The organism is uncultured Aquimarina sp. (assembly GCF_947496855.1).
GTDB lineage: Bacteria > Bacteroidota > Bacteroidia > Flavobacteriales > Flavobacteriaceae > Aquimarina.
The window spans coordinates 288,358-346,028 of sequence record NZ_CANMED010000007.1 but is presented as its reverse complement, the minus strand read 5'-3'; the positions used below and the strand labels follow the sequence as shown (position 1 = coordinate 346,028).

The 57,671-nt window shown below is 32.7% G+C and carries 40 protein-coding genes and 1 tRNA gene (2 of these 41 only partly in view); 24 read left to right on the top strand and 17 right to left on the bottom strand.

Annotation, left to right across the window (positions count from 1 at the left end; translation table 11 throughout):
* The 4 genes in view from Q0921_RS20985 to Q0921_RS20970 are tightly spaced (at most 14 nt apart) and all read left to right on the top strand, a layout consistent with a single transcriptional unit that may run on beyond the window.
* Positions 1-290 carry the 3' end of a VCBS repeat-containing protein gene (locus Q0921_RS20985; RefSeq protein WP_299260401.1) on the top strand. It extends 3,031 nt beyond the left edge of the window, so 290 of the gene's 3,321 nt are visible here — the last part of the coding sequence; its start codon lies beyond the left edge, outside the window; the stop codon is at positions 288-290.
* Between the two features lie 14 nt (positions 291-304).
* Positions 305-3,616 carry a VCBS repeat-containing protein gene (locus Q0921_RS20980; protein ID WP_299260399.1) on the top strand — a complete coding sequence of 1,104 codons (3,312 nt, stop codon included), beginning with the start codon at positions 305-307 and terminating at the stop codon, positions 3,614-3,616.
* Positions 3,582-4,994 carry a vanadium-dependent haloperoxidase gene (locus tag Q0921_RS20975; RefSeq protein WP_299260397.1) on the top strand — a complete coding sequence of 471 codons (1,413 nt, stop codon included), beginning with the start codon at positions 3,582-3,584 and terminating at the stop codon, positions 4,992-4,994. Before Q0921_RS20980 ends, Q0921_RS20975 begins: the two co-directional genes overlap by 35 nt.
* Before the next feature lie 4 nt (positions 4,995-4,998).
* Positions 4,999-5,901 carry a hypothetical protein gene (locus tag Q0921_RS20970; protein ID WP_299260395.1) on the top strand — a complete coding sequence of 301 codons (903 nt, stop codon included), beginning with the start codon at positions 4,999-5,001 and terminating at the stop codon, positions 5,899-5,901.
* Positions 5,902-5,928: 27 nt separating this feature from the next.
* Here Q0921_RS20970 and Q0921_RS20965 read toward each other — a convergent pair whose 3' ends face one another.
* Together Q0921_RS20965 and Q0921_RS20960 are read right to left on the bottom strand one after the other, a co-directional pair.
* Entirely contained in the window at positions 5,929-6,852 is a 924-nt protein-coding gene (locus Q0921_RS20965) for a phosphatase PAP2 family protein (protein ID WP_299260393.1), read from the bottom strand.
* Between the two features lie 134 nt (positions 6,853-6,986).
* Positions 6,987-7,059, bottom strand: a tRNA-Phe gene (locus tag Q0921_RS20960).
* A 187-nt stretch (positions 7,060-7,246) separates the two neighbouring features.
* Between Q0921_RS20960 and Q0921_RS20955 the strand changes: the two genes are divergently transcribed.
* The 6 genes from Q0921_RS20955 (at position 7,247) to Q0921_RS20930 (ending at position 15,003) form a co-directional block, all read left to right on the top strand.
* Positions 7,247-7,978, top strand: a complete 732-nt coding sequence (locus tag Q0921_RS20955) for a type III pantothenate kinase (RefSeq protein WP_299260391.1) — start codon at positions 7,247-7,249, stop codon at positions 7,976-7,978.
* Positions 7,975-9,219 (top strand): hypothetical protein, encoded by a 1,245-nt coding sequence (locus Q0921_RS20950; protein WP_299260389.1) that lies wholly within the window; start codon positions 7,975-7,977, stop codon positions 9,217-9,219. The genes Q0921_RS20955 and Q0921_RS20950 overlap by 4 nt, the downstream gene beginning before the upstream one ends.
* 16 nt (positions 9,220-9,235) lie before the next feature.
* The gene (locus Q0921_RS20945; RefSeq protein ID WP_299260387.1) at positions 9,236-10,606 is read left to right on the top strand and encodes a M48 family metallopeptidase; all 1,371 of its coding nucleotides are present in this window, start codon (positions 9,236-9,238) and stop codon (positions 10,604-10,606) included.
* The gene (lptC, locus tag Q0921_RS20940) at positions 10,606-11,163 is read left to right on the top strand and encodes an LPS export ABC transporter periplasmic protein LptC (protein ID WP_299260385.1); all 558 of its coding nucleotides are present in this window, start codon (positions 10,606-10,608) and stop codon (positions 11,161-11,163) included. The genes Q0921_RS20945 and lptC overlap by 1 nt, the downstream gene beginning before the upstream one ends.
* 203 nt (positions 11,164-11,366) lie before the next feature.
* Positions 11,367-12,635 (top strand): hemolysin family protein, encoded by a 1,269-nt coding sequence (locus Q0921_RS20935; RefSeq protein WP_299260383.1) that lies wholly within the window; start codon positions 11,367-11,369, stop codon positions 12,633-12,635.
* Between the two features lie 292 nt (positions 12,636-12,927).
* Positions 12,928-15,003: a peptidylprolyl isomerase gene (locus tag Q0921_RS20930; protein ID WP_299260381.1), complete on the top strand. Its 2,076-nt coding sequence runs from the start codon at positions 12,928-12,930 to the stop codon at positions 15,001-15,003.
* Positions 15,004-15,093: 90 nt separating this feature from the next.
* Here Q0921_RS20930 and galE read toward each other — a convergent pair whose 3' ends face one another.
* From galE to Q0921_RS20885, 9 genes are all read right to left on the bottom strand, one after another.
* A complete protein-coding gene (gene galE / locus Q0921_RS20925) occupies positions 15,094-16,116 on the bottom strand; it encodes a UDP-glucose 4-epimerase GalE (protein WP_299260379.1) in 1,023 nt (340 codons plus the stop codon).
* Between the two features lie 95 nt (positions 16,117-16,211).
* A complete protein-coding gene (locus tag Q0921_RS20920; RefSeq protein ID WP_299260377.1) occupies positions 16,212-17,858 on the bottom strand; it encodes a solute:sodium symporter family transporter in 1,647 nt (548 codons plus the stop codon).
* A 53-nt stretch (positions 17,859-17,911) separates the two neighbouring features.
* Positions 17,912-21,091: a glycerol kinase GlpK gene (gene glpK / locus Q0921_RS20915; protein WP_299260375.1), complete on the bottom strand. Its 3,180-nt coding sequence runs from the start codon at positions 21,089-21,091 to the stop codon at positions 17,912-17,914.
* Positions 21,092-21,314: 223 nt separating this feature from the next.
* A complete protein-coding gene (locus Q0921_RS20910; protein WP_299260373.1) occupies positions 21,315-23,081 on the bottom strand; it encodes a glycoside hydrolase family 36 protein in 1,767 nt (588 codons plus the stop codon).
* A gap of 32 nt (positions 23,082-23,113) precedes the next feature.
* Entirely contained in the window at positions 23,114-26,473 is a 3,360-nt protein-coding gene (locus Q0921_RS20905) for a VCBS repeat-containing protein (protein ID WP_299260371.1), read from the bottom strand.
* Between the two features lie 107 nt (positions 26,474-26,580).
* Positions 26,581-28,170 carry a RagB/SusD family nutrient uptake outer membrane protein gene (locus Q0921_RS20900; protein WP_299260369.1) on the bottom strand — a complete coding sequence of 530 codons (1,590 nt, stop codon included), beginning with the start codon at positions 28,168-28,170 and terminating at the stop codon, positions 26,581-26,583.
* A 21-nt stretch (positions 28,171-28,191) separates the two neighbouring features.
* On the bottom strand, positions 28,192-31,263 hold the full coding sequence (locus tag Q0921_RS20895) for a TonB-dependent receptor (RefSeq protein ID WP_299260367.1): 3,072 nt from the start codon (positions 31,261-31,263) through the stop codon (positions 28,192-28,194).
* Positions 31,264-31,569: 306 nt separating this feature from the next.
* Positions 31,570-32,586 (bottom strand): GntR family transcriptional regulator, encoded by a 1,017-nt coding sequence (locus tag Q0921_RS20890; RefSeq protein WP_299260365.1) that lies wholly within the window; start codon positions 32,584-32,586, stop codon positions 31,570-31,572.
* A gap of 43 nt (positions 32,587-32,629) precedes the next feature.
* On the bottom strand, positions 32,630-33,316 hold the full coding sequence (locus Q0921_RS20885) for an NUDIX domain-containing protein (RefSeq protein ID WP_299260363.1): 687 nt from the start codon (positions 33,314-33,316) through the stop codon (positions 32,630-32,632).
* A 209-nt stretch (positions 33,317-33,525) separates the two neighbouring features.
* On the opposite strand from Q0921_RS20885, the gene Q0921_RS25095 reads away from it, so the two are divergent.
* A complete protein-coding gene (locus Q0921_RS25095; RefSeq protein WP_366520004.1) occupies positions 33,526-33,609 on the top strand; it encodes a galactokinase family protein in 84 nt (27 codons plus the stop codon).
* 130 nt (positions 33,610-33,739) lie between these two features.
* Here Q0921_RS25095 and Q0921_RS20880 read toward each other — a convergent pair whose 3' ends face one another.
* The gene (locus tag Q0921_RS20880; protein ID WP_299260361.1) at positions 33,740-34,195 is read right to left on the bottom strand and encodes a GAF domain-containing protein; all 456 of its coding nucleotides are present in this window, start codon (positions 34,193-34,195) and stop codon (positions 33,740-33,742) included.
* Between the two features lie 138 nt (positions 34,196-34,333).
* Between Q0921_RS20880 and Q0921_RS20875 the strand changes: the two genes are divergently transcribed.
* The 8 genes from Q0921_RS20875 to Q0921_RS20840 all read left to right on the top strand — a co-directional run bounded on the left by Q0921_RS20875 (position 34,334) and on the right by Q0921_RS20840 (position 44,649).
* Positions 34,334-34,750, top strand: a complete 417-nt coding sequence (locus Q0921_RS20875) for a hypothetical protein (RefSeq protein WP_299260359.1) — start codon at positions 34,334-34,336, stop codon at positions 34,748-34,750.
* Between the two features lie 122 nt (positions 34,751-34,872).
* On the top strand, positions 34,873-38,559 hold the full coding sequence (locus Q0921_RS20870) for an efflux RND transporter permease subunit (RefSeq protein WP_299260357.1): 3,687 nt from the start codon (positions 34,873-34,875) through the stop codon (positions 38,557-38,559).
* 59 nt (positions 38,560-38,618) lie between these two features.
* Entirely contained in the window at positions 38,619-39,887 is a 1,269-nt protein-coding gene (locus Q0921_RS20865) for a TolC family protein (RefSeq protein WP_299260355.1), read from the top strand.
* A gap of 39 nt (positions 39,888-39,926) precedes the next feature.
* Positions 39,927-40,490, top strand: coding sequence for a DUF3347 domain-containing protein (locus tag Q0921_RS20860; RefSeq protein ID WP_299260353.1), 564 nt, complete (start codon positions 39,927-39,929; stop codon positions 40,488-40,490).
* Positions 40,487-41,221: a heavy-metal-associated domain-containing protein gene (locus tag Q0921_RS20855; RefSeq protein ID WP_299260351.1), complete on the top strand. Its 735-nt coding sequence runs from the start codon at positions 40,487-40,489 to the stop codon at positions 41,219-41,221. The genes Q0921_RS20860 and Q0921_RS20855 overlap by 4 nt, the downstream gene beginning before the upstream one ends.
* Before the next feature lie 15 nt (positions 41,222-41,236).
* Positions 41,237-41,935, top strand: a complete 699-nt coding sequence (locus Q0921_RS20850) for a PepSY domain-containing protein (protein ID WP_299260349.1) — start codon at positions 41,237-41,239, stop codon at positions 41,933-41,935.
* 5 nt (positions 41,936-41,940) lie between these two features.
* The gene (locus Q0921_RS20845) at positions 41,941-43,662 is read left to right on the top strand and encodes an efflux RND transporter periplasmic adaptor subunit (protein ID WP_299260347.1); all 1,722 of its coding nucleotides are present in this window, start codon (positions 41,941-41,943) and stop codon (positions 43,660-43,662) included.
* 228 nt (positions 43,663-43,890) lie between these two features.
* The gene (locus Q0921_RS20840) at positions 43,891-44,649 is read left to right on the top strand and encodes a M15 family metallopeptidase (RefSeq protein ID WP_299260345.1); all 759 of its coding nucleotides are present in this window, start codon (positions 43,891-43,893) and stop codon (positions 44,647-44,649) included.
* 28 nt (positions 44,650-44,677) lie between these two features.
* Here the strand turns inward: Q0921_RS20840 and Q0921_RS20835 are convergent, their stop codons facing one another.
* Both Q0921_RS20835 and aceB read right to left on the bottom strand, forming a co-directional pair.
* Complete coding sequence (locus Q0921_RS20835) at positions 44,678-45,976, bottom strand: hypothetical protein (RefSeq protein ID WP_299260343.1); 1,299 nt, start codon at positions 45,974-45,976, stop codon at positions 44,678-44,680.
* Between the two features lie 183 nt (positions 45,977-46,159).
* A complete protein-coding gene (gene aceB / locus Q0921_RS20830) occupies positions 46,160-47,758 on the bottom strand; it encodes a malate synthase A (RefSeq protein ID WP_299260341.1) in 1,599 nt (532 codons plus the stop codon).
* Between the two features lie 89 nt (positions 47,759-47,847).
* Between aceB and Q0921_RS20825 the strand changes: the two genes are divergently transcribed.
* Positions 47,848-49,359 carry a helix-turn-helix domain-containing protein gene (locus tag Q0921_RS20825; RefSeq protein WP_299260597.1) on the top strand — a complete coding sequence of 504 codons (1,512 nt, stop codon included), beginning with the start codon at positions 47,848-47,850 and terminating at the stop codon, positions 49,357-49,359.
* 19 nt (positions 49,360-49,378) lie between these two features.
* Here the strand turns inward: Q0921_RS20825 and Q0921_RS20820 are convergent, their stop codons facing one another.
* From Q0921_RS20820 to Q0921_RS20810, 3 genes are all read right to left on the bottom strand, one after another.
* The gene (locus tag Q0921_RS20820) at positions 49,379-50,140 is read right to left on the bottom strand and encodes a hypothetical protein (RefSeq protein WP_299260339.1); all 762 of its coding nucleotides are present in this window, start codon (positions 50,138-50,140) and stop codon (positions 49,379-49,381) included.
* Positions 50,141-50,409: 269 nt separating this feature from the next.
* Positions 50,410-53,181, bottom strand: a complete 2,772-nt coding sequence (locus tag Q0921_RS20815; protein ID WP_299260337.1) for a CHAT domain-containing protein — start codon at positions 53,179-53,181, stop codon at positions 50,410-50,412.
* A 118-nt stretch (positions 53,182-53,299) separates the two neighbouring features.
* The gene (locus Q0921_RS20810; protein WP_299260335.1) at positions 53,300-54,571 is read right to left on the bottom strand and encodes a S8 family serine peptidase; all 1,272 of its coding nucleotides are present in this window, start codon (positions 54,569-54,571) and stop codon (positions 53,300-53,302) included.
* A gap of 175 nt (positions 54,572-54,746) precedes the next feature.
* On the opposite strand from Q0921_RS20810, the gene Q0921_RS20805 reads away from it, so the two are divergent.
* From Q0921_RS20805 to Q0921_RS20790, 4 genes are all read left to right on the top strand, one after another.
* Positions 54,747-55,316, top strand: a complete 570-nt coding sequence (locus Q0921_RS20805) for a sigma-70 family RNA polymerase sigma factor (protein ID WP_299260333.1) — start codon at positions 54,747-54,749, stop codon at positions 55,314-55,316.
* Positions 55,317-55,323: 7 nt separating this feature from the next.
* Positions 55,324-56,142, top strand: coding sequence for a tetratricopeptide repeat protein (locus Q0921_RS20800; RefSeq protein WP_299260331.1), 819 nt, complete (start codon positions 55,324-55,326; stop codon positions 56,140-56,142).
* 488 nt (positions 56,143-56,630) lie between these two features.
* Complete coding sequence (locus Q0921_RS20795) at positions 56,631-57,425, top strand: hypothetical protein (RefSeq protein WP_299260329.1); 795 nt, start codon at positions 56,631-56,633, stop codon at positions 57,423-57,425.
* Between the two features lie 123 nt (positions 57,426-57,548).
* Positions 57,549-57,671: the start of a hypothetical protein gene (locus Q0921_RS20790; RefSeq protein WP_299260328.1), read on the top strand. 801 nt of this gene lie beyond the right edge of the window; the window shows 123 of its 924 coding nt (coding positions 1-123); the start codon lies at positions 57,549-57,551; the stop codon falls past the right edge of the window.

Below are 57,671 nucleotides of genomic sequence, written 5' to 3'. Positions count from 1 at the left end.
TATCCTGTATCTGTGATGTTGAAACCGAAGATGTAAATAAGGATGGCCACCTAGACCTTATTGTTGCAGGTAATAATTATAATTTTAAACCTCAATTTTCTAGATTAGATGCTAGTCGAGGAAATATTTTGTTAGGAGATGGAAAAGGAAATTTTAAAGATCAAAAATATTCTGGGTTTTTAGTAGAGGATGAAGTAAGAAACATGCGCTGGATGGAGAATAAATCAGGAGAAAAGTATTTATTAGTATTAATTAATAACGAAATGCCTAAGATTTTTAAGTTGAAATGATTATTCTCAATCAAATGTTACAAACAGACCTGACAGGTTTTAAAAACCTGTCAGGTGTCTGGGCTTTAATAAAAAGATCATTCATCGTTGTTTTACTCGTGTTGAATTCCTGTTCCAAACAAGAAATTCATCAAGGTGAATTATTTGATAAGATTACTTCGGAGATTACAAATATTTCATTCCAAAATACATTAGTTCCTACTGAAGAATTGAATATTCTTGATTATTTGTATTACTACAATGGTGCTGGTGTAGCCGTTGGAGATATCAATAAGGATGATCTAGTTGATGTATTCTTTACATCTAATCAAGGAGAGAATAAACTCTATCTAAACAAAGGAAACTTTCAATTCGAAAATATAACAGATAAAGCAGGAGTAGCAGGAAATTCGGATTGGAATACTGGGACAGTAATGGCAGATGTTAATGGAGACGGATATCTGGATATCTATGTCTGTGCCGTAGTTGGTCTTCAGGGATTAGAAGGGAGAAATGAATTATTCATAAACAATGGAGATAATACATTTACAGAGAAAGCTTCTGAGTATAAATTAGATTTTAAAAATTATACTACATCAGCTGCGTTTTTTGATTATGATAATGATGGTGATTTAGATATGTATTTATTAAATCATGCAATTCATACACAGAATTCTTTTGGAAGAGCTACACTCCGAAATAAAAGAAGTTACGAAAGCGGTGATAAATTACTTCGCAATGATGGAAGTGTATTTACTGATGTCAGTGTAGAAGCAGGAATTTTTGGTGGTGGAAATGGATATGGTCTTGGAATAGCAACAGCGGATTTTAATAATGATGGATATACAGATATTTATGTGAGTAATGATTTTCACGAGGATGATTATTATTATGTCAATAATGGAGATGGTACCTTCAGTGAATCTCTAAAAGAAATTTTTGGACATACGAGCCGTTTCTCCATGGGTAATGATGTTGCAGATATTAATCACGATGGATATGCAGATATAATTACGTTGGATATGACTCCAGGTGATGAAACAGTCTTGAAGACTTCTGCTGGAGATGAAACGGTAGATATGTTGCAAATGCGTATCAATCGATTAGGATACCACTATCAGTATGCCCGCAATATGCTTCAGATCAATCAAGGGGAGTATTTTACTGAAACCGCATTACTAAGCGGTGTATCAGCTACAGATTGGAGTTGGTCTGCATTGTTTGCAGATTATGATCAAGATGGAGAACAAGATGTATTTATATCCAATGGAATTCCTAAGCGCCCTAATGACCTAGACTATATTAAATATATTTCTAATGAAAAAATACAGGAAAAACTAAGCACTAGAAAGTTAGTAAATAATGAAGCTTTAAATATGATGCCCTCCGGCAAAGTGCAGAATTCTGTTTTTAAAGGAGATAAAGAAGTTAGCTTTTTAGATAAGTCTTTTAGCTGGCTTCCATTAGAAAACACGGCTTCTACAGGAAGTGCTTATGCTGATTTTGATAACGATGGAGACTTAGATATAGTAACAAATAATATAAATGCTCCAGCTTCTTTTTATCAAAATAAAACGAATGAAAAAAAGAGGTTTTTAAAACTGAAATTTGATTTTAAAGACAAAAACAAATTTGGAATAGGAACCAAAGTAATCTCATATCATCAAGGAATTGCACAGTACAAGCAGTTATTTACTTCAAAAGGTTTCCAGTCTTCTTCAGAACCTATGATTCATTTTGGATACGATACCATCACAACAATAGATTCGTTAAAAATTATATGGCCAGATAATACTATCCAAGTCGCAGAAAATATTATTACAAATCAAACCTTAACAGTTAAATTATTACACAAAAGAAATGCTGTGAATTATGAAAAGTTATTTCCTAAAAATAAGGGATGGTTTAAAAAAGTAGATTCTATTCTTGGTTTACAGTATGTGCATAAAGAGAATAATTACACAGATTTTAATCGACAAAAATTAATTCCATATAAAATTTCAGATCGAGGACCAGCTACTGCGATAGGAGATTTAAATGGTGATGGGAAAGACGATGTTTTTTTTGGAAGTTCAAAATTTGAAGCATCTAAAATATACATCCAAACCGCCACTGGTTTTAAAGAACAATTATCCGAGATTCTTAATGCCGATAAAAAGAAAGAAGACGTAGCTGCTATTATAGAAGATTTAAATAATGATGGTAAAAAAGACTTACTGGTTGCATCTTCTGGAGGAGAGTTTTTTGGGACATCCAAGGAGTTAGCAGATAGGTTATATATAAACTCAGATGCTGGTTTATCTAAAAGCGATTTCCTAGAATTATACGAACACGAATCTGTAATCAAACCTTTTGATGTAGACGGAGATGGAGATCTAGACCTTTTTGTCGGGGGTTATGCTGTTTCTAATGATTTTGGTAAAATCCCGAATTCTTATATATTGATTAATGATTCGGGAAGGTTTAAAGTAAAAGAAAATACAGACTTACTAAAAGTTGGAATGGTTACCGACGCCATTTGGAGCGATTTTGATAATGATGAGGTAAAAGATTTAATTGTTATCGGAGAGTGGATGTCTCCTCAGTTTTTCAAAAATATAGGAGGGGATTTGATAGATGTAACAGATAAGTTTTTACCAGAAAAGTTAAAAGGCCTTTGGCAATCAATTATTGACTTTGATATCGATAATGATGGAGATGTTGACTATCTAATAGGTAATTTTGGATTAAATTCTAAGCTAACAGCTTCTTCAGATTTCCCTTTAAAAATGTATTATTCTGATTTTGACAATAATAACAAAACCGAAACAATTTTGGCATTGCCTAAAAAAGAGAAATATTATACGGCATTGGGCTTAGATGAATTGTCAAGTCAGTTAAACTATCTAAAGAAAAAGTTTACGACATACAACAGCTTTGCTGGTAAAACTGTAGAAGAAGTTTTTGGACAAGATGCATTAAAAGATGCAGAGTTATTAGAAGTAGATCAATTAGCTTCTGGGTATTTGAAAAACGAAAAAGGAACATTCGTTTTCGTTCCTTTTGAAAATTTACTTCAAGTAGCACCAATCATGGACATGTTAAAATATGATTTTAACAAAGACGGAAAAGAAGAAGTGTTTATGGCGGGGAACTATTTTGGAATGATTCCTTATCACGGTAGATTTGATGGTTTTGCTGGAGCTATTATGAAGGAAGATACTTCTGTGATTGAAGCAAGAGAATTGGGTATTAACTTGAGTCAAAAATCGGTTAGAGGATTAAATATTATTAATTTTGTAAATAAGGATTATTTATTAATCACATTAAACAATGGAAAAGCAGAAATTCATGAAATACTTCAATAAAGTAAGTGAAAGCGCCTTCTTAAGAAGAAGCAAGAATATATTTTTATTCACTTTTTTGCTATTGTTTTTAAATGCTTGCCAAAAAGAAGTCAAAGAGATTGAAATCACTCCTGATGATTACCACCAAGCTGTAGATAAAATTACAGAGGTAATGGTACACGATATTTTTTCACCACCTGTAGCAAGTCGAATATATAATTATGCTAATATCGCTGCATACGAAGTGATGCGACAAGAAGGTAAGGATTATAGAACCTTATCAAATCAATTACATGGTCTAAAATCTATTCCTGCTGTTGATACAACCAAAAATATTAATTATAAGCTTTCTGCGTTAGTTGCGTATTTGGAAGTCGGTAAATCATTACTTTTTTCAGAAGAACGTGTAGAAGTATATCGTGATAGTTTGTATAATACCTGGAAATTACAAAATGAAGTAACTTTTAACGACTCTCAAGCATATGGATTAGAGATGGCAGAACATGTGAAAAAATGGTATGCTTCAGATAATTATGCGCAAACTAGAACAATGCCCAAGTTTTCAGTAAATACGGAAGATCCTTCTAGGTGGCAGCCTACTCCGCCGGATTATATGGATGGGATTGAGCCTCATTGGAAAGAAATAAGACCGTCCATTATAGATTCTTCATCACAATTTAAACCAGCAAGATATCCAGATTTTTCATTAGAAAAAGATACGCCATTCTATAAAGAATTGATAGAGACTTATGAAGTTGGTCAGAAAATTAAGGAAGAAGGAGAAGATTCAGAAAAACTGGAAATTGCACAATTTTGGGATTGTAACCCTTATGTTTCAACACATAAAGGTCATTTAATGTTTGCGACAAAGAAAATTACGCCAGGTGCTCATTGGATAGGTATTTGTAAAATTGCTTGCAAAAAAACTAACGCAGATTTCGCGAAAACCGTTTTTGCTTATACCAAAACTTCTGTTGCGATTGCCGATGCTTTTATAAGTTGCTGGGATGAGAAATACAGAAGTAATTTGATTCGTCCTGAAACATTGATCAATCAACATATTGATGAGAATTGGACTCCAGTTTTACAAACACCTCCTTTTCCTGAATATACTAGTGGACATTCTGTAGTTTCAGGAGCTGCTTCAACAGTGTTGACTGATATCTTCGGCGATGATTTTGCTTTTGATGATGATACGGAACTACAATACGGCTTACCTATTCGTTCTTTTGAATCCTTTAATAAGGCAGCTGATGAAGCTGCGGTAAGCAGACTTTATGGCGGAATTCATTATAGAGCGGCAATAGATTTAGGGTTAGATCAAGGTCGAGAATTAGGTAAGTTCGTAGTTCAGAATCTAAAAATGAATGCTTCAAAGTCTAAAGTGGTGACTAATTAGTAGTATGAAAAAAGCAGGAATTATAATGCTCACTATATTCTTAGGAGCGGTTATTTGGTATTTATTTATTAAGCAGTATGATTATCAAGTTTCTTTTAAAGCGAAAGGTTCGCCGGGAGGCATTTACCATCAAATATTGAGTTGGGAATCATGGGGAGGTGATCCACAAATAAAGAATATTAATACAGTTGATACAATTCTATTTAAGCAAGTTACGCAGCGAGTTATCTTAAAAGATACAATTCTTAATTTGGAATGGAATTTAGAAAGTGTTAATGATTCAATAACCCAAATTAAAGTAGGAATAAAATCAAAAGAACATTCAATTGTTAATAGATTAGGAATACTCACTGGAGAAACTAATTTTAGCAAATCACTAAAAAAAGAATTAAAAGATTTTGGGAAAGGAGTAAATAACTTTGCTAAAAATTTTAGAGTAGAAATTGAAGGAGTGTCTGCAATACCATCATTAGAATACCTTTATATCTCGTCAGAATCCAGTCGATCAGAAAAAGCAGGTACTATGCTAAGGGTCAATGCTGATTTGTATCCTAAAATATTAGAAAATAAGGTAGAACAGAATGGCTATCCCTTTGTAAAAATAAAAGAATGGGATTCTGTTACAGATGTTATCAAATTTAGTTTTGGATTTCCTATAATATATATGGATTCTCTACCAGTAAATTCTATAATAAAATATGATAAATTAATTCCTGAAAAGGCTCTTAAAGCTACATTTTATGGTAATTATAGGAACAGTGATCAGGCATGGTTTGCATTGGTAAATTATGCAAAAAGGAGAGATATTTTAATTAAAAAAACACCTTTAGAGATATTCTATAATAACCCAATGCAAGATGGAAACTCCTCTAAGTGGAAAGCAGAAATTTTCTTGCCTATTCGGTAATTAGTGCTGAAAAGTGTCAAAATCTCATTAAAACCTTCCAACAACACCCAACTGACCGGCTCCAAGCTTAAGATCCCATTTGATTTTAAACTTCTTACTATCATAAACATATCTTTCTTTTTTGTTTAGATAGTTGTCGATACCATCAACTATAACTACACTTAGTACAATACCTAGTGTAACATCGGTTAACCAATGTGCGCCACTCCATAATCTAGAAATTGGAGATACTAATCCTAGCGCATAAATACCTCCTTTGACATAAGGATTATTAAATTGCTTACTAATGGCATATGCAGTAGTGAATGATAATATAGCGTGACCTGATGGGAATGAATGATAATCTGCTTCACTTGCATAAAATTTGAAGCTGTCTTTACCCTTTCCCGTGTAAGGTCTAGCGCGACCAGCTAAAGTTTTACTGATAGTTTGTATTATTCCGCCAGCTGTTGCTGATGCTATAAGTAAGACTCCAGTCTTTCTTACTTTTTCATTCTTTGTAATTAACCCGAAAGCATATACTCCTGTTGTCAATCCGTAATTGATAAGAGGTTTGCCGAAACGAAATCCTGTTTCTTTTATAAAGCTAGGAATGTCATCCTCTTGATCTGTGAAAAAATCACTTGCAGGTTCGTCTATTAGATAAATGAGAGCAGTTCCCGCAACGATCCCTCCAAGTGTTGCCCAATCTTTACTTTTCCATCTGAAAGGCTGTGTATATGCATTTTTAACTCCACCAAAAGCAGAAACGCCGTCGTATTTTAGCATTTGCCATCTGGTCATTTCATGTTCCGATTTTTCTGTTTTTTCTGTTTTTTCTTCTGGGGTTGATTCTGATTGTTCCCCTTCTAATTGTTTTTCTGTTTTTTCTTCTGGTTTTTCTTGTGCATAGGTTGCAACAGAAAATAGAAGTAGTAATAAAAAAACAGGATGTATATTAAAATGTCTCATAGGCAGCATTTGGAAAGTAAAAATAACAACTTATTCGTAAATAAAAATTATAATGTATAGAATTGGCTTACATGTAAAGTGAAGTTGTAATTAGATAAAATAAAAAACCCGAACATTTGTTCGGGTTTTTAAGGTGGTGCCTCCAGGAATCGAACCAGGGACACAAGGATTTTCAGTCCTTTGCTCTACCAACTGAGCTAAGGCACCTTGCTGTAAGCGGATGCAAATATATAACGCTTTTTTTAATCCTCAAAAGAAAAATTTAAAAAAATCGTTTTGTACTTTTGCAAATTCATAATTAAAGTATGTAAAGAGCTGTGACATTTAATGTTGTAATTAATAAATTATTATTACAAATTATACTTGCTTCTATAGAAACCCTAAATAAGGACAGATGAATCTGGTTATTGATGTTGGTAATACCTCTATAAAAATTGGAGTTTTTGAAGAAGCTTCAATTGTTCATCACGAAACATTGAAATCAGAAAACTTCTTAGAAGTTATTCAAAAAATTAAAAATGATTACCCATTAATAAAACGAGGTATACTGTCTTCAGTTTTTAATATTAAAGAAAAAGATGTAGTATTTGCACAAGATTTATTTGATATGTTGATTTTGGATCATACCTTAAAGATGCCTTTTAGAAATTTATACGCTACTCCAACAACACTAGGCGCGGATAGATTAGCATTAGTAGCTGCTTCTGTACTTAAGTTTCCTGAAAAAGATGCATTAATCATTGATGCAGGAACGTGTATCACTTATGATTTTAAAAATAAACAAGAAGAATATTTAGGCGGAGCTATAGCACCTGGTCTTAGATTAAGGTATACAAGTTTAAATAGTTTTACTTCAAAACTACCATTGTTGGACCCCGAACCTCCAAAAAACCATATTGGGAATACTACAAATGAAGCCATTCATTCCGGAGTTGTGAAGGGTGTTTTGTATGAAATTGAAGGAGCAATTGCCGAATATTGCAACACTTACCCCAATTTAACAGTTATTTTAACCGGAGGAGATGCACATTTTTTGTCTAAAAGATTAAAAAATAGCATATTTGCCACCTCTAATTTTTTATTGGAGGGACTAAATCACATTTTAGCTTTTAATAATAGTCAATGATAAAGAAGATTTTAGTAGTAATTCTGGTAATAGTTACCAGCGTATCGTATGCTCAGGAAGGTACCTCTTCACCCTATTCTTTTTTTGGAATAGGATTGCAGAAGTTTAAAGGAACAGTAGAAAATAGGTCGATGGGGGGATTGGGTATACTTGCAGATAGTGTTCACTTAAATCTTCAGAATCCGGCATCTTATGGTGAATTGGCATTAACAACCTATACATTAGGTGCTAATTATAATGGATTGAATCTTGACAATGCGGCAGGAGATGATTCTTATAAAGATAATGCATCTTTGGATTACCTAGCAATTGGTATTCCAGCAGGTAAATTCGGTTTTGGTTTTGGAGTTATTCCAGTCAGTTCTGTTGGATATCAGACAAACTCTTTTAATAGTGATGGGTCTGAAAATCAGTTCTTTGGAACTGGTGGGTTGAATAGGGTATTCGTTGCTGCAGGGTTCAAAGTTAACGAGAATTTAAGTATAGGTTTGGATATTAATTATAACTTTGGTAATATAGAGAACAAGTCTATTAAACGAACTGACTTTGAATTTGAAAGTAGAAGAATTGATAATTCTGATCTATCAGGTATTAGTCTGTCTTTTGGTATTGCTTATAATACAATGATTTCAGAAAAATTGAAGTTGACGACATCGCTTGTGTCTACTCCTTCATTTAATTTAAATTCTGAAAATTCTATAGAATTAGCTACAGTAACTATATTGCCGAATGGAGCAGAAATAGTTAATAACAGGACAGAAGAAAATACTGAAGATCAAAAATTAGACCTTCCGGCTGAGTTAAAAGTAGGTGCTGGAATTGGAGAGCCGAAAAAATGGTTCATTGGAGCAGAGTATATCTACCTTAACGCAAATAGTTTTGAAAATAGATCATTTGCTGCCGATAATGCAGTGTTTGAGAATGCGTCAAAAGTAAAATTAGGAGGGTATTACATCCCTAAATATAATTCGCTTACTAGCTACCTTAATAGGATTGTGTATAGAGCAGGAGTAAGATATGAAGAGACAGGTTTAAACATTAATGGGCAGGCTATTGATGAGTTTGGCATATCTTTTGGAGTAGGGTTACCAGTCGGCAGATTATTTTCTAATGCTAATATAGGTTTTGAGTTCGGTACAAGAGGAACAACGGACGCTGGTTTAGTAAAAGAAGAATTTTTTAATATATCGTTAGGACTATCTTTAAATGATAGATGGTTTAGAAAAGTGAAATTTAATTAACTACAATTATACAGCTATGAATACTAAAGTTTTATATACAATAGCGGCAGGATTAGTTTTAAGTGCTACAAGTGTTAGTGCTCAGGCTACTGATTGTGCGACTACGGCTTCAATAGCCTATGAGCATGCTAAAGTAAAAAATTACGAGGCGGCAGAAGCGCCTTTATGGAAAGTCAGAAAAGAATGTCCTACACACAGTCTTGCAACTTTTCAGTTTGGGAAAAAATTATTAGAGAGTAAATATAAGAAGGCAGCTGGTGCGGAAAAAATGACTTTTGCTAATGAGATGATTGCTTTATGGAAGGAACGTCTTCAGTATTTTCCTGCTAAAACTAAGGTGGGAGACATGTATTCTGATATAGGTCAGATTATGTATGATAATAAGATTGGTAATAAAGAAAGTCAATTTGCTGAATTTAATAAAGCGTGGACTGAGGATAATAAGAGTTTTTCAAGTCCAAAAAAAGTATATACTTATTTTTCTTTAATGGTTGGTTTGCAGTCAGAAGGTAAGAAGGATATTCAGGATGTTTTTGATTTATATGATGAAGTTATAGAAAAAATTGAAGATCAGGAAAGTAAAAAAGCAAAAACAATTGCTGAATTAACTGAAAAGGAAGAGTCAGGAACAGCGCTTTCCAGTAAAGAGAAAAAGAGATTGAAAACATATGGTAAAATCTTAAACAACTATAGTAAGGTAAAAGGTGGTGTTAATCAAAAGCTAGGAGAATTGGCAGATTGTAAAAACTTAATACCTCTTTATAATGGTCAGTTCGAAGGTAAAAAGAATGATATTAATTGGTTAAAAGGAGCAGCAAGTAGAATGTCTACAAAAGAATGTACTGATGATCCGTTATTCTTTAAATTAGTAGAAGCGTTACATAAAGCAGATCCTTCTGCAAAATCAGCTTACTATTTAGGTATATTGGCGCTTAAAGACAAAAAAACATCTAAAGCATTAGAATATTTTAACCAGTCAGCACAGTTAGAAACAAAAGCTAGTGATAAAGCTAAAGTGTACTTTAGAATTGGAGAAGTGGTTAAAAAACAAGGTAACTATAGTAAAGCTAGATCTTACTATAAGAAAGCTATAGCGAATAAGCCTTCTTATGGTGCTGCATATCTTAGGATTGCTGCAATGGTAGCTAAAAGTGCTAATGGCTGTGGAGCGGATGTATTTAGTAAAAGAGCAGTGTACTGGTTAGCAGAGCGATATGCGCTAAAAGCGGGTAGAGTCGATCCAAGTCTTAAGAAGACTGCTGCCGCAACAGCTGCTAATTATAGAGCAAAAGCACCTTCTAAAACAGATATCTTTAATAACCCTGGAATTACTTCAGTGAAAATAGGATGTTGGATCGGTGAAACGGTAAAAGTACCGAAGCTATAATGCAAAAAAATAATTCATATATACTATTAAACTTTGTCACAGCGCTTGCTGTGACATTGTTTTTTTCATGTCAATCAAATACATCAAAAACTAATAACTATCTTGTAACAGAAGATGCTCCAATGGCTGAAGGTTATGAGCTGAATCTGAAATATACAGATTCGGGTAGACTTACAGCGATTCTTAAAACACCCAAGGTAAAAGATTATACTAATAAAAATTTTGGGTATCAGGAATTTCCAGAAGGTATTATTCTAGATATCATTGATAAAGATGGTAAGATTAGTATAGTTAAATCAGACTATGCTATTTATTATAAAGAAACAGGGCTTATTGATATGAGAGGAAATGTGGATATTAAAACAGCCGATAGCACTCATCTTATGGCACGTCAACTTTACTGGGATCAGAGTATAAACTGGGTATTTACGGATCAGCCTTACAAGAGTATTCTTCCAGATGGGACTGTTAACGAAGCAGATGGTTTTGATGCTAATCAAGATTTTACTATATTGAATTCTCGGGTCAATGAAGGAATAATGTTCATCGAGGAATAATTTTATATGATGAAAATTTTTAGATTTTTTGAACTTGCTTATCTCGCGATTATGTGTTTCTTCTTATACCAGTCGTATGAGGATTGGGGTAAGGAAGATAGTAGAAGTATCTTATACTTATGTTTTGCAGGGGTAGCAATTTTTATGTATTTCTTTAAAAGGAATTTCCGCAAAAGATTTGATGCTAATAACAAGGATAATTAATGGAACTACAAATTATTGTAATTGTACTTTCTATTATTCTCTCCGCTTTTTTTTCTGGGATGGAGATAGCCTACATATCCTCCAATAAAATCCATATCGAAATAGAAAAAAAACAAGACGGATTTCTTTCTGGTATCCTATCTCGACTAACCAAAAAACCTTCAAAATTTATTGCTACTATGTTAGTAGGTAATAATATTGCTTTGGTTGTTTATGGTTTTTATATGGGTGAACTGTTAATGGGGTTTATTGAGGGTTATTATCCAGATATGGCCGGAAGCGTTAATTTATTGCTGCAAACAATAATTTCTACTTTAGTGATATTGCTTACAGCGGAGTTTCTTCCTAAGGTGTTTTTTCAAATTTATGCAAACACACTGCTGAAGTTTTTTTCATTTCCTGCCTATGTTTTTTATATTATTTTTTGGCCTATTTCGTTTTTTGTTATTCGAATATCTGATTTTGTGCTAAAGAAATTCCTTAAAACAGATGGAGATGAGGTTCAGTTAGCATTTACGAAAACAGAATTAGGGGATTATATCAACGAGCAAATGGAAACGGTTGAAGAACATGATGAGATCGATAGTGAGATTCAGATTTTTCAGAATGCCCTTGATTTTTCGGATGTAAAATCTCGTGAGGTTATGATTCCACGCACTGAGATTATTGCAATTGAAAAATCTCAATCTCTAGAAGAAGTAAGTCAACTTTTCATTGATACAGGGTTGTCCAAAGTATTAGTGTATAATGGAACTATTGATGATTTAATAGGATATGTGCATTCTTTTGAATTATTTAAAAAACCTAAGTCTTTAAAGTCTATATTGCTTCCTGTGGTTTTTGTGCCTGAAACTATGTATGTAAAAGACGTACTTAATCTTTTGACAAAAAAACACAAAAGTATTGCGGTAGTTATTGATGAATATGGCGGAACTAGTGGGATTATTACGGTAGAGGATATCGTAGAAGAACTATTCGGTGAGATTGAGGATGAACATGATTCTATTGACCTTATAGAGGAAAAATTAGAAGAAAATCATTACCGTTTTTCTGCAAGAATGGAAGTAGATTATATTAATGAAACTTATAAGTTAAACCTTCCGGAAAGTGAATATTACGAAACACTTGGTGGAATGATTGTTAATCACACTGAAGAGATTCCGGAACAAGGCGATATTGTAAAAATAAATACAGTAATAATCAATATTATTGAGACCTCTAATACCAAAATAGAGATTGTGGAGCTACAGTTGTTATTAGAAGATTGATATTTATGTTCATCGATTGTTTTTGGAGCATATTTCAAAGTTAGTGTTTACTGTAAAACAGTTGTTTCTGGAAAAATATCATCTATCCTAAAAATTAATTCAGAATATTGTATTGTGTTTTAAATCAATAAGATACTTGTTTTTTTTTGATCGAAACATCAATGATTTTATACTTCTCAATATCTTCAAAAATAAAAAGCAAAAAAAGTTGTAAAGACTTTCTGTCTTTAATTGGTAATATTCTAATAAAATGGTATTTTCGCCCACTATATTTCAATAAATTAAACTTATAATGGCAGTTTTAAATAAAATCAGACAACGATCCGTTTTCTTAATTGTGATTATCGCATTAGCGCTTTTCTCATTTGTATTAGCGGATTTGATTCGAAATGGAGGAGCGATTTCTCAAAAAGCAGCAAACACAATTGCTACGATAAATGGGAAAGAAATTGATAGAACTGATTTTGCTAAAAAAGTTGAAGCAGCATCTAGAAATTTTGGATCGAATGGATCTAATATTCAGACTGTAAACTACGTTTGGAATCAGGAAGTTAGACAAATAGTTTTTGATGGTCAGTTTGAAGAACTTGGAATTAGAGCCGGTGCTGATGAAGTTAATGACTTATTAAAAGAAGGATTGGCTAATAATCCAACTTTTCAGAATGAAGCAGGTGTGTTTGATAATGCAAAAATGCAGGAATATGTAGCTAGTATTCAATCAAATCCTGTTGCTTATCAACAATGGAGAGATTATAAAATATCTTTAGGTAAAGGAGCCTTAGAGCAAACATACCTTAATATGATTAAAGCAGGAGTAGGTGTTACACTTAAAGAAGGTGAGTTAGCATATAAAATGGAAAACGATGTAGTTGACATTAAATATGTTCAACTTCCATTTTCTTCTATTGTGGATACTGATGTAAATGTATCAGATGCTGAAATCCAGGCATATGTGGATAAACATCCTGAGTTATATAAGGCTGAGGCTTCAAGAAATATGAGATATGTCTTCTTTAAAGAAGAACCAAGTCAAGAAGATGAAGATGCGTTAACGGCAGATGTTGCTAAGGTTATACCAGAATTCAAAGCAGCGAAAAATATTGAAGAATTTGTAAATGTAGATCAAAGTTCTGCATTAAAATACGATGATCGTTTCGTGTTTAAAAAAGATTTACCAGCAACTGTAGCGGATACATTGTATAATGTACCTGTTGGTGAAGTTTTTGGGCCTTATAAAGATGGGAAGTTCATAAAAATATCTAAGGTTATTGCTCAGAGACAATTGCATGATTCGTTAAAAGCTAGTCATATTCTTGTTTCTTGGAAAGGGTTAGGTACAGCTGGTGATACAGAAAGAACAAAAGAAGAAGCTAAAACACTTGCAGATAGTTTGTTAACAGTGGTTAAGTCTGATAAAACACAGTTTGTGTCACTTGCTAAAGACTTTTCTGCCGACAGCTCTAATAAAGACAAAGGGGGAGATTTAGGTTATTTCGCTCCAGGAAGAATGGTGCCTGCATTTAACGACTATATTGTTGATAATAATGTTGGTGATATCGGAATTGTAGAGACTGCTTTTGGGTATCACGTAATTACTATAGAGGATAAGAAAAACGAACAAAAGGCTGTAAAAGTAGCTACTGTTGCTCAGGAAATTGAAGCTAGTGAAAAAACAATAAATACTATTTTTACTGAAACTACGAAATTTCAGATTGCTGCAAAAGATGCTGATTTTGCAGAGAAAGCTAAAGAGAGTGAGTATGCTGTTCGCCCGGTCAATAAGATTAGCGAATTAGCAGAAAACATACCTGGATTAGGAGCTCAGAGGTCTATTGTACAATGGTCGTTTAATGAGGAAACTAAGGTAGGAGATGTAAAGCGTTTTGACGTAACTGATGGATATGCTGTGATACAATTAACTGCTAAAGCTTCTAAAGGTGTACAAAAAGTAGAAGATGCTAGTGCTTCTGTAAAACCAATTCTAGTAAAAGAGAAAAAAGCAGAAATGCTTAAAAAGAAAATTTCTGGAAGTACGTTAGCTGATATTGCTAAAAATCAATCTCAGACGGTGAAAACAGCGTCTGCTTTAAATATGAAAACGCCTACTATAGGTGGTGCGGGAACAGAGCCTAAAGTGGTTGGTGCAGCATTTGCTTTAGAAGTTGGCGGAATTTCTGCGCCAATTGTAGGTAATAATGGAGTGTATGTAGTAGAAGTTACTAAGAAGACTCCAGCTAGTGGATTAGATACATATATGAGTTATGCTGCTCAGGAATCCAAGACACAAGCTACTGCAGTTAATACTAACGTGTTCAATGCACTTAAGGAAGCTGCTGAAATAGAAGATAAAAGAGCTAATTTCTACTAAGAAATAGTAAGCTAAATATTTACGATAATAAAAAACCTGAAGAATATATGTTCTTCAGGTTTTTTTTATTGCTAATGGTTATATGATTTTCTAGTTCTTTCCTCTCACTTTTTGTTCCCATTTCCAAGCAGAAGATAATGCTTCATCCAAACTGCTCTTAGCTTTCCAGCCGAGTTCCTTGTTAGCCTTGTCAGTATTAGCAAAAGCAGAGATAATATCCCCTTCTCTTCTATCTACAATTTTATAGTTCAATTTTTGTTGAGATACTTTTTCAAAAGACTGTATAACTTCTAATACGGAACTACCAGTTCCTGTTCCAACATTAAATACTTCATAATTGGATGTGTTAGTCATGTTTAGAAGACGTTGAAGAGCAATCACATGAGCCTTGGCGAGATCTACAACATGTATGTAATCTCTAATACATGTTCCATCTTCTGTTGGGTAATCATCCCCAAAAACAGAAAGTTCTTCTCTAATTCCAATACCTGTTTGGGTAATAAATGGAATCAGATTCTGAGGAACTCCAATGGGTAATTCACCAATTTCTGTAGAAGGGTGCGCGCCAATAGGATTAAAATAACGCAATGCAATTGCGTTTAGATTTGGTTTTACCTTACAGACATCTTTTATAATTTCTTCACCAATTTGCTTCGTATTTCCATAAGGGGATTCTGCAATTTTCACAGGCGCATTTTCAGTAATAGGTAATTCATCCGCCTGACCATATACAGTGCAAGAAGAACTGAAAATAAAACTGGTTTTATCTTTTTTCTGTAGTTCTTTGAGAACATATACAAGTACACTTATATTATTCTCATAATATAAGAGAGGATTTTCTACACTTTCTCCAACAGCTTTAGACGCTGCAAAATGAATAACACCTTCGATATCCTTATGACGTGTGAAAAAATCCTCAACCTTATCTTTTTCTCTAAGATCAAAGTTTTCAAAAATTGGTAGCTTTCCTGTAATTGCCTCTATTCCTTTTAGAACATCAGTAGAAGAGTTAGAGCAGTTATCAATAATAATGACATCATATCCTTCTGTTTGTAATTCCACTACTGTATGTGATCCGATAAACCCCAATCCACCGGTAACTAATATTTTCATTTTTTTATTTTCAAGAGTTTTGTTGTAATAAAGTGTAAAGTTAATATAATATAAACCATAACTAAAAATAGATCAGGATTTAGTTTTAGTATTTGTTAGAAAATCAAGTAAGTGCTAATGACTAACACTGTGATAATCGCACCAACTATAAAAGCATATTTCCAAGATGTTGTGTCTATCACATCTGTAGTTATAGGGACATACATGTCTGTTTTTGGTTTAAGAACTCCAATGATGAGCATAATGGTTACATTAATTACAAATAAAATTCCCATAATGTGTAAAAAATGGGGATATGCTTCAGCTTTGATAATGGCTAATTGGTCTGGATCTGTAATGCCGTTAGAAGTTGCTTGGGATAATGCTTCGTTTGTGAAATAAGGACCTAAGATAAGTAAACTTGCTAGATACATAAGAACTCCAGCAATTAGTACTACTTTAGCTCCAAGAGCAGGTACCTTTTTTGTAAGTATTCCAATGATAACCACTGCTAAAATAGGAACACTTAAGCTTCCTAAAGCTTGCTGAATATAAGAAAACAATCCTTCTGGAGCATTGGCAATAAATGGTGCGATTGTCATAGAAATTAAAGCGACTATAAGGCCAAATAATTTACCTGCTTTCACCGTTTGAAGGTCACTTGCATCAGGTTTAAAGAATTTTTTATAGAGATCAAACCCAAAAAGTGTAGCACTACTATTCAACAAACTATTAAACGAACTCAATACAGCACCAAAAAGGACAGCTGCAAAAAAGCCAAGCAATGCAGGAGGAAGTACTTTACGAACAAGTTCTGGATATGCTTGATCTGCAGAATCAAGGTTTCCATTAAATACATTCCAGGCTATAATACCAGGAAGTACAACGATTATGGGAATGAGAAATTTCACAAAGGCTGCAAGCATCATTCCTTTTTGCCCTTCTTTTAAACTTTTTGCACCAAAAACGCGCTGTAAAATAGATTGATTAGTTCCCCAATAGTACATTTGTGCTATCATCATTCCCGTAAAAATAGTTCCTAGAGGAATAGACGAAGTAACTCCTCCGGTAACATTAAACTTATCTTGATTTTCTGTCCATAATGTATTGATGCCATCCATCATACTTCCATCACCAATTAACTTTAATCCAAAGTATGGAATTAATAGTCCACCTATTAATAATCCTATAGCATTTATAAGGTCTGATACTGCAACCGCCTTTAATCCTCCAAAAATTGCATATATGACTCCTATGAGTCCAATGCTCCATACGCAAAGCCAAATAGTAGAAGATTTAGACCAACCCAATAATGTTGGCAAGTCAAACATAGTACTAAAGGCGAGTGATCCGGAATATAGAATTGTAGGTAATAGCACGATACTAAAAGCTACCAGAAATAAAACAGATAATATGGCTTTTGTATTTTCATCAAAGCGTTTTTCTATAAACTCAGGAATTGTAGTAATACCGCCTTTCATGTATTTAGGAAGTAACCATATGGCGGTAAGTACCATAGCAATGGCAGCCAATGTTTCCCAAGCCATAACCAGTACTCCTTCCGTAAAGGCTTGCCCATTAAGTCCTACAATCTGTTCTGCGGATAAATTCGTGAGTAATAATGAACCTGCAATAGTTATAGCGCCAAGACTTCTACCTCCTAGGTAGTAGCCATCAGCCGATTTTTCATCAGTGTTCCTGGTTTTCCACCAAGCATATATTGCTACAAGTAATGTAAATCCAATAAAAGAGAATATTCCCATTTGTGTTATGTATTAAATGAATTTAGAAAATCTTGCGATTTACTATTTTAATTTTAAGTAACTTCATGCTCATAATATGTCGATGCATCTTGTAGTAATAAATCGAGATATTTATTTTCGTTTTCCAGACGTTGTTCATCCCATCTTAAATACTTTATAAGATCTTCTTGCACCATAGATCGATATTGACGGACACTATCGATCCCAAAATATAATCTTCCGGTTCGTCTTACAAAAAAATCAGCCAATCCATTAATCATCTCATGATGCACGCCATACCATACTTCGGATCGTATTAATTTTTCTTCGATAGAATCATTTAAAAAATAACTTACTTTATCGATAATAGTATTGGCTTGTTTGCCATATGTGGTGGCTAGATACCATCCATAATATTCATCCTGTACGTTTAGTTCTTTTAGCTGTTGATTAATTTTCAGAAGATACTTCTCTACTTCCTCTGTATCTTTAAGGGGGTCACTGGTAAGAGGTATGTTTTGAGTAAACGATTTTGAAAACTGTTCCCTTTTCTTAGAACTCATTGTTTTCAGAACAGTATCAATTACACGTTGCGCCATTTTTCGATATCCAGTAAGTTTTCCTCCGGCAATCGAAATTAATCCTGTTTTAGAAACAAAGATTTCATCCTTTCTAGATAATTCTGAAGGGTCTTTACCATCTTCGTGAATGAGTGGCCTTAGTCCGGCCCAATTGGATTCTATGTCTTCTTCAGTAAGTTTTACGGTTGGAAACATATTATTTACTGCATCTAATAAGTATTGAGCATCTTCTTGTGTAGCTACCACACGATTTAGGTTGGCTTTGTAGTTGGTATCCGTAGTTCCAACGTACGTTGCTCTGCCTCTAGGGATAGCAAAAATCATTCTTCCATCTGGTACATCGAAGTATACAGATTGGGTAAGTGGAAACTGTTCTCTAGAAAAAACAATATGCACTCCTTTAGTAAGGTGCAAGTGTTTGTTATTCATAGAATGATCCTTTTCTCGTAATAAATCTACCCAAGGACCTGCTGCTGAAACGTAATTTCTTGCTTTGATAATAAATCTTTTTTGTGAATTATGATCTAGACATTCTAAGCTTTTAATCTTTCCTTCATCATCGTAATTAAAAGTCGTCATTTCACAATAATTGATGATATTGGCTCCATAAGAAGCTGCTTTTTTCAAAAGTTCTACAGTAAGTCTCGCATCATCAGTTCGATACTCTGCATAATAACCTCCTCCCGTAAGTTTGTTTTTATTTAATAACGGTTCCTTTGCAATTGTATCTTCTATGCTAAGCATTTTTCGTTTGTCATCTCCTTCTACATTTGCCAAAAAATCATATACTTTTAATCCTATGGCGGTCATCATTTTTCCATAAGTTCCTCCTTCTATCAATGGTAACAACATCTTTTCTGGCACTACCAAATGTGGGGCAAGTTTATGAACAGTAGCGCGCTCACTTCCAGATTCTTTTACAAGTGCGATTTCCATTTGTTTAAGATATCGCAATCCACCATGAATGAGTTTTGTAGATTTGTTACTGGTTCCAGAAGCAAAATCGTTTTTCTCTACTAAACATACTTTTAATCCTCTAGAAGCAGCATCCAAAGCAATTCCTGCCCCGGTGACTCCTCCGCCAATAATAATGATGTCATATTTAGTTGTCTGAGCTTTTTGCAATTGTATGTGCCGATCAAGAATAGAAAATCGAATTGGACCTTCCTCTTTAGTAGAGAGCATTTTGGCATTAGAAGATTTAGTGCGTTCTACTGCTTCTTTCCATCCACTGTATTTTCTGTTTCGCTCATGCTCTGTAATCTGGGGTTTAAACTTGGTATCTACAATTCTAATTTTTGAAATATCCTTTTTTGTCCAAACCCCAGCTTTTATTCCTGCCAGGAATGCAGCACCAAGTGCCGTTACTTCTAACATTGCAGGTCGATCTACTTCTACATTTAGAATGTCGGCCTGAAATTGCATTAAATAGTTATTAGCAGATGCTCCGCCATCTACTTTAAGTTCTTTCATGAGTTTGCCACTATCTTCTATCATTGCGTCTAATACATCACGAGTTTGATAAGCTAAGGCATCTACGGTGGCTTTTATAATCTCATTTTTCCCTGAATCCAGTGTTAATCCATAAATAGCACCTTTAGCACTCATGTCCCAATAAGGAGCTCCTAAACCCGCAAATGCAGGGACTACGTATAAGCCTTCTGAAGACGGAGTAGATTTGCAGATTTCTTCGGTTTCCGAAGCTTTTGTGATTACTTGTAATTTATCACGGAGCCATTGTACAGAAGCACCTCCTACAAAAACGCTACCTTCTAAGGCATATTTTATATTATCTTCCGGAAGACTACAGCACAAGGTGGTCAGTAAACCATTATTAGATTGATAGGCTTTTTTCCCCGTATTTAATAATAAAAAACAACCAGTTCCATAGGTGTTTTTAGCGATTCCGGATTTATAACCTCCTTGACCAAATAACGAAGCTTGCTGATCTCCAGCAACACCATATATCGGAACTTCTTTTCCTTGATAAGAAATACTTCCAAAATCGGATGAAGAATATTGAACTTTAGGGAGCATGTCCTTTGGAATATTCAATGCTGTTAACATCGTGTCATCCCATTTCAATTGTATAATATTGTACAACATGGTTCTGGAAGCGTTGGAATGATCGGTAACATGGCTAGTACCATTTGTGAATTTCCAGATTAACCAGGTATCGACGGTGCCAAATAACAGATCTCCGTTTTCTGCTTTTTCTCTTGCACCCTCTACATTATCCAGAATCCATTTTAGTTTTGTTCCAGAAAAATAAGAATCTATTACTAATCCCGTGTTTTTGGTAACATAATCTTCAAGACCAATAGCCTTTAGGTTTTTACAAATCCTGGATGTTCTTTTATCTAACCATACAATAGCGTTATAAATAGGCTCTCCCGTTGTTTTATCCCAAACTACAGTAGTTTCCCTTTGATTGGTGATGCCTATACCTGCAATTTTATCTATACTTATTTTGGATATGTCTAATACTTCTTCAAAGACTTCTTGTTGATGTCTGAAAATTTCAATAGGATCATGTTCTACCCATCCTGATTTAGGGTAATATTGGGTCAATTCTTTTTGAGCAATTCCACAAATAGTACCTTTATTGTCAAAAATGATGGCTCTGGTACTTGTGGTTCCTTGGTCAAAAGCAATAATATATTTTTTATTCATCAGAGGATGTTTGACTTTATTTCTATATATTTTATTTAATTATTGATTTTCTATAGGTATCTTAAAAAATAGCATAAATTTTAAAATATTAATCAATTGATTATAAATATCTAAATTATTTAAGCAATGAAAAAGATAATTGCTAATTAAAAAAAATGTAATCGGTTGTATTATTTTTTATATTGAGTATGATCATTTTTACACACTTTTTAAATAATAAGCTTCAAGTTTCGGCGTTTTTTTCTAATATAATTAATCCGCAAACAGGTGCTTTTATTTGAACGACTCCTATGAGAACCATTAAATTGCATTCATTTATTTTTTTTCCAGTACAATCATAGATCACACAATGATAGGCTCCATAATTTTTATCACTACTCAGTACGATTTTGGTGTTTAACTGACCATTAATGATATCAACTCTGTTCGTTTCTTCCTGAAAATCAATAATATAATTGTCAAATAACCCAATAATTGTATGGTCCTCTAAAGAAGATTTAAGTACTGGATAATTTGCTAAAGGTTTTTGTGGGATAAATTTTCCTTTTAAGAAAACATCGGAATGATTTCTCCAATAATGTGTATAAAAATGGATCATTGATAATTCTTCTGATGTTGCTTTTTGAAGTAAAATAGAAAGTTGTGGGACTCCAAATAAGGTATTCACTAATTGCAATGCTTTTATTTCTAAAGGTTCTTCTGTATGATAAGTAAACATATCACTGTGCACAGCAGTTTCGCCACAAAGGATCTTGATATCAGTAATCCGCACTCTATTCATTACAGAATCACCAGGGCAGTCAAATGCTCTAAACATATTACCATATTTGCGCATGGCAGGACCTGTATATTTTTGACGAAATTCGATAACAACCTCTGGATTAATGGCATGTAATGAACTCATTATGTCTGTCATTAATCGATCTACTGCTAGATTTACAGAGGAGTAGTCCCTTCCTTCTTCTTTAGTTAGTTTGGTACTAGGGTATACTTTAAATTCGTCGATGAAATCCAGTTTGAAACCGTCAATTCTCCAAGTTTTTAATGCATTTACATATAAGCTTATCAGATATTCTCTTACTTCAGGATACCTGGGATCAAATACAGGAGCCCAACGATGTTCTTCTGTAAGGAATTTACCTTTAAATTTTTTATACGCTTTTGATTTCTTCCCACAGAAAGGAACAGAATACCATAAAGCTAATTTCATTCCTGTAGTATGGATTTTGTTGACAAAATTTTTCATTTCAGGAATCCTCTCGGGATACCAATCACCTGTATAATCATAACCTCTGTTTTCATCATTGGTTTGCCATCCATCATCGATTATTATTAACTCGTATCCTAATGTGGAAGCAATTCTACATTCTTCAATAAGATTTTCTATATCTAGTTTTTGATGAAATTGATACCAGGTAGAATATACAGGAACTTTTGCTAAATCAGGAACAATTGCCGGAGTGAGACTTTCAAAACTCTCCCACCATTTCCCTACATTTTTTAAAGACTCCGAAAAAGGTTGGTTACTTTGATCAATTCTTAGTTGTGCGTTATAATCTGTAATTGCGTGATGTCTTTCTGTGAAAAATGAAATATGACAATAAATACAATTATCTTCTTCTCTATATAATGCATTCAATTTTTTAGTATTAATAGCATCAGAACAGGCAAATGTAATGATGTTACTGTCATCATGACCAAATAAAGAAATTACAGGGGAATCTACAGAAATTCTTGATTCCATATGATCCAATTCCCAATCATCCATGATTCTTTTTGCAAAATCTGTTGTAGGTTTCCAGACACCTTTTACATTAACAACAGGGATTTTCCATTTAAAAGTCACTTTTTGTGGTTGAAATTTAGTTTCAGATGAAAAATTAATATTATATATAGTTACTCCATGTTGTTCTTCAAGTAAGGTTATATGAACTTGAAAATCTTTGGACTCCTGTATTATCTCTATATTATGAGTAATGACTTCTTTCATGTGTTTTTTTTATTCTTTGATGTTTTGTAAAATCAGTCTTTTGCTAAAACATTTCTTTTTTTAATTATACGATGTACAACTATGCTGTCATTGTTTTGCGTGGCAAAAACTAAATTTTCTTTATTTCTCTTTTGGACAGAAATGATATGATTGGATTGTTTTGTTATCAAAAAACCACTTTTATTATTTTCTATTGGAATAAAACCTTTTTTTGATCCTTTTAAGTAGATTCCTACCATAGCATCATGTCTGCCGTAATTGGCTTCTGCAGAATAATTATTGCCTACGATTAGAACATCTTTAAAACCATCTTGATCAATGTCTTGGATAAGAAAATCATTGATAGGAGATCGTTGACAAACTTGAGGTAAATAATGCACTTTAAAAATGTTGTCTCCTATATTCTCTGCGTAAATTGATTGAAATATATGAGCACTAAGAGTTTCTTTGTCTAAATCATTGATATTTAATAATTCTTGAAAGTTGACTTTAGCAAATTCATTGTATGTAGGGTATCGTTTTTTTAAACTTACCAATTGTTTCATAATGTCATCTCGAGTATGTATAGGTTTAAGAGATAGGCCATCAGTAGTTTCGAAATACTGAGCTAAAACAGGATCGATACTTCCATTATGATCAAAATCCTCTGTGTAAACATATACAGCTTGATCAAACCTTGGTTGTATAAATCCATTAGTTCCTTGATTACCTGCTAGTATGTCCTGATCACCGTCATTATCGAAATCCGCGAGCGTTATACTGTTCCACCAACCAGACATTTTTATTTTTTTTCCTTCTGTATCTAGCCATTGTATAGGGATTTCTTTTGCTTTGTCTTTGTTGATATTATAGATGGAGATAGGCATCCACTGTCCAACTACGATTAGTTCTTTTGTTTTATCATTATTAATGTCTGCCCAGCTCGCATCAGTTACGATACCGGGTTTAGAGAAAGAAATTTTATTATTTATTGATAGATTACCTTTTTGATTAGTAAGTATATAGCTAGGTGTATGAAGCGGGTACTTACCTGGCAGAACACCCCCACCGATAAAAATATTTTGGAATCCATTATTATCTACATCATTTGCAACAACACAAGTTGTATTTGTTTTAATTTTGGAAAGAACTTTGTCATGCGACATAGAAAAATGCCCTTTGCCATTGTTAATAAATATTCTGTCTTTTAATAATTCTTCATTATTTCCTGCATCACTTCCTCCGCTTCCAATATATAAATCGTTATCTCCATCGTGATCAATGTCAATAAACAATGAAGCGGTATCTTCATATTTGGTATCTAATTTTTGAATAGGTTTATAAATTCCATTTTTGTCTTCCGCAAAAAGAGTACCTGGAACATTTTTACTACCTCCAATAAAGATCTCATCGCCTTTTTGATTATCAATATTTCCTTTTATGATACAAGGACCTAGAGCATTAAATTGATGACTTAGTAATGATTGTTGTAAATAATCATTTAAATAATTTTCTGTATGTATGTATGAAAAGGTGGTTTTATCTTTTTGAAATATTAGATCCGTTTCTTTTCTAGACTTATTGTGATAAGAATTTTGATGAGAAATAGTTAAAACTTGATTTGATGGAATATCTTTTTTGTAACTAACGTTTCCATCTGGCCATATTACTTGTAATGAGTCAATTTTTTCTGAGTGAATACCAAAATGAATAATCGGTTCTACAGATGATAAATACCCTCTAACTGTAGATTGATATTGTGTTTGTTTGTTTGCATTTTCCCACAAAGTAATTTTTGCTCCAATTCCGTTTTTGTTTTTGTAAGTTCCTTCTAGCTGTACTCTCAAAAATTTTTTACCTTTTTCTGAAGTGTGATTTTCTAAAATCGATGCCGGGCTGTTAATATTATTTATAACTAAATCCAAATCTCCATCCAAGTCTAAGTCTGCATAAGCAGAACCATTAGAGTATGATTTTTGATTCCTGATCCATTGAGAAGAAACATCAGTAAATTGAGTTTTACCGTTATTTTGATACATCACATTGGCAAGATGAATTCCCGGAAGTTTTTTGACTAAGGTCTTAAATTTATCTTTTCGAGCTTCTGGGGTCCCAAAGATGTTGTTTTGTTCCGAGTAATTGATGAAATCCAAATCGGTAATATCTTTTACATAACCGTTAGTGATGTAAAGATCTTTATTTCCATCGTTGTCATAATCTGCTATAAGTGGAGCCCAACTCCAATCTGTGCTAGCAATACCCGAAGCAAATCCAATTTCTGAGGCAGGTATTATTTTGTCATTGATAAAACCATTATGTACCTGCAACGTATTATGAATATATTGAGGTGTATATCCGTTTCTTTGTGCCAATAAGTATCGATCATAATTATTAGAAACTAACATTTTCTTTTGCCGTTCATAATCATTAGGGAGCATATCTACAACCATAATATCAGGTAATAAATCATTGTTAATATCTGCTACGTCTACCCCCATCGCATTGTAGGTTTGTTTTGATAAAATTTGTTGATTTATTTCATCAAACCCAAGATGCATTCCAATAGTATCAGTCCCTTTGTTTAGGTACAAAAGATCATTAGTTATAAAATCATTACTAATATAGATATCTGGTAAATTATCATCATTAAAATCATTGATAGCAACACCAAGACCAAATCCTTTATGAGTGATTCCTAAACTATCGGATACGTTGGTAAAGTATATTTGATTTTTATCTTCTTTAGTTTTGTTTTCTAATAAATAATCTGATAAATGTTTAGGTTGGTATTTCTTAGGGATAGGAGTGTTTCTATCTCTTTTTGTATTTCCATTATGAACAATATAAGCATCTAGGTCGCCATCAGTATCATAGTCAAAAAAAACAGTTTGTTGGCTGTAGTTTCCATCATCTAAACCATAGATCGAGGCTTGCTCTTTAAAATAGGGGGTGCCTTTTTTGTTTAATCCTTGGTTTATGAACAATAAATTGTTGCAATCATTATTACAGTTAGCTCCACCTACATTAAGATAAATATCATCTAATCCATCTGCGTTTATGTCCACAATACTTACTCCGGTAATCCATGAACTTGTTTTAAAATGTGACTCTACTGATATATCTTTAAACTTCAGGTCTCCAAGGTTTAAGTAAAGCTTACTGGATGCTTGATTTGCAGTAAAAACAATATCTGGTAAATTATCATTATTAAAATCACCGATGCCAACACCTCCACCATTATAACAATATTGAAAATCAATAACATTGATAGAATCGTTTTCAATAATTGTATTTTGAAAAACTACAGTGCTATGTGAAGACGGAACAAGAGTAAATAGAAAATCTTCGGACGGCTGTTTTTTGCATCCCAAAAGAAACAGAACAAGTACAATATGAATTATATATTTTTTCAAAAAGATGGTGTTAATTTTCAAAACCAAGCAAACCCAAGGGAAGGTTTGCTTGGCTGACTAAAACAATAAAAACATTACTACAATCAAACAATTACTAATATTATAATTTAGTATCCATCATTCTGGTTTAAGTTAGGGTTGGCTTGTAATTCTGGTAAAGGAATCCATAAAAATTCATCTTGTCCGGTAGTAAATACAGCTGCTGGTCCTGCCAGAGATTTAGGATGACGACCTCCTGCTACGGTAGAACTAGGGCCTAATATATCATCCGCTAATTCCCAACGTACTAAATCGAAAAAGCGATGCCCTTCGCCAGTCAATTCCATGACCCGTTCATCTATAATAGCTTGTTCTGTTTCTTCTTTGGATAATGTGTTGGGCAATAGTGAAATCTGCGCACGTTCTCTAACCTGATTGATAAAGGGAATGGCATTTGCCGTGGCACCATCTTCATTAAGAGCTTCGGCTAACATTAATAATACATCAGCATATCTAATGATTCTCCAGTTCGTTCCCAACGTATGTCCAAAACCAGGAATTTCTGCGCTTGATAAACCTTCATCTAAACCTGCGTATTTTCTAGAGAATATAGCTGGAACTCCTAGGTTCTCGGCAACTTCAATACTTGGAGCAAAATCTTCTACAAATGGAGCGCCTCCATATCCAGTTGCTCCAGGATAATCAAAGGCAATGGTTGTATTTCTTCTTACAGTATCTCCATTATCTTCAAAAACTTGAAGAATATGTGGGTTTATAACATGTCCTTGATCTAAACTTATATGCGGAGGAGAATAATCAATATACCAATTGGATTGAGATCCTGTAAGTGGTGAATCTGCTCCCCAAACAAAATTATCTTGTCCTACATATTGAAGTTCATATACAGATTCTGAATTATTTTCTAAAGAAGAGTTAGATGAAAAATTATCTCTATAACTACCTGAAGGAAGTAAAGAATATCCTAGTGTAGTTACTTCTGTAAAATCTGTAATTGCATTTGGCCAATCTTCCATATATAGGTAGGTTTTCCCACGTAAAGCGAGTGCAGCTCCTCTAGTAGGACGTCCTAAATCATTAGGCCCCCAAGATTGTGGGAGTCTATTTACTGCTTCTGTAAGATCTGCAATAATTGCCTCATTAAACATTGTCGGTGTTGCGTTAAAAGGAAAAAATTCTTCTGGGTTTTGCGTATCGGGTGTTTGCATAACAAGTGGAGCAGTTCCAAACAGGTTAAGTAAATACCAATTACAGAATGCACGTTGAAAATGTGCTTGCCCTAAAATTTCGTTTTGAACCTCTCCGGATAGTACTCCGTTTTCTGTATCTTCTTCAATAATTCTATTAGCTCTAGCTATAGATTGATATAGTTGAGGATAAAGGTCTACTGCCCATCTGGAAATACCGGGCTGTCCTTCTAACGTAGACATAGTTGTATTTTGTTGGAATGGGATTACATTGTAGGCGTCTGATCGTAGCATAGCACCTGTGTGAATAACCCGCCCCCAAAATAGTACCGCAGTTATTGAATGGTACATGCCATTTACGGCTAGTCTAAAGTCATTCTCAGACTGAAAAAATGCAGGTTCTGCTACATTATTTGGATTTGAGATGTTAAGGTCTTCTTCGTTACAGCTATAATAAATTACTACAAAAAGTAATAACATTATGAAGGGGAATAATTTTTTAATGGTTTTCATATCGTATTCTTTTTTTTGTTTTTAAAATGACATTTGTATCCCGATTGTAAAAGTACGAGGTCTCGGTTGCGCCCTCACATCAAGGCCTCTGTCAAAAACAGAATCGGCGCTAGTTAATGGCGTAAAACCAAAGAAACCACGATTAGTTCCTAATCCACTATTGTTGGATCCTATTTCGGGATCATATCCAGAATAATTTGTAATAGTAAATACATTCTGAACATTTGCAAATACCCTAGCATTAGAGACCCATTTTTTTCCTATAAAATCATTAAAATTATATCCGATTTCTAGTGTTTTAAGACGGAAAAAGGAACCGTCTTCTACAAAGAAATCAGACGGAAGTTGGTTTCCTGCATTATCTTGTGTAGTTACACGAGGAAGATTTGTATTTGGATTCGCAGGAGTATAAGCATCTCTTACAATCCCAAGTTTATTATCGTCCAAGAAGAAATATCCAAAGAATTTGGTAACATTATAAATTTCGTTTCCTTGGACTCCATTAAAGAAGGCTCCAATATCCCAATTTTTATAATTTGCAGAAAGGTTAATACCATATGTGAAATCTGGTGTTGGATCGCCCAAATAAGTCTGATCTTCATCGTTTATTCTACCATCATTATTAATGTCTATCCTTCTAAAATCTCCTGGTTGTAGTAATGCTCTTCGATCTGGATCATTAGCTAGAAAAGGATCGTTGTCTATTTCCGCTTGATCATTATAAATTCCATCTGTCGTAAATCCAAAGAAAAACCCCAAAGGTTGTCCAACTTCAAACCGATTTGCTCTTAGTCCTTCTTCATTATATGAAGGACCTACAATAGGGTTTGGAGAATCAGTTAACTCATTTTGGATCGCAGAAATATTAAAACCTATATTGAAGGTTAAGTCATCGCCTTTGTCATAACTATATGCTGCTTCAAATTCAAAACCTTTATTATTAATAGAGGATGCGTTTTGAAATACAGGATTTACAGATCCATTAGAATCTGGAATAGCAACAGCTTGAATTACATCTTCATTATCTCTGTTAAAATAATCTAGACTTAGTTTTAAACTATTGTCTAATAGTGAAGTGTCTAAACCAAAATTGATGGTTTTTGATGTTTCAAAACTTAATGTGGGATCTACTAAACTTGTAATTGCAAATCCTGGAATTTGTCCGGAAGAACCACCAACGGTAATAGGAGAATTAGGTTCTACAACTGATTGATTCGAAAAAGGATCTACATTTTGGGATCCTAATTCTCCATATCCAGCTCTAAACTTAAGGGAATTAAATATCCCGTCTTTGTTAAAGAAATTTTCATCACTAATGACCCATCCAACAGAGAAAGAAGGAAATGTGCCTGTATTAAAACCACTTGCAAAAAGAGAGGTTTTATCTCGACGTACGATAGCTGTAAATAAATATTTTTGGCTATAATTATAGTTTATACGCCCAAAAAACGAGAAAAGCTTATTATCAAAACGTCCTCCACCTGAGTTTATAATATTATCAGTAAACTGTGCTATATTGGTAATATTATTACTTGGCAGTCCTTCTGCATAAATTGCAATTGTATTTGTTGTAATGTCCTGGCGAGCACTCCCTATAAGAACATCAAAATTATGTGCTCCAATACCTTTTTTATAGTTAAGAGTGGGTTCTACATTTGTGGCATAACGTTCTCCTCTTACCTCAGTAAGATCATTGAGAGGATTTGCATTAGTTTCACTATCTATATTACTTTGAAAAAAAGTGGGTTGAAATGTATTTCTATAAAAATTGGTGTATTCAGCACCTACGTTGAGCTTAGCAGTAAGTCCTTCTATAATTTCATATGAAAAATTCATATTGCCTAGAAAATTACGTTCCGTATTCTGATCATTTACTAATTGTGCGTTTGCAAATTTATTAGTTCCTCCAATTCCAAAAATAGGATCACTAATAGCCTCAAATCCACCTTCATTTTCTGGAGCAAAAGGACGAATAATAGGTACAGTACCTCCTTGGTTTCCAAATGCATTATTACGAGTAAATCTATTTTCAGAAAACCCGAAAGATTCTTGAATTTTAAGTCTACCTATTTTGAACTCACTGTTTAAACGTACATTTTTACGGTTAAATTCTTCACTTATTAATAAGCCTTCTTCATCATAATAATTTGCACTAAAAAAGTATTTTGAGTTTTCTCCACCACCAGATATATTAAATCCAAAATCTTGAATTGTACCTGAGTTTACACTTAAATCTTGAAAATCTGTATTGATTCCTGGATCAGGGATGTTTCCATCAAGACCATCATTAACTCTACGTTGATTAAGAAATGCGATATACTCAGGACCATTAAGTAAATCAAGTTTTTTTGGTTGTGTGTTAACCCCACTTCGTATATCAATATTTACTGTAGGAGAGGAATTTTGTTTACCTCTATTGGTAGTAACTATAATAACTCCATTTGCGGCACGAGAACCATATATTGCTGCAGATGTCGCATCTTTTAACACTTGAAGATTCACAATGTCTTTAGCATTTAAGAAATTTATATTATCAGAAATAGCACCATCAACTACGTATAAAGGAAAAGAATTAGTTAAAGAGCTTACCCCACGTACAAAAACATTCGCAGGACTACCAGGTGCACCACCTGCAGTTTCTACCTGAACTCCTGCGAGCTTACCTTGTAATGCAGAGGTTGGGTTTGCCGTAACAACTTGTGCTATATCTTCTGATTTAATTTGAGATATAGCTCCCGTAACATCTCTTTTGGATTGTGAACCATACCCAACAATTACTATTTCATCAAGAGCGGCAGCATCTTCTTGAAGTGTAATATCTAGAATGGTTTTACCGTTTAGAGGCACTTCTGCCGTAATAAAACCAACATAACTAAATATTAAGATGGCATTATCGGCTACATTATTTAAGGTGTATTTGCCATCAAAATCTGTGGTAGTACCATTATCATTCCCTTTTACTAGGATGTTAACTCCGGGTAAAGGACCATTTGGCTCGTTTACCGTTCCTGAAACCGTTTGTTGTGCGCTAACAAAGGTGGTTGTTAGGCCAATGAGTAACATCATGATACGATTAAATATTTTTCGCTTCATATGATTTGTGTGTTTGTTAATAGTTTTTTCTGAGTTGAAGTTAGATAAGAGTATTTTATTATGCTATGATACTCTATGCTACAATGCAAATGTAGAATATTTATTTTTATATCAAAGCTTAAAACTATAAATTTTTATGTAATAGTTAGTTAGGAGGTTGTAAAAATAGAAATATGGTAGATAAACAATACAAAAATTGTGAAATTATTAAAACAAGAATTTTGTAGTGTATAGCACAAAATTATAATGTGTAGAAGAATCGGTTTTTATATAAATATGTTAGAACTTTGAAGTAGCAAGATATTGCTAAAGAGAATTGCGTTGTCTTAAGTATGTAGGAACGATTTCTTGAATAGGCTTTCCTTCCTTAACGAAATGAGCCGCTTTTTTTGCCATCTGCGTAAAATCGGTAGAAATTGTTGTTATTCCGCCAAAAGCAATTTCTTTTACGATGTTATCATCATGTGCTAGGATACCAATATCAGAACCAATTCGGTATTCCATTTTCCGGGCATCTTTTAGAACTTTCCAAAGTTGTGTGTCACTAATAGAAAAGTATGCCGTGCTTTTTGTCAATGTATTAGGTTCATAACTATCTACTACCTCACCATTAATATCGTAGTCAGATATGTAGCGGTTAAAAGCGTTTAAAATTTCGGGAGGGAAATCAGAATTTTTCTTAAAAAATAATACGAATCTGTTGTATTTTTTTATGTAGGTAGTAAGCTCCACCAGTTTTTGATATGTTACTTCTTCAAATTCTTGAGAAATATAGGAATAGTCTTTGGACATTTTTAGATAGCGGTCGACAATTAATAGTCGGTCAGAAGGTATTTGTTTCATCATAGATGAAACTTCTTTTTCTTGGATTGGTGCTATAACATACATACCATATTTACGAGATATATTATCTATTATTGTCTTAAGTAAAGTAAGGTTATTGTGATGAAAGAAAATATCAATATGGTATTTTTCACCAAGTTCTTTTCTAAAAGTATTGTAAAAATCTTCCTGAAAACTATGGAACGCAAATAAAATTAATGCCACTTTTAATTTAACATTAGTTTCTTCGCTAATAATATAATACCCTTTAAGGTTTTTAGATTCTACTAGTCCGCGTTCTTTTAATTCGGTATACGCTTTTACAAATGTTTTTCTTGCATATCCCACTGATGCTACCATTTCATTAATAGAAGGTAATTTGTCTCCTACTTTTAGGACTCCAGAGTCAATTGCATTTATAATCCCGTTAACGATTTGTTCGTGCTTCGATAATGTATTTATATCCTGAAGGTCGTATATTTTTTGAAGTAACGATGACATATTTAATTGTGAATTCTACGGTCTATAAATTTAAGCTTAAATACTAGATTTCAAAATTATATCCAGATTCTTGTAGTTTTTGATATTTGGTATGATCAAATTTATATAGATAAGCACCTTTTTTAGAACTGCTTTTGTCTTTTTCTTCTAGTTTGATGATTACATCAAAAGAAAGTATTTTTTTTCGAAAATTTCTAGGGTCTAATGATTTTCTATAAATAGCCTCGTATAATGACTGTAGCTGTGGGATAGTGAATTTTTCTGGTAAAAGTTCAAAACCGATAGGCTTATATCTTGCAATTTCTTCAATTCTTTTTAGAGCATTGGATACCATAAGATTGTGATCCAGAATTAATTTGGGAATTATATCTATGTCAAACCATGTTGCTTGGTTTTCCTTAACTGTGTTTTTTATGTACTTATTAATTCGTATTAAAGCATACTGAGCAATTGATATACAACGGAATCCGGGGTCTCTATCTACAGAACTATATGTTTTTAACTCTTTCATATATACATTTTGAAGGCCAGTAGATTCTTTTAGAATCCTTTTTGAGGCGTCAGAAACACTTTCTCCGATTTTCACAAAACTTCCGATAAGAGATAATGAATCTTTAAAAGGGTTTAATTTTCGATTAAAAACTAACAACTTTAATTTTCCTTCTTCAAATCCAAAAATGATACAATCAACGGCAACATAAAATTTATCTTTTTCTTGGTATGAGTTCATGCTGTCAGTTAACAGGTTTTATTATCCCGAAAATGGATTTGGATGCAAATTAATAAAAAATACACTATCAACAGTAAATGTAAAAAACACATTTATTATGTTTGTCTGAACTTTAAAATTAAAATCGGTATTTGTTTAAATACTATCTATCAAACTATGTTCAAAAAATGACAAAAAATGAGAGTTTTGTAAAAGGTTTTACGTTATAATTGGTTGTTTATTCTCTAGGAATAGTTAATTTTCTTGGTGAACATACTGATTATAATAATGGATTTTTTTGCCCACTGCTATAGATGAAAATTTATGGTAGGTTATGAAATGTTTGTAAGCCCTCAGCGTGATGTTACTGTAGGGCGAGCAATAAAAACAATTAAAGAACAATCAATAGATCTTTACTCTTTATAGTTATAGAAATTCTACTAATTATATAATTTTAGCTACTTCCTGATTCACAAATTCCAGAAATCGTTCATCTTTTTCTGTAAACGGATCTGGAGTTTCAGAATCAATATCTATTTGTCCGATATTCTCTCCATTTTTAAATAATGGAATAACAATTTCTGATTTAACCGTAAAACTACAAGCAATATAATTGTCCTGAGCCTGAACATCAGGAACTATGAAGTTCTCATTAGATACTGCTACCTGACCACAAATCCCTTTTCCGAATGGAATAATAGTATGATCAGTTTCCTCACCAACGTATGTTCTTAATTTTAGCTCTTCTTTATCACCATTTTTGAAATAAAAACCAACCCAATCATAGTATTCAATCGTATCATTCAGCAATTGACAAACTTGATGTAATCTATCAGTGACAGGGTTGTCTTCATTTTTAAGGATGTTAACAACCTTAGGTTTTAAATTTTCAAATAGCATTCCTTACAATTTTTCGGCAAAAGTATTTAAAATATTTAAAAATGAGGGTTTTTTAGAATGGTATTGTTTTGTTAAAAATTTCTAAGGAAAACGCAAAAAAATCACGATTCTATAAATATTACGTATTTTTGTTTGTAAATGAAAAAAGTTTTTCAGAAAATAACGTCAATATTATTAGCTTGCTTAGTATTACTTTCTACGTTTTCGTTTACTGTGGAAAAACATTACTGTGGGCGTTTTTTGGTTGATGTTGCTGTGTTTTCTAAAGCCAAAGATTGTGGAATGAACATGATGAGTCATTCTGATGATCAAAGCGTACGAATGCAGAAAAAATCTTGTTGTAAAGATGAGATTATTGTTCTGGAAGGACAGGATGAACTTAAAGTTTCTTTTGATCAAATAGATTTTTCTCAACAAGGGTTCATTATATCATATATACATTCTTATGTAAATCTCTTTTCTCTGCCAGAAGAAAAGCACTTGATTTCTAAAGAATATTCTCCACCCGAACGGGTTACAGATATTCTCATTCTACACGAGACTTTCTTGATTTGATTTAGTTTATTATTATTGATTAACAAAAGTAATTTATACGGTTATTTGTGTTAAAGAGATGTTGTTTCTAACATAAAGAATACAACTGATTTCAATTAATAGTTGACTAAATCTTATTATATATGCTCAATAAAAGCATTAAATTTTTAATCGAAAACAAGTTCATAGCAGTTTTATTGCTGCTGATTTTAATAGGTTGGGGACTCATCCATTCGCCTTTTCAATCAGATCTGTTTTTTTTGCCTAATGATCCGGTAGCAGTTGATGCAATTCCTGATATTGGAGAAAATCAACAGATAGTCTTTACGAAATGGTCTGGAAGATCTCCACAAGATATTGAAGATCAAATTACATATCCACTTACTACCTCCTTATTAGGAGTTCCTGGAGTAAAAACCATTCGTAGTTCTTCTATGTTTGGGTTTTCTAGTATTTATATCATTTTTGAAGAAGATGTAGAGTTCTATTGGAGTCGCAGCCGTATTTTAGAGAAACTAAATTCATTACCCAACGGATTACTACCTAATGGGGTAACTCCATCTTTAGGCCCTGATGCAACCGGCTTAGGTCAAATATTCTGGTATACGTTAGAAGGGCGAGATGATCAAGGAAAGGTAACTGGTGGTTGGGACCTGCATGAGTTGAGAAGTATTCAGGATTATTATGTTAAATATGCTTTATCCTCAGCTAATGGAGTTTCTGAAGTAGCCTCGATTGGAGGATACGTAAAGGAATACCAGGTAGATGTAAATCCAGAATTAATGAAGCAATATAATATTGGATTACATCATGTTGTAAAAGCAGTAAAAGAAAGTAATCGTGATATCGGAGCTCAAACTCTTGAGGTTAATCAGGCAGAATATCTGGTTCGTGGTTTAGGATATGTTACATCTATTGCTGATATAGAAAATGCTACTGTGGGTGTTGAAGAGTATACACCAATTAGAATAAAAGATATTGCAAAAGTCTCTCTTGGACCAGCCGCTAGACGTGGTATTCTAGATAAAGAAGGAGCGGAGGTTGTAGGGGGAGTAGTAGTAGCTCGATATGGAGCAAACCCTATGGAAGTAATCACCAATGTAAAGGATAAAATCAATGAACTAAGTTCAGGATTGCCTACCAAAATTCTTAAAGATGGTCGTACTTCTCAGTTAACAATAGTTCCTTTCTACGATAGAACTGAATTGATTCAAGAAACCTTAGGGACATTAAAAGAAGCATTAACTCTAGAGATATTGATTACTATTTTGGTGATTGTTATTATGGTTTTTAATCTTCGAGCTTCTATTTTAATTTCAGGACTATTGCCAGTAGCAGTTTTGATGGTTTTTATAGCCATGAGAATGTTTGGAGTAGATGCCAATATAGTAGCACTATCAGGAATCGCGATTGCTATTGGTACTATGGTAGACGTAGGTGTTATACTTTCAGAAAATATCATACGACATATTGATGAAAATGAGGAAGAGTTGCCTGTTAATACGGTAGTTTATAATGCTACAATAGAGGTTTCTGGAGCTATTCTAACAGCTGTTTTAACGACGATCATAAGTTTTATTCCGGTTTTCACGATGATAGGAGCAGAAGGAAAGCTTTTTCGACCATTGGCATTTACAAAAACCATGGCACTTACAGCATCTATAATCATAGCTTTGTTTTTGATACCTCCTTTTGCTGCATATTTATTTAGAAAACGATCTATTAAAAAAGCCATAAGTTATTCAATCAATATCGCGTTGATTGTAGCTGGAGTTATAGTGGTTTCTTTTGGTGTTTTATTAGGTCTTATTCTTATCGCATTTGGCATTACTAGAATTTTACAGCTCACTGAAAAACTCTCTTTAAAGAAAGTAAATTTAATTCATATTATAATTTCTGCGATAACTATTGTTTTTCTACTGGCAGAGTATTGGAGACCTTTGGGAGTTGATAAAAGTATTTTCTGGAACCTGATCTTTGTAGGATGTATATGTTTTGGATTATTAGGTGTATTTTCTTTATTCCGAAGATATTATGTTGTCATTCTAAAATGGGCACTTGATCATAAATTATTGTTTATGTCATTACCTACAGGAATAGTAATTTGTGGGGTGTTTATTCTCCAAAATACAGGAAAGGAATTTATGCCGTCACTTAATGAAGGCTCTTTTCTATTGATGCCCACTTCACTTCCGCATGCTGGAGTAGAGGAAAATAAAAGAGTATTGCAGCAATTAGACATGGCTGTTGCTACAATTCCAGAAGTAGAAACTGTTGTTGGTAAAGCAGGAAGAACAGAATCCGCGCTGGATCCTGCTCCATTATCCATGTATGAAAACATCATTCTTTATAAACCCGAATATATTTTAAATGAAGAAGGCGAACGTCAACGTTTTAAAACGAACGATAATGGATTATTCGAGTTGAAGGATGGACGTTTTGTTTCTAATGCAAAAGCTAGGAAGAATCAATTAATTCCTGACGAAGATGGAGAATACTATAGAAGTTGGCGGCAACATATCAAATCTCCCGATGATATCTGGAAAGAAATAGTAAGAGTAACCAAGCTTCCAGGAGTAACCTCTGCTCCAAAATTACAGCCTATAGAAACGAGGTTGATTATGCTTCAAACTGGAATGAGAGCACCAATGGGGATCAAAGTAAAAGGGCAAGATTTAACCTCTATTGAAACTTTTGGTATACAATTAGAAGCTATTTTAAAGCAAGTAGAAGGGGTTAAATCTGAAGCTGTTTTTGCCGATAGAATTGTAGGGAAACCTTATTTGTTGATTGATATAAATCGTGATCGTATTGCACGTTATGGAGTTTCTATAGAAAAAGTTCAACAGACATTAGAAGTAGCTCTAGGAGGAATGACACTGACAGAAACTGTTGAAGGAAGAGAGCGTTACGGAATAAGGGTACGATACCCTCGAGAACTGCGTTCTAACCCAGAAGATATTAAGAATATTTATATTCCTGTAGCACAAGGAAATCCAATTCCTCTAAGTGAATTGGTAACAATTAGATACGAACAAGGGCCACAAGTAATAAAAAGTGAAGATACATTTCTTGTAGGGTATGTATTGTTTGATAAATTAGATAGCTATGCAGAAGTTAATGTAGTAGAAAATGCCCGGAAATTGATCAAAGAGAAAATAGATGCTGGAGAAATAAGAGTTCCAAAAGGAATTAGTTATCAATTTACTGGCTCCTACGAGAATCAAATGCGAGCCGAGAAAACACTTTCATTTGTGGTTCCTTTGGCGTTACTTATTATTTTTATGATATTGTATTTTCAGTTTAAATCAGTGACAACATCTCTTATGGTTTTTACAGGAATTGCAGTAGCTTTTGCTGGAGGATTTTTGATGATTTGGTTGTACGGACAAAATTGGTTTTTGAATATTAATTTTTTTGGAGAGAATTTGAGAGATTTATTCCAAATACATACCATTAACTTAAGTGTAGCAGTTTGGGTGGGATTCATAGCTTTATTTGGTATTGCCACAGATGATGGAGTCGTCATGGCAACCTATTTGACGCAAACTTTTAAAAGCAATAAACCAAAAACATTAAATGGAATCAGAGCCTCTGTAGTAGAAGCAGGTGTAAAAAGAATACGTCCTTGTCTAATGACTACTGCTACTACGATTCTGGCATTATTACCTGTATTAACATCAACAGGAAGAGGAAGTGATATTATGATACCAATGGCAATACCTAGTTTTGGAGGAATGCTAATAGCATTGATTACCTTGTTTGTTGTGCCTGTATTATTTAGTTGGAGAGAAGAGATTTTATTTAGAAAAGTGAAAAGTTATAAATGAATACAAGAGTAAAGATAAAAGAACAAAGAATAAGGAGGATTGACAAAATGTGCAGTAATATGAAAATAATAATGGTTTGGTTTAGCAGTTTTATAAATCTAGATCTTAGAATAAGAAAGAAGGAGTCTTTGCTTTTCTTTTTTCTACTCTCTTTTCTTTTTTCAAACGGACAAACGTTACAAGAATATATTAAAGAGGCAAAAGAAAATAATCCAGAACTCAAAGCTTTTCAGAATAGATTAGATGCTAGTATCGAAAAAGTAAATGAAGCAAGAAGCTTACCCAATACTACCATTGGAACTGGATATTTTGTCAGTGAACCAGAAACTCGAACTGGAGCACAAAAAGCTAAATTTACTGCCCAACAGCGTATCCCATGGTTTGGTACCATAAAAGCAAGAAAAGAAACCGCCTCTAAAGAAAGTGATGTGCATAAAAATAAATTAGAAATTGCAAAAAGAAAGATCACGCTACAAGTGGAGCAAACTTATTACAAACTATACGAGCTTAAAGCCAGTCAGAATGTATTGGATGAACAGGATAAATTATTAGATACGTATATTGAGATTGCACTTAAAGAAGTAGAAAATAATAGAGCTTCTACCGTAGATGTTTTAAAATTGAATATCGCAAAAAATAATCTTGAAAATCAAAAGGAAATTCTAAAAGGAGAAGTTCTTACTACAGAAACAGCTTTGAATCAATTATTACATAGAGATGGTTTTGATCCTTTAATTATACCTGATAATTTATTTATTCCCGAAGAAGAGCCAACCATGATGTTAGATGATATCACCTATCATCCAGAATTAATAACGTATGACTATCTAAATGACCTACTGGAAAAAAAAGCGAATGTAAACGCCAAAGAATCGCTGCCATCTATAGGTTTAGGATTAGATTATGTAATTGTTCAGGAACGTCCTGATGTAAGTTTTTCTGATAATGGTAAAGATATCATTATGCCTATGGTTTCCTTTTCGGTGCCACTTTTTTCTAAAAAATATAAATCTCGCTCTAAACAATATGAACTTCAGAAAGAAGAGATGTATCAGAAAAGAGAAGCTTCTCAAAACAATCTAGAAAACCTGATGGAGGAAGCCATAAATAATAGGATTACCGCTCGGATTAATTATAATACACAACAAAAAAATATAGAACAAGCAAAGCAAGCAGAGAAGATACTGTTATCTGAGTATCAAACAGGCCTATTAGATTTTGAAGAGATATTGGATATTCAGCAAATGTTATTAGCTTTTGAAAATAAAAAAATCCAAGCTATAGCAAATTATTTTTTGCAAACTACTGTTCTTAATTACCTGCGTTGACAAGTTTTAAAAAAGTATAACCCTACAAAAATTAAAAAAATGAATAGAATAGTTTTAAAAATTACAGTCGTTGTCATAACACTATCAATATTATCTTGTGGGAAAGATAAAAAGGAGCCAGTAAAACCGGTTTCAGTAAAAGAAAAAATTGTCAGTAAAAGTGAGATAGATCTCAATATCACAGATTCTAAAAGCGAAGTGGTTTTTACGGATGAAAACATTGATAAAATATATAATCAATATTTAATGATAAAAAGAGGACTGGTAAATTCTAATGATGAGGTAGTGCGTCAGGAATCAAAAAAACTGGATGAATTTCTTAAAGATGCCGAAGGAACTAAACAATTAAAGGCTACTGCAAAGTTAATTTCACTTACTAAAGAGGTTAAAAAACAAAGAGATTTTTTCGTGACTCTTACTGTAGAAACCGAAAAACTGATTAGTACTGCGGATATTACTTCTGGAGAAGTGTATAAGCAGTTCTGTCCGATGGCTTTTGAAGGTAATGGAGGATATTGGTTGTCTGACTCTAAAGAAGTTCGTAATCCTTATTATGGAGATAAAATGTTAGAATGTGGTAGTGTGAATCAAACGATAAAATGAAAAAAAAATATCAAATAAAGGGAATGACCTGCGAAGGATGTAGATCTGGAGTAGAAAATATACTTAACGCAATTCCTGATGTTACAAGCGCTAAAGTAAATCTTGAAAACAACGAAGCTGTTATTGCATTTAAAAAACAGTTGAATATTGAGGTTTTTAAAAAAGCAGTGCCCGATAAATATACAATTACGGAAAAGGAATTTGATAACAACAATCTATCTGTAATTAGTGATCACTTAACTAAAGATAAAAGTGAATTACAGCAATTATATCCACTTTTCTTGATTTTTGGGTATATAACTATTGCTTCGGTTTTGCTTAATTATAACCCCTGGCGGACTGATGACTTTATGTTAGATTTTATGGGATTATTTTATGTGGTGTTTAGTTTTTTTAAACTTCTTGACTTAAAAGGCTTTCCCGAATCCTTCAGAATGTATGACCCTGTAGCAAAAGTATTACCAACATATGGTTTGGTGTATCCTTTTATCGAAGTAGGATTAGGGCTTATGTTTTTAATGCGTTTTAAAATTAATATAGCCTTAGGTGTAACTATCCTGGTTTTAGGGGTAACAACCATAGGTGTTACCAAAGCTTTGATTGATAAAAAAAGTATTCAATGTGCATGTTTAGGAACAGCCTTAAAATTACCGATGACTAAAGCTACTTTTATAGAGAATACCATCATGTTGGTAATGGCGATATGGATGTTTATAAAGATATATTCTTAAGAAAGATATATAATAATGGGTAATAGAAAAACGGCAATAGTTATAAGAAAAGCGCATCGATACTTAGGTGTGTTTTTGGGCATACAATTTTTGATGTGGACTATTAGTGGGTTGTATTTTAGCTGGACTGATATTGATGAAATACATGGTGATCAGTTCAAAAAAGAGCTAACACCAATTAATCATAGCAATTTATTAAAATTAGATGCTTTTTCACATGGACATAGTATTTCTTCTCTAGAATTAAGAACTATTGCAGATAAACCTTATTATTGGGTTAATGATAGTGTGCTGATACACGCTAAATCTGGAACAGTAAAGTCTAGAATTTCTGAAAAAGAAGCACTAACAGTAGCTTCAGAATATATATTAAAAGATTTACAGGTTTTGTCTGTTGATTATATAACTGAAGTTGGAAAACATCATGAATATAGAGGGCGAGCTTTACCGGCTTACGTAATTAATTATGACCACCCAGAAAATGTGAAGGCATATATTTCAGCTAAGGATGGATCTTTTCAGCGCGTTCGTCATCAATCCTGGAGGTGGTTTGATTTTTTATGGATGACACATACTATGGATTATGAAGGAAGAGATGATTTTAATACAATAGTGCTAAGGGTCTTTTCTTTACTGGGGTTGATAACGGTACTTAGTGGTTTTGCACTTTGGTATATTTCCTCACCAACACTTAGAAAAATTTTCAAAAAATAAAAGAGATGAAGAAGAACGTTGTTTACATGGGTATTGCAGTATTAGCTGGATTGCTTATGGGGTATTTTATTTTTGGAGGAAACGCTAATAAAGAAGCTGAAGTAGTACGTGATCATGCAAATGAAATTTCTGATCAAACGTGGACATGCTCTATGCATCCACAAATTATGCAATCTGAATCCGGAGATTGCCCTATATGTGGTATGGATTTAATCCCGGCAGAAACTTCGGCAGATGGCTTAGCGGCTGATCAATTTAAGATGACCGAAAATGCCATGGCTTTAGCTAATATTCAAACCTCGGTTGTAGGAGGAATTAGTCTGGATTCTGAAGGGTTGAAACTTTCGGGTAAAATCAAAGAAAACGAAGAGGCTAATACTGCTCAAGTGACTCATTTTTCTGGTCGTATAGAAAAACTTTTTGTTAATTCAGTAGGAGAACAGGTACAAAAAGGACAGGCTATAGCTGTTATATATTCACCAGAGTTAGTTGCCGCTCAACAAGAACTATTAACAGCGGCCAAACTTAAAAAAGACCAACCGGAATTGTATAAAGCAGTTAGAAATAAATTAAAATTTAGAAAACTTTCTGAAAAGCAAATCAGCCAGATAGAATCTTCTGGAGAAATTAGAGAAACTTTTACATTACATTCTCACGTATCAGGAGTAGTTTCAGAAAAAATGGTTGAGGAAGGAAATCATATTGATAGAGGGCAGATACTTTATAGAATGACAAACCTAAGTACCGTTTGGGCTTCTTTTGATGTTTATGAAAACCAAATTGGATTGGTAAAGAAAGGACAAAGTGTTAAAGTCAAAACAAATGCATATCCAAACAGGAATTTTGATGCTAAAATTTCATTTATAGACCCAATTTTAAATACAGCTACAAGAACAATTACCGCACGAGCAGTATTAAAAAATAACAATTCAATTTTTAAACCGGGAATGTTTGTTGAGGGAATTATTTCAGTGATTGATACAAAATCGAGCATTACCATTCTAGTCCCCAAAAGCAGTGTGCTATGGACAGGAGAACGCTCTGTTGTGTATGTTAAAATGCAATTTGATCAAGCTGTTTTCGAGATGAGAGAAGTAACGCTTGGTGATTCTAAAGGAGATTCTTATTTGATTCTTGAAGGGCTTAGAAAAGGAGAAGAAATCGTAACTAATGGAACTTTTACAGTGGATGCTGCTGCTCAATTACAAGGAAAAAAATCTATGATGAAACGTAATGATATAGCAGATAAGATTAATAATGGAGAAAGAATTAGGGAAATTTATTGGCCTAGTAGTTTTCAAAAAGAGTTTATTTCAAACTTATCAGCATACTTTCTTTTAAAAAATGCTCTAGTAGCAAGTAACGCTAATAATACTTCTACGTTTTCGGAACAGATGCTAAGAGGGTTAAAAATTATAAATACTTCTGAATTACAAAAAACAGAATTGGATTATGTTCAGATGATTATTAAAAAGTTAGAAGTAATGGTCAATAAAGAAGATTTAAAAGACCAACGCGAGCATTTTGTAACGCTTAATGAAAGTTTAGAAGCATTAATTAAAAGTTTTGATAATATTTCAGATACAATCTATATCCAAAAATGTCCTATGGCGGATAGTAATAAAGGTGCTATTTGGTTAAGCAAAGAAGAAGAAATTAGAAACCCTTATTTTGGAGATCAAATGCTTACTTGTGGAAGCGTGATTGACACTTTAAAGAAAAGTTGATGCTAATTTTTTAGTTTGTTTTAACATTGTAAATGTTAAAATATTAACTTATTGTTTCGATTGTATTCCAAAACAACGTATCTTTAATATAGGGAAATATTGGATTACGTTTTTTAATAGATTACAATAGCTAGAGCTGTAAGGTTTTTTTATCGATAAAAAAACCGTACGGATACTTTTTATTATGCTTAAATTATTCTAATAAATGTAATCAGAAACGAAAGGGATATGGTGAAAAAACTACTTTTTATTACATTTTTAGCCTTACTTTTTTCTTGTAGGGAAACATCAGTAACTACAATGACTAGTGCAGGTACGTTGGCTTTGTTAGAGAAATCTAAATCCATTCAATTACGTGCAGAAAAGGTGGAAAAGCATATGCAAAAATGGCAAGACTCCTTGGATCGTTATGATAATCAAGAAGTCATTCAAAACCAGGTAAAGGATGATGAATTTGTAGACATAGAAAAGTTATCAAACTATTTCGTGTTAGATATGAAATATGCTACAAATGATAATTTTCTGAAAAAGGCAGTGTATTCTTGTGAGCGATGCTATATGAGAGGCGTGGTGGCAAAAGCTTTGATAAAAGCCAATAAGGATTTCATGAAGAAAGGTTATAGAATCAAACTATTTGATTGCTATCGCCCTTATAGTGTGCAGAAAAAAATGTGGAAAATCTTTCCTAATCCTGGTTATGTGGCTGATCCAAAAGGAGGATCAATTCATAATAAAGGAGCGGCAGTAGATATTACACTCACAGATTTACAGGGTAATCAATTGGATATGGGTACTGCTTTTGATCATTTCGGCAAAGAAGCACATCATGCTTATAAAGAATTATCAGATAAAGTCATAGCTAATCGTAAGTTATTAAGAGAAGTTATGGAAAAACACGGTTTCTCTATTATAAGAACAGAATGGTGGCATTACAATTTTAAAAATAAGAAGTTTAAGATTTCTGATTTTAGATGGAAATGTGATTAAAAATAGACAATATAAAGTCTTGTACAGTCTATCGATTAAACGGCTTTTCATTGATCCAATGAAATCCTCTATTAATTAATGGAAATTCTGATCGTTCCTTCTTTTTAGTAACTATTTTAAGATTGTCACATTTGTAAGTTCCTTCAAAAATATAGATACTATCATTTATGCGATATGAAAAACTTCTTATATCTGCACTGTCACTATATGAAATTAGATGTAATGTTTGCGACGTTGAATCTGTTTTTTCTTTAAGCCGGATGAACGTTTCATTCATAGTTTGGATATTACTATATCGTTTGTCTACAATTAGACGTTTCCAGCGGATAGTATCTGTGGTTAATGGAGGTATAGTATCATTATTTTTAATAAATTCTATTACTTCGTATATGCCGAATAAAACAGATTTTGGTGCTTTTTTACCCCATTGTTTTTCGCCTTCAATAGATCCTTCGATATTGGTGTAAAATAGATATCCTATAACTATGATTTTGACTGAAATAGCAGCAATTTTTAGTTTCTTTTTGGTGAAGTATTGAGGAAGCTCTTTAGGTTTAACTTCTTTGTTTAAAACAAAGAAATTTAAGATGTTTTTAATATCAGGTGTTAATAGGAATACTCCCATTATTGTTAATAGCCCACTATATAATTTTACAGGAATGTCATAACTCATATTCATCATAAATACGTTGAACATTACCCCTACAACCATAAATGCACCTAAAAGTGTAGTTTTTCTAAAAATCAATAATATTCCAGCAAAGATTTCCGCATAACCCGAAAATTTAGTGTAGGTATCGCTATATTCCATGAAGTTCCACATCAATCCCATGGGAGATTGATTTCCAAAAGTTTTGATAAGATCTATATTTCTTAATTCCGTAAATTGAAGAGTAAAAGCTTTAGAAAATCCATAAGAAAACATAGTTGCGATTAAATAATACCTTACAAGAGTTCTTGTGTAAAGTAATAACTTATTATAGTTAGATCTTTTTAAATCAATGATACTCCATATGATAGTAACAATAACTGAGATGTATAGATATACAAATTGAAAAACATAATCAGCAGTAGTATCGCCGCTACCTGAAGGTTTCATGGATATTTCATAACCGATATTTAAAATGTTTTTTCCAGACCAAATGCATAACTGTTCAAATCCATCATAATAAAAAGAAAAAATATTCCCCATTCCAGGAATCAAACCGATATAATAGAAGGGAAATGGGAAAATATTTAGAAAAAGATAAACAAAAGAGAATCGAAAAATAATTTTAGTTGATAACTTCCATTTATCTTGATTATTGATATTTTGTCTGACTGGCATTTGATTGATGATTTGTGATATTACTTTTATAAGACTACAAGTGTAGTTAAAAGTTACAAAAAAAAACAGCATCCGCTAAAAGCGAATGCTGCAAGAGCACAATTATAAAATCGGAAAAAATTAGAATTGTTTAACTATAGTGTGGTAGCTTTCATAGCTTTTTAACTATATGATTTTAATCTATTATAAGTATTTATACGCTGGTGTTGTTAAAAATTCTTCAAATTCCTCAGCAGTGACTAGGTTGTAAAAAACCTGAATAGCATTTTGATAATTTTTACTTTCGAAAATATTTTTTTCTACTTGGTTTTCAATAGTTTTTAATTCATCTTCGAAAAGCATATGAAACATGTTTTCATTAAGTGTTAAGCCGTTCTCCATTTTAACTTCATTCTTAAGCCATTGCCAGATCTGAGTTCTACTAATTTCTGCAGTTGCAGCATCTTCCATAAGATCATATAAGGCAACCGCACCATTTCCTCCTAACCAAGTGGCGATATAATGAATTCCTACATTGATGTTTTTTCTGATTCCTTCTTCTGTAACGGTTCCTTTAGGAACTTCCAGAAGATCTTCTTCAGTAACCACAACATCTTCTCTTTTTACATCTAATTGATTAGACTTTTGCATGTGCATATCAAAAACACGCATTGCTAATGGTACCAATCCAGGGTGAGCCACCCAAGTGCCATCGTGGCCGTTTTTTACCTCACGTTCTTTATCTGCTTTTACTTTAGTAAAGGCAAGTTTATTGCGCTCTTCATCACCTTTAATAGGAATCTGAGCAGCCATACCGCCTATTGCTAGAATATTTCGCTTATGGCATCTTTGGATTACACGTTTACTATATGCATCCATAAAAGGACTGGTTATTGTTACTTGGTCACGATCAGGAACTACAAATCCTTTATGATTTCTTAGTTTTTTGATGTAACTGAATATGTAATCCCACCTTCCACAATTAAGACCAACAATATGCTCTTTTAATGCATAGATGATTTCGTCTAATTGGAAGCTTGCAGTAATGGTTTCTACTAGAACAGTCACCTTAATGGTAGCATGTTCGATACCTAAATACTCTTCAGAGAAATCGATTACATCATTCCACCATATAGCTTCTGTAAAATGCTCTAGTTTTGGTATGTAATAATAAGGAGCAGTTCCATTTTCTTTTAATTGTTCATTGTTGTGGAATGCATACAACGCAAAATCAAATAAGGAAGCACTGATCTCTTTGTCTTCAATTAAAAGGTGTTTTTCATTTAGGTGTAATCCTCTAGGACGTACAATTAATGTAGCTACTTCTTCCTTAAGTTGATACGTTTTATCTTTCTTAGGGTTGTAAAACGAAATAGTTTTATTCACAGCATCCGAGAGGTTTTTTTGTCCTTGTAGGCAATTCTCCCATAAAGGAGCATTACTGTCTTCAAAATCCGCCATGAATGTTTTTGCACCCGAATTTAATGCATTAATGACCATTTTTCTATCGACAGGACCAGTGATCTCCACTCTACGATCCTGAAGATCTGCAGGGATGGCAGCTGCTGACCATTCGCTATTGCGAATCTCTTTAGTGTTTTCTGGAAACGACGGATAGGTTTCCAGATCGAACAGTTGCTGCTGTTGTTCTCTATTTCTTAAAAGTGTTAATCGTCTTGAGTCAAAACGATTATGCAATGCTTCGAGAAAAGCTAAAGCACCATCCGTAAGAATCTCTGGATGATAATTTTTCACCTCTTTCGTAAAGCTAATTTTTTGATTTAGGTTTGTTTGAGTTTCCATAACTATATCGTTTGAGTGAACAATATTAAAAAAAAGTTTTTTATAAAACAAGCGAACGTTCGCTAAATGTGAATTTTTTGTTTTTGAAAATGTTCGCAGAAATTGCTACTTTTGGCTTTATGGCAATAGCAGAAGAATATATCAGATTAATTTTTGGTTTGAAAATCAAGCAAATACGAACAGATAAGGACTTGTCCCTTTTTGGTTTATCCAAGTTAAGTGGGTTATCTAAGTCGTATTTAAATGAGATAGAGAAAGGTAAAAAATACCCTAAAACAGATAAAATTATTAAGCTTGCAGAAACCTTGGAGGTCCCATATGATAATTTAGTTTCTTTAAAATTAGACAAAAACCTAGCTCCAATCGGTGAGATTTTACAATCAGGAATCCTTGATGAAATTCCACTTGAGCTCTTTGGGATACAACAAAGTGATCTTATCGATATAATTGCTAATGCACCTTCTAAAGTAAATGCATTTATTAGTACAATTATAGAGATTGCTCAGCATTATAACATGAGTAGAGAAGGATTTTACCTGGCTTCGTTACGATCCTATCAGGAAGCGCATAACAACTTTTTCAAAGATCTTGAAGATACAGCCATACGTTTTGCGAACTCCTATCAACTAGATTTGTCTGGTAATATAACTGCTGCAGAATTAGAAGAAATTTTGATTGAGGAATATGGGTATACTATTAATACTGCTGGAATACCTCACCACGAGGAGCTCGATAATTTAAGATCTGTATTTGTTCCATCAACAAAAACTCTGTTGTTATCGGACAGAGTAGATGAGCCTCAGAAAACTTTTATTTATGCAAAAGAATTGGGGTATTTATATCTGGAAATTAAAGAAAGACCTTATACTTTTTCTTGGATACGCTATGATAATTTTGAAGAGGTATTACATAATTTTTATGCTTCTTATTTTGCAGGCGCTTTAATTATACCAAGAAATCACTTAAAAGAGCATCTTAAGGATCTTTTTAGTACGAAACGATTTTCTGAGAAAGCTTTTCATAAAATAATGAAGCTGTACAATGCTTCTCCAGAGTCTTTTTATCAACGTCTTACTAATATTTTACCGAAGGATTTTGGAATGCAGAATGTATTCTTTTTAAGATTTACCCATAAAAAAGGGATGGAGCGGTTTAATTTAGTAAAGGAATTACATATTACACATCAGCAGCAGCCTCACGCTAATGAAATAAACGAACATTACTGCAGAAGATGGATGGCTATTAAAACATTGCAGCGAAGTGCTAATGAAGATATACCATATTCTTTTGATATTCAGATTTCTGATTACGCGGATACAGATCAACAGTACTTGGTGTTTACATCAGCTACTAAGGATCCATTTAGACAAGATTATTATCGTAGTATAGGTATTGGGTTTTTGATTTCATCTGCGTTGGAAAAAAAGATCAGTTTTGTTAATGATGCTAAAATACCAAAGGTAAAAGTTGGAGTTACTTGCGAATCTTGTTCTATTACAGATTGCGAAGTAAGAAAAGCACCGCCAAAACGATTACTAGCAAAAGAAAAGTATAAACGAACTTCTCAGTTAGTGGCAGATATTGTAAAGGAGTATTCTTAGTAAGAAATAATTAAAAAAATTAACCGAATATTTGACCTAATTTGTCCAAATACTGCGATGTAGTTTCTTTTAAATACACACCCAAACTGATAGCTGTTTTGTCTAGTAGATTCATTTTAAAAAAAGAATAATCAAATTGATGTAATTGTCCACTTGTTAAGGAAGTACGTTTTTGTGTTAAAATTTCACATTCAGAGCTAGAGATATTATTGATGCCTCCAGCATCAATATATGCACGTAGTCGATCTTCTGTATTGGTCAAAGCTTCTTCTAAAATGGATAAGCTTGTTGCTGCATCTGCGAGAATTTTTCGTTGTGTATTGATATGATCAATTGCTATTTCTTTGTCAGATTGTACTTGTTTATCGGTCTTTTGGATGGAGTAATAATCAGTATCAATATCACGATTAAACTGTTTGATAGTTTGTAAATGAATATGCCCTAAGTCTCGCATAGGTGCTATAATAGCTGTGAATTTAGATTGAAGTACTGCGTAATACGATCGTTCGTTGGTTAATGAGCCTTGATCATGTTTGTCGTTAGAAATTAAGAAAAAATCTAATACTCCTTTTTCGACTTCATAATCTACAGCTCTGGAGCGAGTTAATAATTGAGAAAATGGTTCTGCCTTTACATTAAATTGTTTAATTAGTGCTAATATCTCATCCAGAGATTCTTTTCCTTCTTCTTGAAAAAGATCATTATCTAGGTTTACAGGTTCAGGTTTGCGATCAATAGGATTATTTCCTTTACTATCATCTTCAAACAAATCGTCATACATACTAGGCATACTATAATTAGGAGGTGAATTGGTTTTGTGTTTTATCTGATAATATCAAAGATACTATTTTTTAAAAAGGGGACAATAGTGAAAAATTAGTTATAAACTTTGTTCATCTCTTAGGATTAATACTAGCTCTAAATAAAGGAACTATCATCCTTACTTGTTTAATAATCAGACTTTATATCTTCATTAAAATGATCAAATATTTTCCAATATTTTGATTTGATTTTAAAATAAGACTAATGATCTCGATGTATTTTACTGAGTTATGTATTTAATTTTTTGTATATAAAAAAAGAAAAAAATAATAAGCCTATAAGAATGGCAATTGGAAAGTAGTAAATAGATAAGTTTGGAAAATTTATAGGCTGTAGATCGCCTGTTATGATGAGAGTAGCCCAATAATATGGGGATTTTTCTGATCCTTGATGTGTTTTAATGAAATCAAGTTTTGCCTTGCGTAGAGCAGTTGATTTATCGTTACCCGCTTTTAAATAATTATAAAAATTTAAGACAATTTCATTACTTGATTTTTCATTAGTATTCCATAAAGAAGATAATACGCTTTTGGATCCGGAATAGAAGAAACCTTTTGTTAGACTGGATACTCCTTCGCCTGGTAGAATTTGACCAATACCTGTTTTGCAAGCATCAAGAATTACTAGATCAGCTTGATTAGGTATAAAATACAATTCATTAAGGGTTAGTTTAGAATCACTAAATGCAATCCAGGGTGTTTGAGAATTCATAGAATTAGCATGCGATGACACATGAAGGATTTGATAATTTTCACTATTATTAATAAAGTTATTTTTTGTTGCATTATCATATAAGAATGTGTCAGCACCTATTTCTTCTTGTATTTTTTTTAATTTTGAAAAGCTCAGAGAAAGACTTGGTAAACCTAGGTATTCAAAATGAACTGGTGCAATTCCCATAATATGTTTTGAGGCTTGATTATCTTTTTTCTCGATTTGTTTGTCTAATGACATTGAATACAAATAACTGATATCGAAATCATTAATTAAATACGAAAATTCGGTAGATTTCGTATTAGGCGATTGTAGTATTTCAAAAGGGAAGGATTGTAGTATTCCATCTGGTATAATGACTATTTTTTCTGAATTTATAAGGGTATTTGATTCTGTAAAAGCGAATAATTGATTAGAAATAGAAGTAGATAATTTGTGAAATTTATTTTGATCCTCTTCTGTTTCCCAAGATTTATTTAGTAAAGATCCAATATCTAAAATTTCATTTTGTAATAATTGAGGTTGATCTATTTTATAAAAAAAAGATTCTTTAGGCGTTATCAATAAACCATAAGCTTCTTGATCAGAAAGTATATATTGAATATATGAAGTATTAGTTTGAGCAGCTTTTTTTAAACATTCAGAGAGTTTAGCAATCGTAATATTCTTTTTGTACTTATAATAATTAGGGTATTCTTTTTCTAGAGAATTGATAAAGGCATGATATGCTTTTTTTTGTTTAGTTATCATGTGGTTTTTATCTGATTCAGTCATAGAGCTATTTTTACTGGTTTGTTTGCGGATTTGGAATATGTTTTTTTTAAGTTCGTATTCTAATGAGATCAAACTATCTGGTAGTTTAGCTCTTTTTTTTGCTTCTTCATGAGTTAGGTTTTCTAAAAGGGTAAGTGATTTACTTTTTTCCATGAAATAAAATGCTTTTTCAGGTTGTTTTAGCTGATAAGCAATAGAAGTCGCAAGTATGTATAAATCAAGTCCTTTTTCTCTCCAGAAAAAGCGGGATTGAGATACCGCACTTTCTGAGCGTATAAGATCTACCATATAATCTGCTAATTCTATGGTAGCTAAAGCTTTCGCAAGATGAGATTGATCTCCGGATTTAGTATAGTACGATAGCCATGCTTTAGCTTTATCTTTTAAATCATTTAGTAATTCTGTTTTGTAAGAAGAACTTGCTAGGAGTTGTTTGTTGGGTAATTGTTTATAGTTATGATTTTTAAAGATATTAATAGTGTAATCGATTGCTTTTTGATAGTGTAGTAATGCATTTTTGTAATCTTGATAATACAGATAATAATCCCCAAGATTATCATAGACAGCTGTATATTCGGGAAAGTAACTCAAAGCTTTTTGATAATTTTGAAAAGCGATTTTGTGCTGGTTACTTTTAAAATAATTAATCCCTAAGTTATTGTAAATTTTAGCGATGTCGTATTTAGATTTTGTATGCCTTAGACCTATAGTTAGTGCTTTTTCTAAATGAAATATAGCTTTGTAGTGTTTCTTTAGTTTTGTGTATACCAGACCAAAACGATTATGAATAATGATTTGATTTTTGACACCAATTTTAGTGGTAATCATTTTTTTGTTTAGAGAATCTGCTTCTTGTAGATGTTGTAATGCTTTAGTATAATTTTTATCTCCGCCAATATTAAAATATACACCAGAATATGCTATAGGAATCCTATAGTATTCCTTATCTAAAATGGTGTCTTTTTTAATTTGTATGATTCTTTCTGCTTCACTTATATATTCTAAAGCTTGGTAATAATCACCTTTTTTGATTGCAATATTTTTTAACCCATTTACATACGCGGCAATAGTAAATTTGTCTTTGTGATCAAGAGTTATTAGCTTTTTTAAAGTTGAAAATGATAGTTTTTCTTTTCCTGACTTCATATAAAAAACTGATAGGTTACTATAGGTATTGTTTACCTGTGATGGAAAAGTGTCAATATGCGATATTTGTATTTCTAAAGCTTTTTTAGCATTGATAATGGCCTTTTTGTAATCTTTTTGACGATTACAGAATTTACTATAAAGACTATATAGGTTACTTAATTCAATAGTATTTGTTTGATCTGTTAAAGACGTAATCCAAGACTCTATTTCTATAGTTTTATCAGAGTAATCAATATTAGAATTTTCTAAACTCTTATAGTGTTCGATAACGCTCTGTTGGGCGAAAGTATAATATGGGAATAGTAATAATGAAAATGAGTATAGTAAAAGAAAGGTTTTTTTATTCAAAGAAATAATATCCATGATGTTTAATTAAACGGGAATCATTTTAAAAATAACTATCTTTCTATTATAAAAAAAATAATCCGGAGTAATGTTTTATTACTTCGGATTATCCAGTTGTGGGTTTTAATTATTTTAGTTATTCAACGATTCGATCATCGAAAAAAACATTAAAATTATTCGTTATTATAGTTGCATTTTCCCATATTTTAAGAGAAATTTCTTCAGGGGTATGATACCCTAGATCATAATATTTTGCAGCTATTGCGGTTACAAAAGGCGCGGCATAAGAAGTGCCAGTAATTGGATGATTAATTCCATTTGCATCTTGGAAATAGATATCCTGTCCTTTTGATAAATAATCTACAGTATGTCTTCCATAATTTGAAAAACTAGATTTCCTAATTACAGGACCTGTTCTAGTTGTGCGTATTTCATAGCTGCCAATAGCTAATAGATTATTAGCTGTTATAGAAGATGGATAGTGGAGATTGCTATCATTATCCAAGTCGCTATTACCAGCAGAGGTGATATGTAGTATGTGATTATTTTCACTTATATATAAATTTAATAAATGACTAGGTGCTCCAGACCAACCAAAACTCATATTGATTAGATGAATATTTTCTTTTTTTACAGTGTAAAGGTACCCACAAAGTATGTTAAAAGTAGTTCCTTTACCTAAATGATTGAAAACCTTTACGGGTAAAATACTATAACTTAATACCCCTTCATTTTCCAATTTATTTTTTATTCTACTAATAACAGCTGTTCCATGTCCTAGTTCGTCAAAGGGATCATTGTCGTAGTTAACAAAGTCCCATCCTGAAATCTCTGATGTATTATTTTCAATGCAATTATTAGTGTTTATGTTTGAATTATATAAAAAACGACCTGTATCTGGAAGTATATTCAGGTTTATTCCCGTATCCAAAACAGCAATGTTAACACCAGTGTTATTTAATCTAACCATATTGGTAATCAGTGTAGAGTGTGGCTCTGTAATTGATAGATTGGGAGCTATGTTTTCATTAGAGTACAGGTATTCATAATCAACACCTTCTACATCAGTTTCCTGAGCAATATCTCCTGTTCTTTCTTCGACATCAACACCAGGGAAGAACTCCCATTTTTCAATCCTATCGTTACCACAATTACAGGTTTCGTATCTTATTACACCATAATTTGATCGTAAAGTGTCTCTGGTACTTGGTGATGTATTAGGTCTAAAAGATACAATTAACTTGTTTTTAGAACGAATAGGAGGGTTTACTTGGTTATTGTTATTTTGAGATTGATTTTTACTTGCTAATTCTGTTATTTCTCGAGTATCTTCAATGCCTTCCTTGGAACATCCTGTCCACAAGCAAGCTAATAAAAGAAACAGATAAATAGGTTTTAAATTTTTCATGTACTTCTTTTTTTTAATATTTACTGTTACCTTATAGTGCACATTCCTAAAAATTATTACCCATTTTTTGATAAGTATTATTTTTTGGTTTACTGTTTATAGAAATGTATTAAAAAGAAATGACAGAAAAAACTTTTTTAATATTGAAGCAAAACTATTAGCATAGAGAGTATTTATGATAGATAACAAAGAGAAAATATTGTCTAAAGATTATTTTGTAGGAGCTTTATTAAAAGGAGATGATCGTATCATTTCTGAGATATATCAGCGATTTTTTCCTAAAATATTGCAGTTTGTTTTACTAAATAAAGGTACTCACGATGCTGCAGAGGATATTTTTCAAGAGTCATTATTGCACATTGTAGTTAGAGTTCAGAAAAAAAGCATAAATATCGAATCGTTTGAGGCATATTTATTTACAGTGGGTAAAAATATGTGGAGGAGAGAATTAGAAAATCAAAAAAAACGGGTAATAAAAGAAGAAGTATATACACTAATAGATAAAGACACAAATTTCGCGCAATTTTTAATAGAACACGAACAAATGGAATTGTACAGGGAAAAATTCGCATTATTATCCGATAACTGTAGAGAAATACTAGCATTGTTTTTTAATAAGGTATCCTATGAGAATATTGTTGAAGAGCTGTCTTATGCTACTATCAATACAGCTCGTCAGCGAATATTTAAGTGCAAAAATAAATTAGTAAAGTTTATAAAAACAGATAAACGATTTAAATTGTAAAAGGATAATGGAGTTCGAAGAAGAAGATTATAATCAGATAACAAACTACAATTTAGGTAATCTTAGTGAGGCCGAAAATGCTGAAATAGAGAAGAGAATGCAGATGGATAAGGTGTTTAGAGAAGAAGTGTTGTTACATCAAAGGTTACCTTATGCTATTTCGGAAAAAGGATGGCCGGATTGGGGCCATGAAAATAATGAACAAGAAATTGAAGAAATAAAAGCTTTAAAAAGAAGTGATTTAATTTCGAATATAGAATCCAAAATTAAATCAAGTGGTCGTCAATATTTTGAAAATCAAAATAAACATAGAAAAGGATGGAGAAAATATGCAGTTGGTTTAGTTGCCGCTTTAGTCATTGTTTTTGTATCATTAAGGATCTTTAATTTTAATTCAGTATCTGGAGAATCACTTTATGCAGAATATGTTGATTGGGAAAATAATTTACTTTCGACAACCGAACAGTCGAATTTTGAGAATCGTGGATTACAAGGAGAACAATTGTTTAAAAAAGAAGAGTACAAGAAAGCTAAGATTGTTTTTATTGATATAATAGAAAAAGGCAAGAGGCAGGATAGTCATACTCTAATGTATTTGGGAGCATCTTATCTAGAATTAGAAGAATATAATGATGCATTACAGGTTTTTGATCAATTATTACAACAAAAAAGCTTAAATAGTAATAGAGCCTATTGGTATAAATCCATGGTTTATTTAAAGCAAGGAGATATATCTAAGGCAAAAGAAGAGCTGTTGTCTTTGATAAAGAATAAAGAAAACTTCAATTATACAAAAGCTAGAGAATTATTAAAACAATTAGATTAATTTTTTGTAACCTGTAGTTTTAAGATCTAGAACTTTAGAATCTATCACTACCATTTAATCATGCGAAAAACAGTTATCCCTGGCTTTCAAAGCAAGAGATCTAAAAAGTTTCCATTCTGAAGGGATATTTCGTTCAAAGAGCAATAGAATCTTTAAAAGGCACTTGCTCTAAACTTCAAGATTATAATTATACAATTTCAAAACATTTTATTAAAGAATGAACCCCATTCTTAACCTAAAAAAAAATGGAAAACACCAATAAACCATAAAGGAATAAAAAAAAATTCACTTTTTCCTCTTTATTTGGGTAATGAAAAATTGATTTCCACACTTAATAGTAGATCGATCTAAATTAGAACTTGGGTAATATGCTGAATTCAAAAAAGTAAAAACTCAGTGCTTATCCAGTATTAAACCAGTACAAAAGTACATTAGGTGTAACCCGAAAAACCTTTAAAAGAGTAGGGATACTATTAAAATCGCAAATCATGGAAAAAAACCTTAGAAGATTAATAACCTTCAGTTTACTGTTAGTTTTTAGTTTTGGGTGTGAAACAGATGACGCTGTAGTAACAACAAATTTAGAAGCTAGTGAAAGAATAGAAACAGTAAAACAGAACGAAGGAATAGTAGATATTTCTCATAGATATCATTATCAGGGAAAGGAGTTTAATGTGACTTATACTCTGAATGAAAAGGAAAGAAATGTTATTAAAACATCTGGAGATGTTGATATTGCAAGAGCCATTTTCGGTAAAGAGGACAGCCCAAAAGCACTACTTTTTGAAAACCCAGTAATGGAGAGCAAAGAGATCACCATAAAGGTCTTCGATACAGATCAGGAGATGAATCGATATTTAGAAAGTAAAGGTCAATTACCTGATAGAAATTTCAAAAATCAAAACGCTAAGGGGGCCTGTTCTAGTTTTAATTATTTAGGTTATGGAAGCTTTTATTTTTATAAGCATGCATATTATGATACTGAAATGATGGGTATGAGAAGAACTATGACCAGAGCTACTGGTAATCATTGGGTAGGTTCTAGCTATAATGATAATTTATCTTCTATAAAAATGGGGATACCTATTAATACGAAAGGATATCTAACACTTAGAGAGCATATCTGTTACGGAGGTAAGTCTCTTAATTTTTATATAGACGATTATACAACATCTATTTTTGGAGTGCCAAATTTGCAATGGTATACACTTTCTGGATGGTGGTGGTGGAGAACGTCCTGGAATGATCAGGTTTCTTCTTATGGAGCTTGGTGTTGGTTCTAATGTAGTTCGTATAAACTAATAAATAATTTTTTGAGAGTGAACCATAATAATAGTTATGTGGTGAATTTCTCATGTCTAAAGACAGAATATGTCTGACTTTAGAAAATAATAACAAATAAACAGATGAAAAATAAAATAAATTATATAATAACTACACTCTTAATACTTTCTGTAGTATTTGCCTGTGTAAAAGAAGATGAAACAATTAATGAACAAAAAGAATCAGAAATAAGACTTAAGCATTCA

Bases quoted from the DNA above. Each gene is read 5' to 3' on its own strand.
- galE (WP_299260379.1), bottom strand. From the start codon at position 16,116: ATGAAAATATTAGTTACCGGTGGATTGGGGTTTATCGGATCACATACA.
- Q0921_RS20880 (WP_299260361.1), bottom strand. From the start codon at position 34,195: ATGCTATTTGAAAATTTAAAACCTAAGGTTGTTAACATCCTTAAAAAT.
- Q0921_RS20890 (WP_299260365.1), bottom strand. From the start codon at position 32,586: ATGTCATCGTTACTTCAAAAAATATACGACCTTCAGGATATAAATACA.
- Q0921_RS20795 (WP_299260329.1), top strand. From the start codon at position 56,631: ATGGAAAAAAACCTTAGAAGATTAATAACCTTCAGTTTACTGTTAGTT.
- Q0921_RS20815 (WP_299260337.1), bottom strand. From the start codon at position 53,181: ATGGATATTATTTCTTTGAATAAAAAAACCTTTCTTTTACTATACTCA.
- aceB (WP_299260341.1), bottom strand. From the start codon at position 47,758: ATGGAAACTCAAACAAACCTAAATCAAAAAATTAGCTTTACGAAAGAG.
- Q0921_RS20865 (WP_299260355.1), top strand. From the start codon at position 38,619: ATGAAAATAATAATGGTTTGGTTTAGCAGTTTTATAAATCTAGATCTT.
- Q0921_RS20850 (WP_299260349.1), top strand. From the start codon at position 41,237: ATGGGTAATAGAAAAACGGCAATAGTTATAAGAAAAGCGCATCGATAC.
- Q0921_RS20855 (WP_299260351.1), top strand. From the start codon at position 40,487: ATGAAAAAAAAATATCAAATAAAGGGAATGACCTGCGAAGGATGTAGA.
- Q0921_RS20920 (WP_299260377.1), bottom strand. From the start codon at position 17,858: ATGGGAATATTCTCTTTTATTGGATTTACATTACTTGTAGCAATATAT.
- Q0921_RS20970 (WP_299260395.1), top strand. From the start codon at position 4,999: ATGAAAAAAGCAGGAATTATAATGCTCACTATATTCTTAGGAGCGGTT.
- Q0921_RS20910 (WP_299260373.1), bottom strand. From the start codon at position 23,081: ATGAAAGAAGTCATTACTCATAATATAGAGATAATACAGGAGTCCAAA.
- Q0921_RS20930 (WP_299260381.1), top strand. From the start codon at position 12,928: ATGGCAGTTTTAAATAAAATCAGACAACGATCCGTTTTCTTAATTGTG.
- Q0921_RS20835 (WP_299260343.1), bottom strand. From the start codon at position 45,976: ATGCCAGTCAGACAAAATATCAATAATCAAGATAAATGGAAGTTATCA.
- Q0921_RS20895 (WP_299260367.1), bottom strand. From the start codon at position 31,263: ATGAAGCGAAAAATATTTAATCGTATCATGATGTTACTCATTGGCCTA.
- Q0921_RS20875 (WP_299260359.1), top strand. From the start codon at position 34,334: ATGAAAAAAGTTTTTCAGAAAATAACGTCAATATTATTAGCTTGCTTA.
- Q0921_RS20805 (WP_299260333.1), top strand. From the start codon at position 54,747: ATGATAGATAACAAAGAGAAAATATTGTCTAAAGATTATTTTGTAGGA.
- Q0921_RS20825 (WP_299260597.1), top strand. From the start codon at position 47,848: ATGTTCGCAGAAATTGCTACTTTTGGCTTTATGGCAATAGCAGAAGAA.
- Q0921_RS20885 (WP_299260363.1), bottom strand. From the start codon at position 33,316: ATGAACTCATACCAAGAAAAAGATAAATTTTATGTTGCCGTTGATTGT.
- Q0921_RS20950 (WP_299260389.1), top strand. From the start codon at position 7,975: ATGATAAAGAAGATTTTAGTAGTAATTCTGGTAATAGTTACCAGCGTA.
- lptC (WP_299260385.1), top strand. From the start codon at position 10,606: ATGCAAAAAAATAATTCATATATACTATTAAACTTTGTCACAGCGCTT.
- Q0921_RS20965 (WP_299260393.1), bottom strand. From the start codon at position 6,852: ATGAGACATTTTAATATACATCCTGTTTTTTTATTACTACTTCTATTT.
- Q0921_RS20900 (WP_299260369.1), bottom strand. From the start codon at position 28,170: ATGAAAACCATTAAAAAATTATTCCCCTTCATAATGTTATTACTTTTT.
- Q0921_RS20935 (WP_299260383.1), top strand. From the start codon at position 11,367: ATGGAACTACAAATTATTGTAATTGTACTTTCTATTATTCTCTCCGCT.
- Q0921_RS20820 (WP_299260339.1), bottom strand. From the start codon at position 50,140: ATGTATGACGATTTGTTTGAAGATGATAGTAAAGGAAATAATCCTATT.
- Q0921_RS20845 (WP_299260347.1), top strand. From the start codon at position 41,941: ATGAAGAAGAACGTTGTTTACATGGGTATTGCAGTATTAGCTGGATTG.
- Q0921_RS20800 (WP_299260331.1), top strand. From the start codon at position 55,324: ATGGAGTTCGAAGAAGAAGATTATAATCAGATAACAAACTACAATTTA.
- Q0921_RS20840 (WP_299260345.1), top strand. From the start codon at position 43,891: ATGGTGAAAAAACTACTTTTTATTACATTTTTAGCCTTACTTTTTTCT.
- Q0921_RS20975 (WP_299260397.1), top strand. From the start codon at position 3,582: ATGGAAAAGCAGAAATTCATGAAATACTTCAATAAAGTAAGTGAAAGC.
- Q0921_RS20810 (WP_299260335.1), bottom strand. From the start codon at position 54,571: ATGAAAAATTTAAAACCTATTTATCTGTTTCTTTTATTAGCTTGCTTG.
- Q0921_RS20945 (WP_299260387.1), top strand. From the start codon at position 9,236: ATGAATACTAAAGTTTTATATACAATAGCGGCAGGATTAGTTTTAAGT.
- glpK (WP_299260375.1), bottom strand. From the start codon at position 21,091: ATGAATAAAAAATATATTATTGCTTTTGACCAAGGAACCACAAGTACC.
- Q0921_RS20955 (WP_299260391.1), top strand. From the start codon at position 7,247: ATGAATCTGGTTATTGATGTTGGTAATACCTCTATAAAAATTGGAGTT.
- Q0921_RS20980 (WP_299260399.1), top strand. From the start codon at position 305: ATGTTACAAACAGACCTGACAGGTTTTAAAAACCTGTCAGGTGTCTGG.
- Q0921_RS20870 (WP_299260357.1), top strand. From the start codon at position 34,873: ATGCTCAATAAAAGCATTAAATTTTTAATCGAAAACAAGTTCATAGCA.
- Q0921_RS20860 (WP_299260353.1), top strand. From the start codon at position 39,927: ATGAATAGAATAGTTTTAAAAATTACAGTCGTTGTCATAACACTATCA.